At 73.9% G+C, this 52,106-nt stretch carries 49 protein-coding genes and 2 pseudogenes; 30 read left to right on the top strand and 21 right to left on the bottom strand.

Annotation, left to right across the window (positions count from 1 at the left end):
• The 10 genes and pseudogenes from GA0115233_RS41195 to GA0115233_RS26860 form a co-directional block, all read left to right on the top strand.
• A pseudogene (locus GA0115233_RS41195) lies at window positions 1-249 on the top strand (hypothetical protein); the annotation flags it as partial.
• Window positions 233-1,693, top strand: coding sequence for a V-type ATPase 116kDa subunit family protein (locus tag GA0115233_RS26900; RefSeq protein WP_093722889.1), 1,461 nt, complete (start codon window positions 233-235; stop codon window positions 1,691-1,693). The pseudogene GA0115233_RS41195 and the gene GA0115233_RS26900, both read left to right, overlap by 17 nt.
• Window positions 1,690-2,109 (top strand): ATP synthase subunit C, encoded by a 420-nt coding sequence (locus tag GA0115233_RS26895; protein ID WP_093722888.1) that lies wholly within the window; start codon window positions 1,690-1,692, stop codon window positions 2,107-2,109. The genes GA0115233_RS26900 and GA0115233_RS26895 overlap by 4 nt, the downstream gene beginning before the upstream one ends.
• A gap of 2 nt (window positions 2,110-2,111) precedes the next feature.
• The gene (locus GA0115233_RS26890) at window positions 2,112-2,333 is read left to right on the top strand and encodes a V-type ATP synthase subunit F (protein ID WP_093722887.1); all 222 of its coding nucleotides are present in this window, start codon (window positions 2,112-2,114) and stop codon (window positions 2,331-2,333) included.
• 94 nt (window positions 2,334-2,427) lie between these two features.
• Window positions 2,428-2,955, top strand: coding sequence for a hypothetical protein (locus GA0115233_RS26885; protein ID WP_141689571.1), 528 nt, complete (start codon window positions 2,428-2,430; stop codon window positions 2,953-2,955).
• A 65-nt stretch (window positions 2,956-3,020) separates the two neighbouring features.
• Complete coding sequence (locus GA0115233_RS26880) at window positions 3,021-4,769, top strand: V-type ATP synthase subunit A (RefSeq protein WP_255310370.1); 1,749 nt, start codon at window positions 3,021-3,023, stop codon at window positions 4,767-4,769.
• On the top strand, window positions 4,766-6,145 hold the full coding sequence (locus GA0115233_RS26875; protein ID WP_093722885.1) for a V-type ATP synthase subunit B: 1,380 nt from the start codon (window positions 4,766-4,768) through the stop codon (window positions 6,143-6,145). The genes GA0115233_RS26880 and GA0115233_RS26875 overlap by 4 nt, the downstream gene beginning before the upstream one ends.
• A 4-nt stretch (window positions 6,146-6,149) precedes the next feature.
• Window positions 6,150-6,758, top strand: coding sequence for a V-type ATP synthase subunit D (locus GA0115233_RS26870; RefSeq protein WP_093722884.1), 609 nt, complete (start codon window positions 6,150-6,152; stop codon window positions 6,756-6,758).
• A gap of 299 nt (window positions 6,759-7,057) precedes the next feature.
• Entirely contained in the window at window positions 7,058-8,494 is a 1,437-nt protein-coding gene (locus GA0115233_RS26865; protein WP_093722883.1) for an MBL fold metallo-hydrolase RNA specificity domain-containing protein, read from the top strand.
• A gap of 150 nt (window positions 8,495-8,644) precedes the next feature.
• Window positions 8,645-8,851 (top strand): hypothetical protein, encoded by a 207-nt coding sequence (locus GA0115233_RS26860; protein ID WP_093722882.1) that lies wholly within the window; start codon window positions 8,645-8,647, stop codon window positions 8,849-8,851.
• Window positions 8,852-8,932: 81 nt separating this feature from the next.
• Here GA0115233_RS26860 and GA0115233_RS26855 read toward each other — a convergent pair whose 3' ends face one another.
• The 3 genes from GA0115233_RS26855 to GA0115233_RS26845 are packed head-to-tail and all read right to left on the bottom strand — an operon-like array spanning window position 8,933 to window position 10,498.
• The gene (locus GA0115233_RS26855) at window positions 8,933-9,439 is read right to left on the bottom strand and encodes a flavodoxin domain-containing protein (protein ID WP_093722881.1); all 507 of its coding nucleotides are present in this window, start codon (window positions 9,437-9,439) and stop codon (window positions 8,933-8,935) included.
• Between the two features lie 22 nt (window positions 9,440-9,461).
• On the bottom strand, window positions 9,462-9,839 hold the full coding sequence (locus GA0115233_RS26850) for a hypothetical protein (RefSeq protein ID WP_093722880.1): 378 nt from the start codon (window positions 9,837-9,839) through the stop codon (window positions 9,462-9,464).
• Window positions 9,836-10,498 carry a DUF4389 domain-containing protein gene (locus GA0115233_RS26845; RefSeq protein WP_093722879.1) on the bottom strand — a complete coding sequence of 221 codons (663 nt, stop codon included), beginning with the start codon at window positions 10,496-10,498 and terminating at the stop codon, window positions 9,836-9,838. The genes GA0115233_RS26850 and GA0115233_RS26845 overlap by 4 nt, the downstream gene beginning before the upstream one ends.
• Window positions 10,499-10,678: 180 nt before the next feature.
• Between GA0115233_RS26845 and GA0115233_RS26840 the strand changes: the two genes are divergently transcribed.
• The 5 genes and pseudogenes from GA0115233_RS26840 to GA0115233_RS26820 all read left to right on the top strand — a co-directional run bounded on the left by GA0115233_RS26840 (window position 10,679) and on the right by GA0115233_RS26820 (window position 18,303).
• Window positions 10,679-11,509 (top strand): universal stress protein, encoded by an 831-nt coding sequence (locus GA0115233_RS26840; RefSeq protein ID WP_093722878.1) that lies wholly within the window; start codon window positions 10,679-10,681, stop codon window positions 11,507-11,509.
• Between the two features lie 2 nt (window positions 11,510-11,511).
• Window positions 11,512-12,261: an HAD family hydrolase gene (locus GA0115233_RS26835; RefSeq protein WP_093722877.1), complete on the top strand. Its 750-nt coding sequence runs from the start codon at window positions 11,512-11,514 to the stop codon at window positions 12,259-12,261.
• Window positions 12,258-14,628 (top strand): annotated as a pseudogene (locus GA0115233_RS26830) (glycoside hydrolase family 65 protein). The gene GA0115233_RS26835 and the pseudogene GA0115233_RS26830 overlap by 4 nt, the downstream one beginning before the upstream one ends.
• Before the next feature lie 133 nt (window positions 14,629-14,761).
• On the top strand, window positions 14,762-15,637 hold the full coding sequence (locus tag GA0115233_RS26825; RefSeq protein ID WP_093722876.1) for a universal stress protein: 876 nt from the start codon (window positions 14,762-14,764) through the stop codon (window positions 15,635-15,637).
• A 2-nt stretch (window positions 15,638-15,639) separates the two neighbouring features.
• Window positions 15,640-18,303, top strand: a complete 2,664-nt coding sequence (locus GA0115233_RS26820; RefSeq protein ID WP_093722875.1) for a cation-translocating P-type ATPase — start codon at window positions 15,640-15,642, stop codon at window positions 18,301-18,303.
• Here GA0115233_RS26820 and GA0115233_RS26815 read toward each other — a convergent pair.
• From GA0115233_RS26815 to GA0115233_RS26805, 3 genes are all read right to left on the bottom strand, one after another.
• Window positions 18,300-19,001 carry a response regulator gene (locus tag GA0115233_RS26815; RefSeq protein ID WP_093722874.1) on the bottom strand — a complete coding sequence of 234 codons (702 nt, stop codon included), beginning with the start codon at window positions 18,999-19,001 and terminating at the stop codon, window positions 18,300-18,302. The two genes, GA0115233_RS26820 and GA0115233_RS26815, sit on opposite strands and share 4 nt — an antisense overlap.
• Window positions 19,002-19,248: 247 nt before the next feature.
• The gene (locus tag GA0115233_RS26810; protein ID WP_093722873.1) at window positions 19,249-19,905 is read right to left on the bottom strand and encodes a CBS domain-containing protein; all 657 of its coding nucleotides are present in this window, start codon (window positions 19,903-19,905) and stop codon (window positions 19,249-19,251) included.
• A gap of 47 nt (window positions 19,906-19,952) precedes the next feature.
• Window positions 19,953-20,417, bottom strand: coding sequence for a cyclic nucleotide-binding domain-containing protein (locus tag GA0115233_RS26805; RefSeq protein WP_093722872.1), 465 nt, complete (start codon window positions 20,415-20,417; stop codon window positions 19,953-19,955).
• Window positions 20,418-20,688: 271 nt separating this feature from the next.
• Here GA0115233_RS26805 and GA0115233_RS26800 point away from each other — a divergent pair, with 271 nt between their 5' ends.
• The 4 genes from GA0115233_RS26800 to GA0115233_RS26785 all read left to right on the top strand — a co-directional run bounded on the left by GA0115233_RS26800 (window position 20,689) and on the right by GA0115233_RS26785 (window position 24,276).
• The gene (locus tag GA0115233_RS26800; protein WP_093722871.1) at window positions 20,689-21,297 is read left to right on the top strand and encodes a DoxX family membrane protein; all 609 of its coding nucleotides are present in this window, start codon (window positions 20,689-20,691) and stop codon (window positions 21,295-21,297) included.
• 139 nt (window positions 21,298-21,436) lie between these two features.
• The gene (locus GA0115233_RS26795; protein ID WP_093722870.1) at window positions 21,437-22,342 is read left to right on the top strand and encodes a universal stress protein; all 906 of its coding nucleotides are present in this window, start codon (window positions 21,437-21,439) and stop codon (window positions 22,340-22,342) included.
• 33 nt (window positions 22,343-22,375) lie between these two features.
• Complete coding sequence (locus tag GA0115233_RS26790; RefSeq protein ID WP_093722869.1) at window positions 22,376-23,398, top strand: zinc-dependent alcohol dehydrogenase; 1,023 nt, start codon at window positions 22,376-22,378, stop codon at window positions 23,396-23,398.
• Entirely contained in the window at window positions 23,395-24,276 is an 882-nt protein-coding gene (locus GA0115233_RS26785; RefSeq protein ID WP_093722868.1) for a universal stress protein, read from the top strand. The genes GA0115233_RS26790 and GA0115233_RS26785 overlap by 4 nt, the downstream gene beginning before the upstream one ends.
• 5 nt (window positions 24,277-24,281) lie before the next feature.
• Here GA0115233_RS26785 and ppk2 read toward each other — a convergent pair whose 3' ends face one another.
• Complete coding sequence (gene ppk2 / locus GA0115233_RS26780) at window positions 24,282-25,085, bottom strand: polyphosphate kinase 2 (RefSeq protein WP_093722867.1); 804 nt, start codon at window positions 25,083-25,085, stop codon at window positions 24,282-24,284.
• Between the two features lie 49 nt (window positions 25,086-25,134).
• On the opposite strand from ppk2, the gene GA0115233_RS26775 reads away from it, so the two are divergent.
• The 5 genes from GA0115233_RS26775 (at window position 25,135) to GA0115233_RS26755 (ending at window position 32,669) form a co-directional block, all read left to right on the top strand.
• On the top strand, window positions 25,135-27,516 hold the full coding sequence (locus GA0115233_RS26775; RefSeq protein WP_093722866.1) for a phosphoketolase family protein: 2,382 nt from the start codon (window positions 25,135-25,137) through the stop codon (window positions 27,514-27,516).
• Window positions 27,517-27,641: 125 nt separating this feature from the next.
• Entirely contained in the window at window positions 27,642-30,335 is a 2,694-nt protein-coding gene (locus GA0115233_RS26770) for a bifunctional acetate--CoA ligase family protein/GNAT family N-acetyltransferase (RefSeq protein WP_093722865.1), read from the top strand.
• A 12-nt stretch (window positions 30,336-30,347) separates the two neighbouring features.
• Entirely contained in the window at window positions 30,348-31,079 is a 732-nt protein-coding gene (locus GA0115233_RS26765) for a CBS domain-containing protein (RefSeq protein ID WP_093722864.1), read from the top strand.
• A 20-nt stretch (window positions 31,080-31,099) separates the two neighbouring features.
• Window positions 31,100-31,597: a flavodoxin domain-containing protein gene (locus tag GA0115233_RS26760; protein WP_093722863.1), complete on the top strand. Its 498-nt coding sequence runs from the start codon at window positions 31,100-31,102 to the stop codon at window positions 31,595-31,597.
• Window positions 31,598-31,622: 25 nt separating this feature from the next.
• The gene (locus tag GA0115233_RS26755) at window positions 31,623-32,669 is read left to right on the top strand and encodes an Acg family FMN-binding oxidoreductase (protein WP_176711949.1); all 1,047 of its coding nucleotides are present in this window, start codon (window positions 31,623-31,625) and stop codon (window positions 32,667-32,669) included.
• Here GA0115233_RS26755 and hypE read toward each other — a convergent pair.
• From hypE to GA0115233_RS26695, 12 genes are all read right to left on the bottom strand, one after another.
• Entirely contained in the window at window positions 32,607-33,641 is a 1,035-nt protein-coding gene (gene hypE / locus GA0115233_RS26750) for a hydrogenase expression/formation protein HypE (RefSeq protein ID WP_093722862.1), read from the bottom strand. The two genes, GA0115233_RS26755 and hypE, sit on opposite strands and share 63 nt — an antisense overlap.
• Window positions 33,638-34,741 carry a hydrogenase formation protein HypD gene (gene hypD / locus GA0115233_RS26745; protein ID WP_093722861.1) on the bottom strand — a complete coding sequence of 368 codons (1,104 nt, stop codon included), beginning with the start codon at window positions 34,739-34,741 and terminating at the stop codon, window positions 33,638-33,640. Before hypD ends, hypE begins: the two co-directional genes overlap by 4 nt.
• A complete protein-coding gene (locus tag GA0115233_RS26740; RefSeq protein ID WP_093722860.1) occupies window positions 34,738-35,358 on the bottom strand; it encodes a CBS domain-containing protein in 621 nt (206 codons plus the stop codon). The genes hypD and GA0115233_RS26740 overlap by 4 nt, the downstream gene beginning before the upstream one ends.
• Window positions 35,351-36,712, bottom strand: coding sequence for a Ni/Fe hydrogenase subunit alpha (locus tag GA0115233_RS26735; RefSeq protein ID WP_093722859.1), 1,362 nt, complete (start codon window positions 36,710-36,712; stop codon window positions 35,351-35,353). Before GA0115233_RS26735 ends, GA0115233_RS26740 begins: the two co-directional genes overlap by 8 nt.
• Window positions 36,709-37,461, bottom strand: coding sequence for an NADH-quinone oxidoreductase subunit B family protein (locus GA0115233_RS26730; RefSeq protein ID WP_093722858.1), 753 nt, complete (start codon window positions 37,459-37,461; stop codon window positions 36,709-36,711). The genes GA0115233_RS26735 and GA0115233_RS26730 overlap by 4 nt, the downstream gene beginning before the upstream one ends.
• Window positions 37,461-38,267: an FAD/NAD(P)-binding protein gene (locus GA0115233_RS26725; RefSeq protein ID WP_093722857.1), complete on the bottom strand. Its 807-nt coding sequence runs from the start codon at window positions 38,265-38,267 to the stop codon at window positions 37,461-37,463. The genes GA0115233_RS26730 and GA0115233_RS26725 overlap by 1 nt, the downstream gene beginning before the upstream one ends.
• Window positions 38,264-38,728 (bottom strand): Crp/Fnr family transcriptional regulator, encoded by a 465-nt coding sequence (locus GA0115233_RS26720; RefSeq protein ID WP_093722856.1) that lies wholly within the window; start codon window positions 38,726-38,728, stop codon window positions 38,264-38,266. Before GA0115233_RS26720 ends, GA0115233_RS26725 begins: the two co-directional genes overlap by 4 nt.
• 1 nt (window position 38,729) lies before the next feature.
• Entirely contained in the window at window positions 38,730-39,881 is a 1,152-nt protein-coding gene (locus GA0115233_RS26715) for a 4Fe-4S dicluster domain-containing protein (RefSeq protein WP_093722855.1), read from the bottom strand.
• A 102-nt stretch (window positions 39,882-39,983) separates the two neighbouring features.
• Complete coding sequence (locus tag GA0115233_RS26710; protein ID WP_093722854.1) at window positions 39,984-40,241, bottom strand: HypC/HybG/HupF family hydrogenase formation chaperone; 258 nt, start codon at window positions 40,239-40,241, stop codon at window positions 39,984-39,986.
• Between the two features lie 6 nt (window positions 40,242-40,247).
• Window positions 40,248-42,539, bottom strand: a complete 2,292-nt coding sequence (hypF, locus tag GA0115233_RS26705; protein ID WP_255310369.1) for a carbamoyltransferase HypF — start codon at window positions 42,537-42,539, stop codon at window positions 40,248-40,250.
• Window positions 42,536-43,033, bottom strand: a complete 498-nt coding sequence (locus GA0115233_RS26700; RefSeq protein ID WP_093722853.1) for a hydrogenase maturation protease — start codon at window positions 43,031-43,033, stop codon at window positions 42,536-42,538. Before GA0115233_RS26700 ends, hypF begins: the two co-directional genes overlap by 4 nt.
• 73 nt (window positions 43,034-43,106) lie before the next feature.
• A complete protein-coding gene (locus GA0115233_RS26695; protein WP_093722852.1) occupies window positions 43,107-43,874 on the bottom strand; it encodes a universal stress protein in 768 nt (255 codons plus the stop codon).
• A 179-nt stretch (window positions 43,875-44,053) separates the two neighbouring features.
• Between GA0115233_RS26695 and GA0115233_RS26690 the strand changes: the two genes are divergently transcribed.
• On the top strand, window positions 44,054-44,962 hold the full coding sequence (locus GA0115233_RS26690; RefSeq protein ID WP_093722851.1) for a universal stress protein: 909 nt from the start codon (window positions 44,054-44,056) through the stop codon (window positions 44,960-44,962).
• Window positions 44,963-44,976: 14 nt separating this feature from the next.
• Window positions 44,977-47,664 carry a pyruvate, phosphate dikinase gene (gene ppdK / locus GA0115233_RS26685; protein ID WP_093722850.1) on the top strand — a complete coding sequence of 896 codons (2,688 nt, stop codon included), beginning with the start codon at window positions 44,977-44,979 and terminating at the stop codon, window positions 47,662-47,664.
• 6 nt (window positions 47,665-47,670) lie between these two features.
• Here the strand turns inward: ppdK and GA0115233_RS26680 are convergent, their stop codons facing one another.
• Window positions 47,671-48,027 (bottom strand): hypothetical protein, encoded by a 357-nt coding sequence (locus GA0115233_RS26680; RefSeq protein WP_093722890.1) that lies wholly within the window; start codon window positions 48,025-48,027, stop codon window positions 47,671-47,673.
• A gap of 40 nt (window positions 48,028-48,067) precedes the next feature.
• Window positions 48,068-48,424, bottom strand: a complete 357-nt coding sequence (locus GA0115233_RS26675) for a DUF6479 family protein (RefSeq protein WP_093722849.1) — start codon at window positions 48,422-48,424, stop codon at window positions 48,068-48,070.
• Window positions 48,425-48,506: 82 nt separating this feature from the next.
• Between GA0115233_RS26675 and GA0115233_RS26670 the strand changes: the two genes are divergently transcribed.
• From GA0115233_RS26670 to GA0115233_RS26655, 4 genes are all read left to right on the top strand, one after another.
• Window positions 48,507-48,878 (top strand): ferredoxin, encoded by a 372-nt coding sequence (locus GA0115233_RS26670; RefSeq protein ID WP_093722848.1) that lies wholly within the window; start codon window positions 48,507-48,509, stop codon window positions 48,876-48,878.
• Window positions 48,879-48,972: 94 nt separating this feature from the next.
• On the top strand, window positions 48,973-50,151 hold the full coding sequence (locus GA0115233_RS26665) for an acyl-CoA dehydrogenase family protein (RefSeq protein ID WP_093722847.1): 1,179 nt from the start codon (window positions 48,973-48,975) through the stop codon (window positions 50,149-50,151).
• Between the two features lie 9 nt (window positions 50,152-50,160).
• The gene (locus GA0115233_RS26660) at window positions 50,161-51,003 is read left to right on the top strand and encodes an oxygenase MpaB family protein (protein WP_093722846.1); all 843 of its coding nucleotides are present in this window, start codon (window positions 50,161-50,163) and stop codon (window positions 51,001-51,003) included.
• Window positions 51,004-51,065: 62 nt separating this feature from the next.
• A partial coding sequence (locus GA0115233_RS26655) for a serine/threonine-protein kinase (RefSeq protein WP_141689570.1) occupies window positions 51,066-52,106 on the top strand: 1,041 nt, incomplete at its 3' end.

Raw genomic sequence — 52,106 nt, 5'->3', positions numbered from 1 at the left:
GCCCCGGCGGCCCGCTGGGCGCTGGCGGACATCGAGCGGCCCGAGGACCTGTGGCGGGCCGAGGCCCGCTGGTGGGCCGCGGTCGACCGGGACGGACAGGCTTCGTTGACCGGGTCGCGGTTCGCGCTGCCCGCCGTCGTCGGCGCCGTCGCGGTGCTCGGCGCCGACGCCTGGCGGGTCCGCGCCGCTCTGGGCCGCGCCGCACACGGCGAACGGGCACGGGAGGTCTTCGATGAACTCGTGGGCTGACACCCTGGCACCGGCGCGCATGCAGCGGATCGCCGTCGTCGCCCCGCGCGACGCGCTCAGGGACGCCCTGGTCCAGGTCGCCGACGCGGGCTGCGCCGAACTGGACCGCCCCGACGGCGCCGGCCGCGCCGTGCCCGGCCCCGCCGCCCGGCGCCTTCAGTCCCTGCGGCCCGCGCACCCCCTGCTGTCGCCCACGGCACCGGACCTCGACACGCTGACCCGGGAGGGCCGGGCCGATCTGCTGGCGGGCGAGGCCCAACTGGAGACCTACCAGCGGGCCGCCGTCACGCGCGGCGACGCCGCCGCCCTGGTCGGCTGGTGCCCCGTGACCGAGGTCGCCGCCCTGCGCGACCGGCTGGCGGGCGTCGGCGCCGCGCTCGTACCCCTGCGCGCGCCGAAGGGCGTCGACCCGCCGACCCGCCTGTACGACAACGGCACGGTACGGCGCTCCCTGGTGCCCCTCGTGCACACCTACGGAACCGTGCCCTACGCCGATATCGACCCCACGGTGCCCGCCGGAATCGCCTACGTGGTCATGTTCGGGATGATGTTCGGCGACGCGGGCCACGGCGCCCTGCTCCTGCTCGCGGCCCTGCTGCTGCGCCTCGGCCGCCCCCGGCGCCTGGCGGCCCTGCGCCCGCTGTGGCCCTTCCTCGCCGGTGCCGGCCTGGCCAGCACCCTCGCCGGGGTCGCGTACGGGGAGTTCTTCGGACCCACCGGTGTGCTGCCCGTCCTGTGGCTGAACCCCCTGGACGAACCCATGACCCTGCTCGGCAGCGCGGTCGGCCTCGGCGCGGTACTGCTGGCCGCGGCCTACGCGGCGGGCATCGTCAACCGCTGGCGCGAGGGCGGACCGGGCCGCGCCCTGTACGCCGTCTCCGGGATCGCGGGCGCGGCCGTCTTCCTGGGCCTCGCGGCCCTCGCGGCGGCCCTCGCCCTGAACACGCCCGTGCTGGCCTGGAGCGGCTCGCTGCTCGCCCTGGCCGGTCTCGGCCTCGCCGGGACCGGGATCTTCACGGCCGCCGGAGGCGGCGCCTCGGGCGCCCTCCAGACCGGCGTGCAGCTCTTCGACGTCGTCGTCCGCATCGGCTCCAACACCGTCTCCTTCACCCGCCTGGCCGCCTTCGGACTCACCCACGCCGCCCTCGGCGCCATCGTCTGGCAGGGCACCACCGCCCTGGCCGGGTCCGGCCCCGCGGCTCTGCTCGGCGCCGCCTCGGTCTTCGTCCTCGGCAACGCGCTGGCCTTCGCGCTGGAGGCGCTGGTGGCCGGGGTGCAGGCCCTGCGGCTGGAGTTCTACGAGCTGTTCTCCCGGGTCTTCGACGCGGAGGGACGGCCCTTCCGGCCGTGGCGCGTGCCGACGTGGCGGGCGCCGGACGGCGTGCCCCCACGCAATCCGCCGGAGGACGTGCTGACTTCCTCGGGCACGGAGGTGACATCATGATCGCTTGGCTGATCGCACTACCGCTGCTGGTCGGGGGCTTCGCCGCCACCCGCCGACTGCTGCGCCGCCGGGGCAAAGCCGCACTGCGGTCGGTGCTCGCGGCCGACGCGGCGCTGTTCGCGGGGGCGCTGGCGCTCCTGATCGTCGCTCTGAGCGGCAGCCCCGCGTCCGCCGACGCCGCCGCCGCGGCCGAGAGCTCCGGGTCGGGTTCGGCGGCCCTGATCGGCGCCGCCATCGCGGTGGCCGGGGCCTCCATCGGGGCGGCGATCGCCGTCGCCTACACCGGCGCCGCGGCGCTGGCCGCGCTGAGCGAACGGCCCGAGCTGTTCGGCCGGGCCATGGTCATCGTCGGCCTCGCCGAGGGCATCGCCATCTACGGCCTGGTCGTCGCCATCATCCTGATCGGGAAGGCCTAGCCATGGCACGCGTCGCAGCCATCGGAGAACGACCGCGGGTCGCAGGCCTGGCGACGGCCGGAGTCCTCGTGCTCCCCGTCACCGGCCCGCAGGACGTACGCGCCGCCTGGGCCCGCCTGCCCGAGGACGTGGGGTTGGTGCTGCTCACCCCGGAGGCGGCCGGAGCACTCCCTCCGGAGACCCTCGACGGACCGGAACCGCTACTGGTGGTGATGCCACCGTGAACTCCTCGATGCCCGCTCGGACCACGAGCGCGGCGCAGGCCGTGACCTCGCTCCGCAGACCCCCGACGGACCGGCTGCTGGTGGTGACACTGCCGTGAAGACTTCCCTCCCCGCCCCGATGACAGCCGCACTCGAACCGGTGCGCGCCCGGCTCCTGCGCGCCGCCGAGGCCGACGCCGCGGCGATGCTGGCCACCGCCGACAAGGACGCCGCCACCATCCTGCGGCAGGCCGAGGCCCAGGCCGCCGACCTCCTCGCCGAGGCACGGGAACGCGGCGCCGCCGACGCCGAAGCGGTCCGGCGCGCCGCCCACGTCCGGGCACGCCGGACCGCCCGCGCCCGGGAGCTGGCGGCCCGCCGGGAGTGCTGGGAGGAACTGCGCCGCCAAGTCATCCGCGGCGTGGAGGCCCTACGCACGACCGAGGGCTACCCGCGCATCGAGGCCGGGCTGACCGCCCGCGCCCACCGCCTGCTCGGCCCCCGGGCCCGTATCAGCCCCGCCCCCGGGGGCGGCGTACTGGCCGAGGACGAGACCCGCCGGGTGGATCTCAGCCTGACGCAATGCGCCCGCCGAGCCCTCGACGGAGCCGGGCCGGAGGTGGAGGAGCTGTGGACACCATGACGCGCGCCGGGCCGGGGGTTCGCTCGGGGAGGCGCCCGTCGGCGCGTTCGGGAGGTGGAGGAGCCGTGGGTGGCACGACGGACACCGCGCCCGGCACCGGGCGGATTCTGCGGGTGGCCGGGCCGTTGGTCGAGGCCGGGGAGGTGGGCGGGACGGCCATGCACGACCTGGTCGCGCTGGGCCCGGACGGGCTGCCCGGGGAGATCGTCGGGATCCGCGACAGCGTCGTCACCGTCCAGGCGTACGAGTACACCGGCGGCCTCGCGCCCGGCATGCCGGTACGCCCGCTGGGCAGGCCGCTGTCGGCGCCGCTCGGGCCCGGGCTGCTGGGCGGGATCCATGACGGGCTGCTGCGCCCGCTGTCGGCCGCGGGTGACTGGCTGGTGCCGGGGGCGCTGGACGGGCACGCCGACGGAGAGCGGGTCGCCCGGGAGTTCGTGCCCCTGGTCGAGGAGGGCGAGACCGTGGAGCCGGGGGCCGTGCTCGGGGAGATCCGCGGCGTGGGGCCGCTGACGCTGCGGGTGCTCGTACCCCCCGGCTGCGCCGGACCGGTACGCGGGCTCGTCCCGCCCGGCCGTCACGACGAGGACGCCGTCCTCGCGACGGTCGCGGACACACCGGTCCGGATGACCGGTCAGTGGCCCGTCCGCACACCCCGCCCCGTCCGCGCGCGCCTGGACACCGTACGGCCCCTGCACACCGGCCAGCGCGTCATCGACCTGCTCTTCCCGGTGGCTCTGGGCAGCACCGTCGCGGTGCCCGGGGGCTTCGGCACCGGCAAGACCGTACTGCTCCAGCAGATCGCCAAGTGGTGCGACGCCGACGTCATCGTCTACGTCGGCTGCGGCGAGCGCGGCAACGAGATGGCCGACCTCATCGAGGAGTTCGGCGCGCTCACCGACCCGCGCACCGGTGGCCGCCTGGTCGAGCGGACCGTGATCGTCGCCAACACCTCCAACATGCCGATGATGGCCAGGGAGGCGAGCATCCACACCGGGATCACCGTCGCCGAGTACTTCCGCGACATGGGCCTGGACGTCGTCGTCATCGCCGACTCCACCTCCCGCTGGGCCGAGGCGCTGCGCGAGTTCGCCTCCCGCACCGGCGCCCTGCCCGCCGAGGAGGGCTACCCGGCGGGTCTCGCCTCCGCCGTCGCCGCGTTCTACGAGCGCGCGGGCGCCGTCACCACGCTCGGCGGGCACAGCGGCTCGGTCACGGTCATCGGCGCGGTCTCCCCGCCCGGCGGCGACATGGCCGAACCCGTCACCGCCCACACCCAGCGCTTCGTCCGCTGCCTGTGGACCCTCGACCGCGACCTCGCCTACGCCCGCCACTACCCGGCCGTCTCCTGGGCCGGTTCCTTCTCCCGCGACGCCGGAACGCTCACCGCCGGGCACGCGGCCGGTGACGACCCCGAACTGCCCGCCCGCCGCGCCCGGGTGGCCGGACTGCTCGCCGAGGCCGGCCGGCTCGCCGACCTCGTCGACCTGCTCGGCATCACGGCACTGCCCGACCAGGAACGCGTCAGCGTCCTCGGCGGACGGCTCGTACGCGAAGGCCTGCTCCAGCAGAGCGCCCTGTCCGAGCAGGACGCCTACAGCGCCCCGGAGAAGACCGCCGCGCTGGCCGAGGCCGTGCTCGCGGTCGTGGACCGGTGCCGGGAACTGGTCGCGTCCGGAGTACCCGCGGCCCGCGTCGAGGAGATCGACTTCTCACCCGTCCTGCGGGCCCGCGAGGAAGCGGGCCCGCACGACGCGGAAACCGTCGAGCGCCTGCGCGCCACCATGCTCGACCGGCTCCGGGAGGTGCCATGAACGCCGTCGTCGAATACACCTCGGTACGGGAACTGCGCGGCCCGCTGGCCGTGGTCGACCGGGTCGAGGGCGTCGGCTGGGACGAGTTCGTCCGCTTCACCCCCGAGTCGGGCGGGGAGCGGCACGGCCTGGTCCTGGAGGTCGACCGGGGCACGGCCGTGGTGCAGGTCCTGGAGGACACCGCGGGCCTCGACCCGGCCCGGCTGCGGGCGGCGTTCACCGGGACGCCCCTGCGCGTCCCCGTCGGGCCGGGCTGGCTGGGGCGGATCTGCAACGGCCGCGGCGAACCCCTCGACGGCGGGCCCCCCGTCTTCGGTACGACCACCTCCGCGGTCAGCGGCGACCCCGTCAACCCGGTACGCCGTGAACCGCCCGCCGAGCCGGTGCTGACCGGGATCAGCGCCATCGACGCCCTCACCACGGTCGTCCGCGGGCAGAAGCTACCGGTGTTCTCCGCGGCGGGCCTGCCGCACCTGGAACTCGCCGCGCAGATCGCCGCCCAGTCGACCGCCGGCGGACAGCCCTTCTGCGTGGTCTTCGCCGCGATGGGCGTCACCCACGCCGACGCCGCCTTCGTACGTGACGCGCTGGAGGAGCGGTCCGCCTCCGGGGAGCTGGTGCTGCTGCTCAACACCGCCGACGATCCGGTGATCGAGCGCGTCCTCACCCCGCGCATCGCTCTCACCGTCGCCGAACGGCTCGCCTTCTTCGAGGGCCGGCACGTGCTGGTGGTGATGGCGGACATGACGAGCTACGCGGAGGCACTGAGGGAGGTCTCCGCGGCCCGCGGCGAGATCCCCGCCCGGCGGGCCTACCCCGGCTACCTCTACAGCGACCTGGCGTCCCTGTACGAGCGGTGCGGGCGCGTACGCGGACTGCCGGGGTCGGTGACCGTGCTGCCGGTGCTGACCATGCCCGCGGGCGACATCACACACCCCGTGCCGGACCTCACCGGGTACATCACGGAAGGCCAGGTCGTGCTCTCCCGCACGCTGCACGCGCGAGGCGTGTACCCGCCGGTCGACGCGCTGTCGTCGCTGTCCCGGATGATGCGCAAGGGAGCGGGACCCGGGCGCACCCGGGAGGACCACCTCGACGTCGCCGCCCAACTCCTCGCCGCGCTGGCCCGGGCCCGGCAGGTCAGGGAACTGGCCGACCTGGTCGGCCAGTCGGCGCTCACCGCCACCGACCGCGCGTACCTGGACTTCGACGACGCCTTCGGCCGCGAACTGGTGGACCAGCGGCGCGACGAGGCCCGCACGCTGGAGGAGACCCTGGAACGGGCCTGGCGGGTGCTGCTCACCCTGCCGCGCGGCCAACTGTCCATGCTGCCCGCCCGGTTCCTCGACGCGCGCCTGCCGCAGGACGGCCGGTGATCCCATGACCGACCTGCGTGTTCCGCCCGGCCGAGCGGGGCGGCTGCGACTGCGGCACAGCCTCGACGTCGCCCTGCGCGGCGCCGACCTGCTCGACCGCAAACTGCACGTCCTGCGCATCCGCCACGAGGAACTCCTGCGCGCCGAGGCCGCCGCCCGCGAGGAGTGGCACGCGCGGCTGCGCGAGGCGGAGACCTGGCTGCGGCGCGGGCTGCTGCTCGGCGGCGAGGACGCGCTGGAGCCCGGCCCCGCGGCGCGGGTCGAATTCACGTGGACCACCACCATGGGCGTACGGCACCCGGCGGGAGCCGTGTGCACGGTCCCCGGCCGTGACCCCGACGACCCGGCCCCCGGGAACACCGCCCTCGTCCACGCCGAGACGCACTACGCCCGAGCCGTCGAGGCGGCGGCGCAGTACGCCGTGGCCCGCGCGGCGGCCCGTGCCCTCGGCGAGGAGGTCCGGCGCACCCGCCAACGCGTACGCGCCCTGCGCCGCCACTGGGTCCCCCGCCTGGAGACAGCCCTGTCCCAGGCGGACGCGGCCCTGGAACAGGGCGAACACGAGGACGCGGTACGCCGCAGATGGGCGGCGCGCACACAGCGGGACACCTGACCGGGGGCGCTTCGGGCCTGCTCCACGCGAGAGGCGGCAGGGCCGTTCGGCGGGTGGGCGGGCCCCCTTCGGCCCGTGCGGCGGGCAGGGCGGGGCCGCAGGCTGGAGGGGCGGGTGAGGCGGTGGCACACAAAGGCGGGAAGGACCTACCCGCTTCTCGCGGATCCGGATTGCGCGGTGCACGGCCCGAAGCCGCTTCTCCGCGTCTGGAGTCGGGGTCCTTCCCGCACCTCCAGCACACCACACCCACCGGGGATCCACCAGGGCCGATCGGCCCGACCACGAAGGAGGACGGCGTGATGAGCACCGTGGCAGGCGTACCGGGAGACGACGCGCCGACCCGACCCCGGCCGGCGCTGCTGACGTTCCTCGGCGGGGTGGGAACCGTCACCGGCAGCAAGTTCCTCGTCGAGAGCGATCACGCGCGGGTCCTCGTCGACTGCGGTCTCTTCCAGGGCCTGGCCGATCTGCGCAGGCGCAACTGGCGCGGGCTGCCGTGCGACGCCGCAGACATCGGGACGGTCGTCGTCACCCACGCCCACCTCGACCACTGCGGCTATCTGCCCCGGCTGGTGCGGCACGGGTTCCGCGGCTCGATCGTCACGACCGAGTACTCCGCCCGGCTGATGGAGATCGTGCTGCGGGACAGCGCCAAGCTCCAGACGGAGACCGCCCGGCACGCCAACGAGCACGGCTGGTCCAAGCACCGCCCGGCCGAACCGCTGTACGACGACACGGACGTCGACCGCACCCTGAAGCTCCTGCGCCCCGTGCCGTCCGGCACCCCCGTGGACATCGCCACCGGAACCGAGCTGACCCTGCACTCCGCCGGGCACATCCTCGGCTCCGCCTGGGCCCGGCTCGCCCTGGAGAGCGGCCACACCCTCGCCGTCAGCGGCGATCTGGGCCGCCCCGGGCATCCGCTGCTCAACCCGCCCGAGCCGTTCTCCGGCGCCGACGTGCTGCTGGTGGAGTCGACGTACGGCAACCGGCGGCACGAGGAGGACGCGGCCCGGTCCCACTTCGCCGACGTGGTCACCCAGACCCTCGCTCGCGGCGGCACCGTCGTGATCCCCGCGTTCGCCATCGACCGCACCGAGGTCGTCCTGCACGAGCTGGCCGCGCTGCGCGCCTCCGGCCGCCTCCCCGCCAAGGTGCCGGTGTACGTGGACAGCCCGATGGCACTGGCCGCGCTGGACGTCTACCACGACGCCCTGCGCAGCCGCGCCCCCGAACTGCGGCCGGAGATCGCGGAGGCGGGCACCGCCGTGCTGAGCCCCGAACCGTTCCGGCCCGTGCGGTCGGTCCAGGAGTCCGTGGACCTCGGCCGCGCGGGCGGGCCCGCGGTCATCGTCTCCGCGTCCGGCATGGCCACCGGCGGACGCGTCCTGCACCACCTCAGGCGCCTGCTGCCCGACCCGCGCAACGCCGTGGTCGTCGTCGGCTTCGCCGCCAAGGGCACCCGGGCCCGCGACCTGGTGGACGGGGCGACGGTACTGAAGATGTTCGGGGAGTACGTCCCCGTACGGGCCCAGGTCGCCGACGCGCCGCACTTCTCGGCGCACGCCGACGCCGGGCAGATCGTCGACTGGCTGCGCGGCGCGCCCGCCCCGCACACCACCTATCTGGTGCACGGCGAGCCCGACGCGGCCGAGGCCCTGCGCGAGCGCATCGACCACACCCTGGGCTGGACGGCGGTCGTACCGCGCTCCGGGGAACGCGTGCTGGTCCGCTGACGGACGCCCGGGGCACACCCGGGCGGGCCCGGTCAAGGGCCGCTCCAGCCCGCTCTTCGGACCGCACGGCTCAAGTGCCCGAAGCGGCAACGGAGTTGACTGTGGGTGAGGAGGAAACGCCTCAACCGTCGACCAGAGGGGGAGAGGACCGTGGGCACGAGTCTCACCGCGGAGTTCTGGGAGCGGTTCGCGCTCCTGCTGTTCGCGGCGACGGGCGTGACATTCGCCCTCACCGCCCTGTTCGACACCCTGGCGCTGCGCCGCACGCTGCGCCGGGCGCGGAGGGCCACGGCGACCCCCGGCACGCCACCGCACCGGCCCCGCCGGACCGGTCACCGTCCCTCCGTCCACTGCTGAGGCACCGCACCCGCCCGAAGCGGCCACTGCTCCGGACGGCCTCCTCGACGGCTCCCCGCCGCCCGCACGGCGGGGAGCTCCTCATGCCCGCAGCTCGCCGGCGATCCCGGCCGCCCATTCGTCGATCGCGGCCCAGTCACGATGGTCGCCGTAACGGCACCCCATCAGCCGGAAGCGGATCCGCCCGCCGAGCGGCAGCTGGGACGGGAGGATCACGCCGGACAGCAGCCGGTGCGCACGGTACGACAGCCCGCCGGGCAGGCCGCGCAGGATCGCCGGTCCCTCCAGCGGCGCCAGCCGCTTCCACGGACCGCGCAGCGCCCCGGGCATCCCGACACTGAACAGCCACACGGGGCAGGCGGCGAGCAGCTCCAGGTGCCCGCTCAGGAAGTCCCGCGCCGGGGCGAGCCAGCGCTGCCCGTGCACGGCGCTGCCGAGCACGAACGCGTCGTAGGCGTCCGCGTCGTCGACGGCCTCCAGTGGCCGGGCGTCGGCTCGCAGACCCGCCCGGTCCAGCACCCGGGCGATGCGCTCGGCGATCTCCCGGGTGGAGCCGTGCGCGGTCGCGTAACCCACGAGCACCCGCATGACGGATCACCTCGCCGGACGGTCAGAACAGTGCGCCGGGCCAGCTCGCCAGGACCGCCGCTATGACGCCCACGTCCAGGAGCACGCCGAGCGTCAGCCACGGGTCGAACCAGAGGGCCTTCAGCAGCAGGCCGCTCGCCGCCGCCAGCAGGGCCGCGGTCGTCCAGCCGGTGCTCTGCGCGGCGGCGGACGCGCCGGCGATGACGTAGAGCATCGCGGTGACCGAGGCCAGGCCGATGGCCGCGCGGTCGACGGACCGGGCGCGGGGTGCCCCGGCCGCGGCGAGCACCCAGGAGTGCCGTGGGTCGAAGGGCTGCTCGGCCGCGCCGTGCGGCAGCCACACGGCCAGATGGAGCAGACCGTGCACGAACAGGAACGCGGAGACCAGCGCGGTGGTCATGGCAGCGCCTCCGGTTCGGAACCGCCCTGGTCCAGCCGGAAGGGCGGGTAGACGTCGGTGAGCAGGGTCGCATACGCCGCCACCCGCAGCACCCAGCGGTTCAGGCCGACCACCAGGTCGAAGATGCCGCGCGGGTAGCGTCCGGTCGCGGCCAGCGCCACCCCGGCGAACAGGGTGAGGAGCCCGATCAGGCCGGTGGAGAACCAGGCCAGGCGCGAACCGCCCTCCAGGATCGCCACGACCATGTAGTGCGGAATGGCCAGCAGCCACCACTTCACCAGCACCAGCCCGCGGGACAGCCGCTCGGGGTACGCGACGTCGAAGCGGGTCGGATAGTCCGGGTCGTCGGCGAGGGTGAACGGCGGGTAGCGGTCGGTGCCCAGCGCGCCGTAGGCGTAGTAGCCGACGCGCCAGCTCCAGCGCAGGACGCCCACGGTGTAGTCGAACAGGGGGCGCGGATACCGGCCGGTGAACAGGATCGCGAAGAAGGCCACCACGCTCACCAGCACCAGGCCGATCCACAGGAAGACCAGAACGACCAGGTGGGGCAGGGCGAGCAGCCACTTCACCAGCCACAGCCAGCGCGAGAGCGGGGTGTCGAGCACCGCGGTCAGCCGCACGGGGCGCTCGTGGACCGGGGGCCGTTGTTCCGTAGTCATGGATCTCTCCCTCCGGAACGCCGGGTCACTTCCAGCCTTGCCCCCGAACGAGCACCCGGGCTTGGGCCGAACGTCCCCGGGACCCCTGCCGACCCACCCCCTGCGAAGGCCCGGCACCCCGTGCGACCGTGGAGGGAGCACCGGGCCGCGCCTCGCGGCCGGGACGGAAGGCGGTGGGCCGTGGAGCTGCCGTTGGTCGTGGGCGTCGACGGATCGCCCGGAAGCCTCCAGGCGGTCGACTGGGCCGTGGCCGAGGCGGCCCGGCACGGTCTCGCACTGCGCCTGGTGTACGCCTCCCTCTGGGAGCGCTACGAGGGCATGCCGGAGGGGGCCGAGGAGCCGGTTGCCGCCGAGGCCGTCGTCGAGGGTGCCGCCGAGCGCGTACGCGGCAAGGACCCGCAGGTCGAGGTCACCGTCGACGTCGTCCCCCAGGAGGCGACCGACGCCCTGCTGGACGAGGCGCACCGGGCCTTCGCCGTGGTCACCGGGGCGCGCGGGCGCGGCGGACTCGCCGGACTGCTCCTCGGCTCCGTGTCGCTGACCGTCGCGGCCCGCGCCACCGCGCCGGTGATCGTGGTCCGCGGCGACCCGGCCGGCCTCGCCGGCACCCACGAGCGGATCCTGCTCGGCGCCGCCGACCGGGCGATCGCGGGCGCGGCCACCCGGTTCGCCTTCCGCGAGGCCGCGGTCCGCCACTGCGTCCTGGACGCCGTACGGGCCTGGCGCCGCCCCGCGCACCCGGCGGCCGAGCACCACGAGGAGGGCGCCGCCGCCCTGCTGGAGGCCGTTCTGCGCGCCCCGACGGCCGACCACCCCGACGTAAGGGTGCGGCCCGCCACGGTGGAGGGCGTGGCCCGCCGGGTGCTGCTGGACCGGTCGGCCGCCGCCGACCTGGTGGTCATCGGGGCCCGGCCCCGGAAGGGCCGCTTCGGTCTCCAGCTCGGCCGCGTCGGCCACACCCTCCTCCACCACGCGTACTGCCCCGTAGCCGTCGTCCCCCAGCCGGAGTGACCATGGAGCAGCCCGAGAGCAGCGACACCCCCTTGGACCACGTGCGCGCCGTCGTGTTCGACACCGACGGCGTGATCACCGACTCGGCCCGGGTCCACGCGGCCGCCTGGAAGGAGGCCTTCGACGCCTACCTGCGCGCCCATCCGCCCGCCGACCCCGCACAGCGGCGCCCGTTCGACGTCCAGGACGACTACCTGCGCCACGTCGACGGCAAGTCCCGCCTCGACGGCGCCGCCGCCTTCCTCGCCTCGCGCGGCGCCGACACCTCCGAAGCGGCCGTCCGGGAAGTCGCCGCCGACAAGGAGGAACGCTTCACCCGGCGGCTGCGCGAACAGGGCGTGGAGGCCTACCCCGGCACGGTCCGCCTGGTACGCGCCCTGCGCGCGGCCGGTACCTCCCTGGCGGCGGCCTCCGCCTCCCGGCACGCGGGCGAGCTGCTCACCCGGGCCGGGGTGCGCGACCTGTTCGACGTCCTCGTCGACGGCGGCGAGGCGGCCCGCCTGGGCCTGAAGGGCAAACCCGCCCCCGACCTGTTCCTCACCGCCGCCGACCGGCTCGGCGTCCCCGCCGACCGGGCCGCCGTCGTGGAGGACGCCCTGGCCGGCGTGGAGGCGGGCCGACGGGGTGGATTCGCCTTGGTGGTGGGCGTGGACCGGGCCGCCACGGGGGACTCGGCGGACAGACTGCGCCGGCACGGCGCCGACATCGTCGTACGGGATCTGGCGGAACTGCTGGGTGAGGAGCCGAAGTGACGGGATGGACCTGGGAGTACGAGGGCTACGAGCCCGCCGACCAACGGCTGCGCGAGTCCCTGTGCACGCTGGGCAACGGCTACTTCGCCACCCGGGGAGCCCTGCCCGAGTGCTCGGCCGACGACATCCACTACCCCGGCACCTATGTGGCCGGCTGCTACAACCGGCTCACCTCCAAGGTGTCCGGGCGCCAGGTCGAGAACGAGGACATGGTCAACCTGCCCAACTGGCTGCCCCTGCGCTTCCGCCTGCGCGACGGGCAGTGGCTGACCCCCGAGACCGCGCCGCTGCTGGAACACCGGATGACCCTGCTGCTGGACTGCGGCGTGCTGGAGCGCCGTACCCGCTTCGACCTGGGCGGGGGACGCGTCCTGGCGGTGCGCCAGCAGCGCATCGCGCACATGGGCGACCCCCATCTCGGCGCCCTGCGCACCGAGTTCACCGCGGAGGGCTTCTCCGGCGAACTGGAGGTGGAGGCCCTTCTCGACGGCGGCGTCACCAACTCCGGCGTGGCGCGCTACCGCGACCTGGACGGCCACCACCTGATCCACGTCCACGCGGGCACCGTCACCCCCGAGACCGTATGGCTGCGCTGCCGCACCCGCACCTCCGACATCCGCGTCGGCATGGCCTCCCGGCTCACCTCCGACGCCCCGGTCACCGTCCGCAACAAGAACCCGCGCACCACCCAGCACGCCCTGCTCGACCTGACCGACGGACACACCCGTACCGTCGACAAGACCATCGCCCTGCACACCTCCCGCGACCCGGCCATCAGCGACCCCCTGCACGCCGCCGTCGACCGGGTCGGCCGCGCGGGCACCTTCGAGGAGTTGCTCGCCTCGCACCGCACCGCCTGGGCCCAGCTCTGGCGCCGCGCCGCCCTCGACGTCGCCGGGGAACCGGGCCGCATCCTGCGCCTGCACCTGTTCCACGTCCTCCAGACCCTCTCCCCGCACACCGCCGACCTCGACGTGGGCGTCCCTGCCCGCGGCCTGCACGGGGAGGCCTACCGCGGCCATGTCTTCTGGGACGAGCTGTTCGTGCTGCCCTTCCTCAACCTGCACTTCCCCGAGGTCTCCCGGGCCCTGCTGCGCTACCGGCACCGCCGCCTGGAACGCGCCTGTGTCTCCGCGCAGGCCGCGGGCCGCAAGGGCGCCATGTTCCCCTGGCAGTCCGGCAGCGACGGCCGCGAGGAGACCCCAGACACTCCATCTCAACCCGCGCTCGGGGCGCTGGCTGCCCGACCACTCCCGGCTGCAGTTCCACGTCGGCTCGGCCATCGCGTACAACGTGTGGCAGTACTGCGAGGCCAGCGGCGACATGGAGTTCCTGCACACCAAGGGCGCCGAGACGCTGCTCCAGATCGCCCGGTTCTGGGCGGACGCGGCCGTCTGGGACGACACCCTGCGACGGCACCGCATCAAGGGCGTGGTCGGCCCGGACGAGTACCACGAGGCCTACCCCGACGCGAGCGAACCCGGCCTGGACGACAACGCCTACACCAACGTGACCGCCGCGTGGGTGCTCATGCGCGCCCGTGAACTCATCGACGCCCTGCCCGAGCCCCGGCGCCGCGAACTCTCCGAGCGCACCGGGCTGGACCGCGGCGAACTGGAGCGGTGGGAGGACGTCTCCCGCACGCTGTACGTGCCCTTCCACGACGGGGTGATCAGCCAGTTCGACGGCTACGGCGCCCTCGACGAACTCCCCTGGGCCAAGTACCGGGAGCGCTACGGCGACATCCGCCGCCTGGACCGGATCCTGGAGGCCGAGGGCGACACCGTCAACCGCTACCAGGCCTCCAAACAGGCCGACGTCCTGATGCTCGGCTACCTCTACTCACCCGCCGAACTGCGCGGCCTGTTCGACCGGCTGGGGGTACGGCTCGACGACGAGATCTGGCACCGGACCGTCGACTACTACCTGCACCGCACCAGCCACGGCTCCACCCTCAGCGGCCTGGTCCACGGCTGGGTGCTCGCCCGCGCCCGGCGCGCGGAGGCGTGGGAGTTCGTCCAGGAGGCCCTCCAGGGCGACATCGCCGACGTCCAGGGCGGCACCACCGCCGAGGGCATCCACCTCGGCGCCATGGCCGGCACCCTCGACCTCGTCCAGCGCGGACTGACCGGCCTGGAGACCCGCGACGGGGCGCTCTGGCTGGACCCGGTACCGCTGCCGGAGCTGTCCTCCTACGGCTTCGCCGTGCGCTACCAGGGCAACTGGGGCGTACGCCTGCACCTGGAGCGCGGCGAGCTGGACATCGCCGTACCGTCCTCCGACCAGACCCCGATCGAGGTACGGCTGCCCGGCCGCACGGTCGTCGTCCAGCCCGGCGAGACCCGGCGGCTGGTGCTGCCGGACTGATCCGGTCGGGGCCTACCGGAGCCCGGCGCGGGCCGGACGGCCCTGTGCGGGAAATCCCGGATGGGGAGAGCCTGGAAACCCGGCTCCTGTGTGACACACGGACCCCGACGGAGCCCGGAGAAGGGAGACCGTGATGAGCGGTCCTGTCGTCGTGGGAGTGGACGGATCGGAGTCGAGCCTGACCGCCGTGGCCGTCGCCGCCCGCGAGGCCGCCCTGCGGGGTGTGGGGCTCCGGCTGGTGCACGCCTTCGGCTGGCCGTCGGTGCACACCCCGCTCAAGGCACCGCCGTGGAGCGCCACCGGGGTACGCGAAATGGTCGACGGCACCCTCGCCGACGCCGAACTGCGGGCGCGCACGATCGCACCCGACGTCGAGATCGCCCGCGAGGTCGTCGTCGGCGAACCGGTCATGGTGCTGGAACTGGAGACGCGCACCGCATCCCTGGCCGTCGTCGGCAGCCGGGGCCTGAACCGCTTCGGCAGCCTGCTGCTCGGCTCCACCGCCGGACACCTCGCCGCACACGGCCGCTGCCCCGTCCTCGTGATGCGCGGGCGCCCCGAACCCGCCGGACCCGTCCTGCTGGCCGTGGACGGCTCGCCCCGCTCCGCCGCGGCCGTCGGGTTCGCCTTCGCGTACGCCTCGCTGCACGGCACCCCACTGCGGGCGCTGCACGCCTGGAACACCCACACCGAACGCTCCTACGGCGCCCCCGGCGACCCGCCCTTCGTCACCTACGACGAGGACCGTCTGCGCGACGAGGAGGAGCGGCTGCTCGCCGAGGCGATCAGCGGGATGACCGAGAAGTACCCGGACGTCGAGGTGGAGCGCCGCCTGGTGCGCGGCCGGATCCGCCACTCGGTGATCGAGGCCACCGCCGGGGCGGGCGTCGTGGTGGTCGGGGCACGCGGCCGGGGCGGCTTCACCGGGCTCCGGCTCGGCTCGGTCAGCCAGGCCGTCCTGCACCACGCCCAGTGCCCCGTCGCCGTCGTACGGGCCGAAGAGGAGTAGCCATGCAGGGGCGAACGACCGGACAGGTCGTGGGGGAGGACGTCCACGAAGTGACCGCCGAGGCGGTGGCCGCCCGGCTCGGCGTCGACCCGGCCACCGGGCTGAGCGGCGCCGAGGCCGCCACCCGCGCGGCCGAGTACGGGCCGAACAAGCTGGCCGAACCGGCCCGCCGGCCGGAGTGGCTGAAGTTCCTCGACCAGTTCCGCAACTGGCTGATCGGCATCCTGCTGATCGCCGCCGTGGTGGCCGCCGTGATCGGCGAGGTCAAGGACGCGCTGATCATCACCGTCGTGCTCCAGATCAACGCCGTCCTCGGCTACCTCCAGGAGCGGCGCGCCGAACGCAGCCTGGAGGCGCTGCGCCGGATGCTCGTGCCCACGGCGCGGGTCCGCCGCGACGGCGCCGAGCGCGAGGTCGAGGCGCACACCCTGGTCCCGGGCGACGTGGTCCTGCTGGAGGCGGGCGACCGGGTGCCGGCCGACGGACGGCTGACCGTCGCGGAGACCGTGGAGGTCGCCGAGGCCGCCCTCACCGGCGAGTCCCAGCCCGTCGCCAAGAGCGTCGAGCCGACCGGCCCGGTGCCGCTCGCCGAGCGCACCGACATGCTGTTCATGAACACCGCGCTCACCCGCGGCCGCGCCGAGATGGTCGTCACCGCCACCGGCATGCGCACCGAACTCGGCGCCATCGCCGAGGCCCTGCGCACCGGCGCGGAACCGCCGAGCCCGCTCCAGATCCAGCTCGACAGCCTCGGGCGCCGCCTGGCCCTGCTCAGCGGGGTCGCCGTCGCCGCGTACGCGCTGGTCGCGCTGGTGCGCGGCGAGGGGCTCGCGGACCTGGGCCTGCGCGCGGTGGCGCTGGCCGTCGCCGCCATCCCCGAGGGGCTGCCGGCCGTCCTCGCCCTCACCCTCGCCCTCGGCGTGTACCGCATGGCCCGGCGCGGCGCCATCGTCAAACGGCTCGCCTCGGTGGAGTCCCTGGGCTCGGCGACCGTGGTGTGCAGCGACAAGACCGGCACCCTGACCATGAACGAGATGACGGTCCGGTCCCTGTGGACCGCCGGCCGCCGCTACGAGGTCACCGGCGAGGGCTACGACACCCGGGGCGCCGTCCGCGACAGAGCGGGCACCGACCGTGCCGAGGAACTGCGCGAGGCCGTGCTGCCGTTCGCGCTCTGCAACGACGCCCGGCTCACCGACGACGGGTTCGTCGGCGACCCCACCGAGGCCGCCCTGGTCGTCCTCGCCGCCAAGACCGGCATGGACGCCGACGGACTGCGCGCCGAGCGGCCCCGGATCGCCGAGGTGCCCTTCGACGGCGCCACGAAATACATGGCCACCTTCCACACCGAGCCCGACGGCCGTACCCGCGTCCACGCCAAGGGAGCGGTGGACGTCCTGCTGGACCGGTGCGAGGCGGTGCTCACCGACGAGGGCGTACAGCCCCTGGACGCCGTGCTCGGCGCCGAGGTACTGGCCGTGACGTCGGAGCTGGGCCGGGCGGGCCTGCGCGTGCTGGGCGCCGCCACCGCCGTGTTCGACGGACCGCCCGACCCCACCGCGCTGCCCCCGCTCACCCTGGTCTCGGTCGCGGGGATCGCCGATCCGCCACGGCCGCAGGCCCGGGACGCGATCGCGCTGTGCCGGTCGGCCGGGGTCGAGGTGAAGATGATCACCGGCGACCACGCGGACACCGCGGCCGCCATCGCCCGGGAACTGGACATCCGCGGCGAGGTGGTGACCGGCGCCGAACTGGAGCGCACGAGCGAGGAGGAACTCGCCGAACGCATCGACGGCATCGGGGTGTTCGCCCGGGTGGCCCCCGAGCACAAGGTCACCATCGTGCGGGCGCTCTCGGAGCGCGGGCACATCGTCGCCATGACGGGCGACGGCGTGAACGACGCGGCGGCGCTCAAGGCCGCGCACATCGGCGTGGCGATGGGCCGCACCGGCACGGACGTGGCCAAGGAGGCCGCGGCGGTGGTCCTCACCGACGACGACTTCTCCACGATCGTGCGGGCGGTGCGCGAGGGCCGGGCGATCTACGACAACATCGTCAAGTTCGTACGGTTCCAGCTGTCCACCAACGTCGGCGCCATCCTGACCCTGCTCGGCGCCACCCTCGCCGGGCTGCCCGCGCCGCTGACGGCGGCCCAGTTGCTGTGGATCAACATCATCATGGACGGTCCGCCCGCGATGGCCCTGGCCGTCGACCCGGCCCGCGACGACGTGATGCGCAAGCCGCCGCGCGATCCCGCGGAGCGGATCCTGAACCGGCGCAGGCTGCTCGCCATCACCCGGGCGGGCACGGTCATGGCCCTGGGCACGGTCGGACTGCTGGCCCTGGCCCGCGAACAGGTCTCCACGGACACCGCGCTGACCATGGCGTTCACCACGTTCGTACTGTTCCAGCTGGTCAACTCGCTCAGCGCCCGGGTGGACGGGGGCCCGCTGCTGGGCCGCCACCAGCTGCGCAACCGCACCCTGTGGCTGTGCCTCGGCGCGGTCCTGGTGGTGCAGATCCTCGCCGTCCACCTGCCGTGGGCACGCAGCGTCTTCGGCACGGTCCCGCTGAACGCGGCCCAGTGGGCGGCGTGCGCGGGCACGGCGTCGACGGTGCTGCTGGTGGAGCTGGCGGTACGCGCCTTCCGGCCCCGGAGGGACTAGAGGGCGGGCCGCTCGGCCTTCTCCGGCTGGTCGAGGTGGGTGGCCAGCACCGCGGCCTGTACGCGGCGCTGGACGCCCAGCTTGGCCAGCAGCCGGGAGATGTGGTTCTTGACTGTCTTCTCGGACAGGTACAGCCGCTTGCCGATCTCGCGGTTGGTCAGCCCGTCCCCGATCAGCGCCAGGATCTCCCGCTCGCGCGGCGAGAGACCGGCCAGCTCGGGGGCCTCGGCCGGCTGTTCCGCGGGCTCGGTGCGCAGGGACTTCATCAGCCGGGCCGTCGTCGCGGGGTCCAGCATGGACTGCCCGGAGGCGACGGTACGGACGGCGGCGACGAGGTCGGAGCCGCGGATCTGCTTCAGCACGTACCCGGACGCGCCCGCCATGATCGCGTCCAGCAGGGCGTCCTCGTCGTCGAACGAGGTCAGCATCAGACAGGCCAGATCCGGCATCATGCTGCGCAGCTCACGGCAGACGGTGATCCCGTTGCCGTCCGGCAGCCGCACATCGAGCACGGCCACATGGGGGCGCACGGCGGGGGCGCGCACGAGGGCATGCTCCACGTTCTCGGCGTCGCCCACCACGGAGATGTCCGGCTCGGCGTCCAGCAGATCGGACAGACCGCGCCGCACCACCTCATGATCGTCGAGCAGGAAAACCCGAATCGGATCCTGCGCGGAAAAGGCACGCGGCTCGGTCATCTCGCCCCCTTGGGTCCCATAGGACGATCGTCACGCCTGGAGGGCCGGGACGCCAGGGCCGATGGGCCCTAGTGAGAGGGGGACCGTTTCTTCAGCCGGTCCGTCTGTTCAGCCCGTCCGGCGGCTTGCTTTCAGCCCGTCCGGCGTTTGAGGACGAGGCCCGTCCAGGGCCGACAGCGGGGGTCCGGGGGCGGCAGCCCCCGGGGACGGGAACGGGTAGGGGCGGCGGGGGCGACAAAAGACCCGGCTAAACCGCCGCCGCCCCATGATCCAGCGAGAAGTCCACATCCACCACACCCTCCACCGCCCGCGCCAGGCGAGCCGCGACCGGAACCAGGGAGGTGTCCCGCACCCGTCCGGACAGACGGACCGAACCGTCCTCAACGGTGACGCGCACCGACGAGGCCGGCGGCGGAAACAGATACGCGACGACCTCCCGCCGAATCTCTTCGGCGATGTCCTCGTCGTCCCGCAGGAACACCTTCAACAGATCCGCCCGACTGACCAGCCCCTCCAGCCGATCCGTGTCCCCGACCACCGGCAGCCGCTTGACCCGGGCCCGGGCCATGATCCGCGCGGCCTGCGCCAGGGTGGCGTCCGCGCGAACGGTCAGGGCGGGGGAGGTCATCAGCTCACCGGCCGTCACCGAACCGGCCTTCGCCAGGTCGGACAGCCTGCGCAGCTGTGTGTAGCGGTCCGGGTCGCTGTCGCGGAACTCCTCCTTCGGCAGCAGGTCCGCCTCGGAGACGACCCCGAGGACCCGCCGCCCGCCGTCCACCACGGGCACGGCACTGACCTTCCGGTCGTGCAGCGTGCGCACGATGTCCTTGAAGACGGTGTCCCGGCGGACGACGGCGACATCACGCGTCATCACGTCGCTGACCACGTGCGGGGCTGCGTGCACGGTGACTCCTCGTTCTCGTTCGTGCTCGTTCCGGAGGGAAGGGCGCCTCAGCGCCGCACACCGCTGCCGTACGGCCCGTACAGGTCCAGCAGCCGGGTGCGGGCCGAGTGCAGCCGGTGGGCCACGACCTCGCCCACCCAGCGGGCGACGGCGCGTCCGAACTCGGGGTCCTCCTCGCACAGCTCGCGGACCTCCTCGGCGTCGAACTCGTACGCGCGCAGCGGGCTCGCGGCCTCGGCGCCCAGGTGCCACACGTGCGGGGTGAGCAGCCAGGACCAGCCGACCAGTTCGTTGTGGCCGAGGGACTCGATCACGGCGGGCCGGCGGCCGGGGACCCGCATGTCGAGGTCGACCGTGCCGGTACGGATGATCCAGAAGCGGTCCGCGCGACCGCCCTCCTCGAACAGCCGCGTCCCGGCCGGGAACGACACCTCGCGGGCGATCGCCATCAGCCGTTGCCGGTGCTCGGCGGGCAGTGCCCTCGGCAGGCTCGTGGTGACAGGAGCGTTCATGGCGGGCCTCCACTCAGGCGTACCGGAGTTACCAACTCCAGCCTCTGCCGGGGCCAGGCCCCGGGCCATGGGCCACCCGGCCCCCACCGGCGGACCTTCGGCACCCCTCGCGCGTGCCGGAACCCGGGGCGGACGGGGAGCGCCCCAACCGGGCCCCGGGAAAGGGACGTTCAGCCCTGCGACGCCCGACCTTCGGCGCACGGCGCCCCCCTCGGCCGTACCGCGACAGTGTTCTCGTCAGCACCAAGGATCCGCTCGAAGGGACAAGACGATGGCCGTGCACGAGCACCCTCACCAAAGCCGCGGGTTCCACCTCCCCGCGCTCCGCAGGAACCGTGCGGCGTCCGCGACCGCCGACGTGGTGTCGCCCGCCGCCTACGCCCTGGCGTCCCTCCGGCTGCTGACCGGGTTCGTCTTCCTGTGGGCGTTCCTCGACAAGACCTTCGGGTTCGGCTACGCCACCCAGTCCTCCAACGCCTGGATCGACGGCGGATCGCCCACCGAGGGCTTCCTCGGCCACGTGGCCGTCGGACCCATGCAGGACACCTTCCACTCCTGGGCCGGGGACGCCTGGGCGGACTGGCTGTTCATGCTCGGCCTGCTCGGCATCGGACTGGCCCTGGTCCTCGGCGTCGGACTGCGCCTGGCCGCCCTCGCCGGCACCGTCATGATGGCGCTGATGTGGATCGCCGAGTGGCCGCCGGCCCAGCACCTGGCGGACGGCTCGCCCAGCATGTCGACGAATCCCTTCGTCGACTACCACCTGATCTACGCCGTCGTCCTCATCGCCCTCGCCGCCACCGGCGCCGGAGCGGTCTGGGGCCTCGGCAAGGTCTGGGCCAAGCTCCCCTTCGTCAGCCGCAACCCCTGGCTGAAGTGACCACCGCGAACCGCGACGGGCCCCGATGAGGGGCCCGTCCTGTGGGCCGGTCGGCCCGGTCCGGGGACCTGCGGCCCCTGCCCGCGGGGCCGCTTCCGGCCGACGCTGGAGACAGGGAAACAGATCAGGAGGCACGACCATGACTCGCACTGTCGTCGCAGGTCTCGACGGATCGCCCGAGAGCAGGGCCGCCGCGGAATGGGCGGCACGCGAGGCGAAGCTGCTCGGCCTGCCGCTGAAGATCGTCCAGGTCTGGGAGCCGGTTCCGGAACCGCTCGCCCAGGCCCCGCTGCTCGGTGCCGAGACGCACCAGCACTGGACCGAGCGCATCCCCCGCGAGGCCGCGGACGGACTGCGCGCGCGTCACCCCGGACTTGAGGTGACCACGGAACAGCTCCACGGCCCGCCCGCCGAGGCCATCGCCAAGGCGGCCGAGGGCGCGCGGATGCTGGTCCTCGGATCCCGCGGACTGAGCGGACTCGCCGGGTTCATGGTCGGTTCCGTCGGCCTCTCGGTCGTCGCCCACACCACGACCCCGGTCGTCCTGGTCCGTGCTGGTGAGCAGGCCACCGACGAGCACGCGCCGGACCCGTCCGGCATCCCGTCGGCGTCCACGCCGTACCGGCCCGTCGTCCTCGGTCTCGATGCGGACCACCCGGACGCCGCGGTCATCGAGTTCGCCTTCGAGGCCGCCGCCCGGCGCGAGACCAAGCTGCGCGTCCTGCACGGCTGGAACCTCCCGCCGTACTACGTCTACGGCCTGACCGCCGACGCCCAGTTGCACGACGAGATCGTCGGACAGCAGTCCGCCGCGCTCCGCGAGGCACTGCGGCCGTGGCGGCAGAAGTACCCGGACGTCGAGGTCGTCGAGGAGAGCCCGGCCGGCAGCCCCGGTGTGCGCCTGGTGGACGCGGCGCACGAGGCGTCCCTGGTCGTCATCGGCCGCCGGATCCGGCGCAGGCCGTTCGGCGCCCACATCGGCCCGGTCGCCCACGCGGTCCTGCACCACTCCACCGCCCCCGTCGCAGTCGTCGCCCACGACTGACCGACCCACCCCACTGCACTAGGAGTGACCACCATGAAGGCAGCGGTCGTACGAGCCTTCGGCGAGCCCCTCGTGATCGAGGAGCGCCCCGACCCCGAGCCGGGCCCCGGACAGGTCCGGGTCCGGGTCGAGGCGTCCGGGCTGTGCCACACCGACATCCACGCCGCCCACGGCGACTGGCCGGTCAGGCCGAACCCGCCGTTCGTGCCCGGCCACGAGGGCGTGGGCCTCGTCGAGAAGCTCGGCGACGGCGTCACCCACCTGGCCTTGGGCCAGCGGGTCGCCGTGCCGTGGCTCGGCAGGGCGTGCGGCCGCTGCGAGCACTGCCTGTCCGGCTGGGAGACCCTGTGCGAGCAGCAGATCAACACCGGCTACGGCTGCGACGGCGGCTACGCCGAGAAGATGCTCGCCTGGGCCGACTTCGCCCAGCCCGTGCCCCAGGGCGTCGACCCCGTCGACGCCGCCCCGCTGACCTGCGCCGGCGTGACCACGTACAAGGCGCTCAAGGTCGCCGACGTACGGCCCACACAGCTCGTCGCGATCTCCGGCATCGGCGGACTCGGCCATCTGGCCCTGCAATACGCCAAGATCGCCGGGGCCACGGTCGCCGCGATCGACATCACCGACGAGAAGCTGGAACTGGCCGCTGAACTCGGCGCCGACCTCGTCATCGACGCCCGCAAGAACGATGTCGCCGAGGTCCTCAAGCGGCACGGCGGCGCCCACGCGGCCATCGCCCTCGCCGTCAACGAGGAGTCGTTCGCCGCCGTCAACGCCGGTCTGCGGCGCGGCGGGAAGCTGGTCATGGTCGCCCTCCCCGCGCACGGCACGATCCAGGTCCCGATCTTCGACACCGTCCTCAACGGCACCTCGGTGATCGGCTCCATCGTCGGCACCCGGCAGGACCTCGCCGAGGTGTTCCAGCTGCACGCCGCCGGACGTACCCGGGTGATCCGCGAGACCCGTCCGCTCGACTCGGTCAACGAGTCCATCGAGGACGTGCTGCGCGGCCAGGTCCCCGCCCGGATCGTCTTCGACCTCGGGACCGCCAAGTGAACGCCGGGACGCGCCCCCTGGTCGTGGGCGTCGACGGCTCCGAACCCAGCCTGCGCGCCGTCGACTGGGCCGCCGACGAGGCGGTCGTGCGCGGCGTCCCGCTGAAGCTGGTCTACGCCTGCCTGTGGGACCGCTACGAGGGCGCCTCCCTCGCCCACGACCTCGGCAGAACCGACGGCCGGCCCACCCCGCAGGACGTGATCGGCGCCGCCACCCGCCGCGCCCAGGCCCGGCAGCCCGCCCTGGAGGTCACCTCCGCCGTCGTCTTCGACGCGCCCGAGTACGCGCTCGTGCACGCCGGACGCGAGGCCGCCGCCGTGGTGGTGGGCACCCGCGGGCGCAGCGGACTGGCCGAAATGCTGCTCGGCTCGGTCAGCCTGACCGTGGCCGCACAGGCCGACTGCCCGGTGATCGTGCTGCGGGGCAGCCACGACAACCAGGTCACCCCTCCGGTGCACGGCCGGGTCGTGGTGGGCGTGGGCGAGCACCCCGAGCACTCGGCGGCCGTGGCGTTCGCCGCCGCGGAGGCCCTGCGCCGCCAGGTGCCCCTGCTGGCGGTACGGGCCTGGCGGTGCCCGGCGATCGAGACCACCGACAACCCGCGGCTCGCGGACACCCCCGCCCAGGTGCACGAGGAGCAGGCCGTCAAGGCGCTCGACGAGGCCCTCCACGACCTCTCGCCCGCGGTGGACGTGGTGCGCCGCACCGTCGAGGGGCCCGCCCGGCAGGTGCTGGTGGACGCCTCGCACCGCGCCGACCTGCTGGTGGTCGGCGCCCGGCGCACCGAGGGCCGCTTCGGACTCCAGCTCGGCCGGGTCGCGCACGCGGCCCTGCACCACTCCGCCTGCCCGGTCGCGGTCGTGCCGCACCCGGAGTGAGCGGATTACAGGCTCGCCGCGTGGTCCGGGACGTACCTCTGCAGATCGCGCGGCGGGCGCTGATACCCGGTCGACGGCGGCCGCTCCGGCAGTTCCAGCACCGGCGGCAGCGTGTCCTGGTAGGGCACGCTGCTCAGCAGATGGGCGATCATGTTCAGCCGGGCGCGCCGCTTGTCGTCGCTCTCCACCACGTACCAGGGCGCCTCGGTGATGTCGGTGTGGACCAGCATCTCGTCCTTGGCCCGGGAGTAGTCCTCCCAACGGGCGATCGACTCCAGGTCCATCGGGGAGAGCTTCCAGCGCCGCAGCGGGTCCTCCAGACGGCGCCGGAACCGCTCCTGCTGCTCGGCGTCACTGACCGAGAACCAGTACTTGCGCAGCAGAATCCCGTCCTCCACGAGCATCCGCTCGAAGATCGGGCATTGCCGCAGGAAGAGCTGGTACTCGGCCTTGGTGCAGAAACCCATCACATGCTCGACCCCGGCCCGGTTGTACCAGCTGCGGTCGAACAGCACGATCTCCCCGGCGGCCGGAAGATGTTCCACGTACCGCTGGAAGTACCACTGCGTGCGCTCCCGCTCGGTCGGTTTGGGCAGGGCCACGATCCGCGCCACCCGGGGATTGAGATGCTCCGTGACTCGTTTGATGGTGCCGCCCTTGCCCGCGGCGTCCCGCCCCTCGAAGATGACCACGAGACGGGCCCCCTCGGAGCGCACCCACTCCTGAAGTTTCGCCAACTCGGTCTGAAGACGCAGCAGTTCCTTCTCGTACGTCCTGCGCGGCAGCTTCTCCGCCTTCTCGCCCGCCATGCCGTCTCCCGCCACCCGTCGACCCTGTCGATGCCCTAGGAGTCACTCCATGTCCAAGGTCGAACACCAGAACAGCACCGTACTGACCGACGACGAGCTGCGCACCCTGGACGCCCACTGGCGCGCGGCCAACTACCTGGCCGCCGGACAGATCTACCTGCTCGCCAACCCGCTGCTGCGCGAACCGCTGCGGGCCGAGCACATCAAGCCGAGGCTGCTGGGCCACTGGGGCACCTCGCCCGGCCTCAACCTGGTGTACACCCACCTCAACCGGGTGATCAAGGCCCGCTCCCTGGACGCCCTGTGCATCTGGGGCCCCGGCCACGGCGGACCCTCGGTGGTCGCCAACTCCTGGCTGGAGGGAAGCTACAGCGAGACCTACCCGGACATCGGCCGGGACGCGGACGGCATGCGGCGGCTGTTCCGGCAGTTCTCCTTCCCCGGCGGGGTGCCCAGCCATGTGGCGCCCGAGACGCCGGGCTCCATCCACGAGGGCGGCGAGCTGGGCTACGCCCTCTCGCACGCCTACGGGGCCGCCTTCGACAACCCCGGCCTGGTCGTCGCCTGCGTGGTGGGCGACGGCGAGGCGGAGACCGGGCCGCTGGCCGCCTCCTGGCACTCCACCAAGTTCCTCGACCCGGTGCACGACGGCGCCGTCCTGCCGATCCTGCACCTCAACGGCTACAAGATCGCCAACCCCACCGTGCTCGCCCGGCTGCCCGAGGCCGAACTCGACGACCTGCTGCGCGGCTACGGCCACGACCCGATCCACGTGACCGGCGACGACCCGGCCGCCGTCCACCAGGCCATGGCGCAGGCCTTCGACACCGCCCTGGACCGCATCGCCGCGATCCAGCGCGCCGCCCGCAAGGACGGCGCGAGCGAGCGTCCCCGCTGGCCGGTGATCGTGCTGCGCACCCCCAAGGGCTGGACCGGGCCCGCCGAGGTCGACGGGCTGCCCGTCGAGGGCACCTGGCGCGCCCACCAGGTCCCGCTCGCCGGCGTTCGCGAGAACCCCGAGCACCTGCGGCAGTTGGAGCGCTGGCTGCGCTCGTACCGCCCCGAGGAGCTGTTCGACGAGGAGGGGCGACCGGTTCCGGACGTTCTCGCCTGCCTCCCCGAGGGCACCCGGCGCCTCGGCTCCACCCCGCGCGCCAACGGCGGACTGCTCACCCGCGAGCTGCCCATCGACGACCTCGACCGGTTCGCCGTCCCCGTCGACAAGCCCGGCACCACCCTGCACGAGCCGACCCGGGTCCTCGGCGACCTGCTCGCCCAGGTCATGCAGGACACCGCGGAGCGCCGGGACTTCCGGGTCGTGGGACCCGACGAGACCGCCTCCAACCGGCTCCAGGCCGTCTTCGACGGCAGCGGCAAGGCCTGGCAGGCCGAGGTGCTGCCGGTCGACGAGCACCTCGACCGGCACGGCCGGGTCCTGGAGATCCTCTCCGAGCACACCTGCCAGGGCTGGCTGGAGGGCTACCTCCTCACCGGCCGGCACGGGCTGTTCTCCTGCTACGAGGCGTTCGTGCACATCGTCGACTCCATGGTCAACCAGCACATCAAATGGCTGAAGACCTCCCGCGAACTGCCCTGGCGGGCCCCCATCGCCTCCCTCAACTACCTGCTCACCTCGCACGTGTGGCGCCAGGACCACAACGGCTTCTCCCACCAGGACCCCGGCTTCGTCGACCACGTCCTCAACAAGAGCCCCGAGGTCGTCCGCGTCTACCTGCCGCCGGACGCCAACACCCTGCTCTCCGTCGCCGACCACGTGCTGCGCAGCCGCGACTACGTCAACGTCATCGTCGCCGGGAAGCAGCCCTGCTTCGACTGGCTGTCCATGGACCAGGCCCGCGTGCACTGCGCCCGCGGCGCCGGGATCTGGGACTGGGCGGGCAGCGAGAACGGCGGCGAACCCGACGTGGTGCTCGGCTGCGCCGGTGACGTGCCGACCCAGGAGGTGCTGGCCGCCGCCCAGTTGCTGCGCCGGCACCTGCCGGACCTCGCCGTCCGGGTCGTCAACGTCGTCGACATCGCCCGCCTCATGCCGCGCGAGGAACACCCGCACGGCATGACGGACTTCGAGTACGACGGCCTGTTCACCGCCGACAAGCCGGTCATCTTCGCCTACCACGGCTACCCGTGGCTCATCCACCGGCTCGCCTACCGCCGCACCGGGCACAAGAACCTGCACGTGCGCGGCTACAAGGAGTCCGGCACCACGACGACCCCGTTCGACATGGTCGTCCGCAACGACCTCGACCGCTACCGGCTCGTCATGGACGTCATCGACCGCGTCCCCGGCCTCGCAGTCCGGGCCGCCGCCGTACGCCAGGAGATGGCCGACGCCCGCACCCGCCACCAGTCCTGGATCCGCGAGCACGGCACCGACATGCCGGAGATCGCGGAGTGGAGCTGGCACGCGTAACTCCGCGCCGACGGGGGCGGAAACGGGGGCCGACCGGCCCTGATTCCGCCCCCGGACAGCCCATGGGAGCGTCGACCCCCCGGGCGGATGCTCGAAGTGTCGAGGAAGACGCCAAGGAGACCGCGATGACGGACGACGATCCCCCCAGGCCCCCGGTCCACGCTCTGCTCGCGGACGGCACCACCGTGTGCATCCGCCCGGCCCGGCGCTCCGACCACGACCAGGTCCAGGGCCTGTACGAGGAGATGTCCCCGGAGAACCTGCGGCTGCGCTTCTTCTCACCCAGCCGCCACTCCGCGGGACTGGCCGCCGACCGGGCCTGCGGCACCCCCCGCCCCGGCTACCGCGCCCTCCTCGCCGAGACCTCCGGACAGCTCATCGGGATCGCCGAGTACGACACCGGCGGCACCGGCGACAGTGCCGAGATCTCCCTCGCCGTCGCCGACGGACTCCATCACCGGGGCGTCGGCACCCTCCTCGTCGAGCACCTGGTCTCGGCGGCCCGCGCCGAGGGCATCACGTCCTTCACCGCGGACGCCCTCAGCGACAACCACGAGGTGCTGCGGCTCTTCGCCGACCTCGGCCTGCGCACCGCCCGCCGCTTCGAGGGCCCCGAGGTGCGCTGCACCATCGCCCTCGACCCCAGCGACAGCTACCTGACGGCCGTGGAGGAACGCGGCCGCGCCGCCGATGTCGCCAGCCTCCGGCCCCTGCTGCGGCCCGCATCGGTCGCCGTCGTCGGCGCCGGACGCAAACCCGGCTCCGTCGGCCGCGCGATCCTGCACCAGATCCGCTCGGGCGGCTACACCGGACGGCTGTTCGCGGTGAACCCCGGCGCCCACGCCATCCTCGGCGTGCCCTGCTACTCCTCCGTCGGCGCCCTGCCCGTCACCCCCGGCCTCGCGGTCGTCGCCGTACCCGCCCACGAAGTCCCGGACGTCGCCGAGGAGTGCGGCAAGGCCGGGGTACGCGCCCTCCTCGTCGTCAGCGCCCACCTGACCGCCGACCACGCCGGCGCCCTGCTCGCCGCCTGCCGCACCCACGGCATGCGCCTGGTCGGCCCCAACTGCCTCGGCCTGAGCAACACCGACCCCGGCGTGCGGCTCAACGCCACCTTCGCCGCGGACGCCCCCAGGCCCGGCACCGCGGGCGTCGCCGTCCAGTCCGGCGGCGTCGGCATCGCCCTGCTCGACGGACTGTCCCGGCTCGGCATCGGCGTCTCCACCTTCGCCTCCCTCGGCGACAAGTACGACGTCAGCGGCAACGACCTGCTCCAGTGGTGGGAGAGCGACGGCCGCACCGACCTCGCCCTGCTGCACCTGGAGTCCTTCGGCAACCCGCGCGCCTTCTCCCGCACCGCCCGCCGCGTCACCCGCCGCATGCCCGTGCTCACCGTCGACGCCGGACGCACCGACGCCGGCCGCCGCGCCGCCGCCTCGCACACCGCGGCCGCCGCCACCCGCACCATGACCCGCGCCGCCCTGTTCACCCAGGCCGGCATCACCGCCACCCGCTCCTGCGGCGAGCTCCTCGAAGCCGCCGCCCTCCTGCACTCCCAGCCGCTCCCGGCCGGACCGCGCGTCCTCATCGTCACCAACGCGGGCGGCGCCGGAGTCCTCGCCGCCGACGCCTGCGCCGAAGCCGGGCTCGCCCTGCCCGCGCCGACCCCCGAACTCGTCGACGACCTGCTCGCCGTCCTCCCCGACGGCGCCGCCGTCGGCAACCCCGTCGACGCCACCGCCGCCGTCTCCGAGGACCAACTCGCCGCCGCCGTCCACCGGATCACGCGGTACGGCGGAATCGACGCCGTCCTCGTGGCCCTGGTGCCCACCGCCGTCGCCGTCGCCACCGGCGACGACCTGGTCCGCGCCCTGACCCGCGCCGGAACCCCACGGACCAAGCCGGTCGTCGCGGTACGCCTCGAACAGGCCCTGCCCGTCGAGCTGCTGCCCACCGAGGGCGACGGCACCGTGCCGGCCTACGCCGAACCCCAGGCGGCGGCCCGCGCCCTCGCCCACGCCGCCCACCGCGCGGCCTGGCTCGCCCGGCCCGTCGGCACCGTCCCCGACCTGGACGGCGTCGACACCGCGCGCGCCCGCGCCCTGGTCGACTCCTACCTCGACGCACACGCGGACGGAGGTTGGCTCGAACCCCGCGTGTGCGCCGACCTCATGGACTGCTACGGCATCCGCCAACTCCCGTGGGCCTGGGCGGAGACCGAGGACGACGCCGTCCTCGCCGCCGACCGGCTGCGCGGCGCCGACGGCCGGGTCGTGATGAAGGGCCACTGGCCGGGCCTGCTGCACAAGAGCGCCCAGCACGCCGTCCACCTCGACCTGCGCGGCGACCACCAGGTCCGGGCCGCCTTCCGCGACCTGGAGACCCGCTTCTCCGGACTGCTCACCGGCGTCGTGATCCAGCCGCTCGCCCCGCGCGGCACCGAACTGTTCGCCGGTGTCGTCCAGGACGAGGTCTTCGGCCCCCTGGTCCTGTTCGGACTCGGCGGCACCGCCACCGAGGTCCTCGCCGACCACGCGGCCCGCCTCGCCCCGCTCACCGACCACGACGTGCACGACCTGATCACCGCCCCGCGCTGCGCCCCGCTGCTGTTCGGCGCGCAAGGAGGCGGCCCCGTCGACCTCGGCGGACTGGAACAGCTCCTGCTGCGGCTGTCCCGCATGGCGAGCGATCTCCCGCAGCTCGCCGAGGCCGACTTCAACCCCGTGCTCGCGACACCGGAAGCGGTCACCGTGCTCGACGCACGGATCCGCCTGGTGCCGCGCAGGCCCCAGGACCCCTATCTGCGCAGGCTCCGCTGAGGAGGGACGGACATGAAGCACAACAAGGTCGGTTCGGTGATGAGCACGGACGTCGTCCGCGCCGCGTACGGCACCCCGTTCAAGGAAGTAGCCCGGCTGCTCGGCGAGCACCGCATCAGCGGACTGCCCGTGGTGAACGAGGACGACCGGGTCATCGGCGTCATCTCCGAGAGCGACCTGCTCGTGAGGCAGGCCGAGACCCCCGACCCCTACGAGCCGCGCAAGCGCTCCTGGTTCGCGCGCCTGACCCGCGAGGGCCGCACCCTGGCCGCCAAGGCCGAGGCCCGCACGGCCGGTCAGCTCATGACCGAACCCCCGATCACCGTGCACGCCGACGACACCATCGTCGAGGCGGCCCGCACCATGGCCCGCAACAGGGTGGAGCGGCTGCCCGTCCTCGACGAGGAGGACCGGCTCGTCGGCATCGTCACCCGCCGCGACCTGCTGAAGGTCTTCCTGCGGCCGGACTCCGAGATCCGCGCCGAGGTCGTCGACGAGGTCCTGGTCCGGACCCTGTGGCTGCCCCCGCACGCCGTGAACGTCTCCGTCACCGAGGGCGTGGTCACCCTGACCGGCCAACTGGAACGCAAGAGCGAGACGGAGATCGCCGTCTCCATGACCCGCCAGATGGACGGCGTGGTCGCCGTCGTCGACCACCTCACCCACCGGCTGGACGACTCCCGGCTGCGGCCGGACGAGCCCGCCCTGCACGGCATCGCCGACGACTGGCTGCGCAAGCTGTGAACCGAGAAGAGGTGCCCGCCATGACCGCCAACGTGCTGGTCGCCTACGGGTCGACAAACGGATCCACCGCCGAGATCGCCGAAGCCGTCGCCGCGGTGCTGCGCAAGGAGGGCTGCACCGCCGAGGCCCTGCCCGCCGCGGCCGTCGTGCGGCTGACCGGATACGACGCCGTCGTCGTCGGCGGCGGACTGTACGCCGGACGCTGGCACAAGGACGCCCGCCGCTTCCTGCGCCGGCACCGCGCGGAGCTCGACGACCGGCCGCTGTGGCTGTTCAGCAGCGGTCCGCTCGACCCCTCCGCCTCCGAACGCGACATCCCGCCCGTCCCCGGCCTGCGCCGCGCCATGACCCGCCTCGACGCCCGGCAGCACGTCACCTTCGGCGGCTGCCTGCGCGAGGGCGCCAAGGGCGCTGTCGCGAAGATGATCCTGCGGAACGGAAAGGGCGGTGACTTCCGCGACTTCGACCACATCGAGAAGTGGGCGGCGGGCATCGCCGCCGAACTGAACCATGGCTGAGCCTGCCACGAAGAGGGGGTACCTCATGGGCTCGCCCCACCCGGGCCCCGGCCACGCGGCGCGGTACCTGGCCCGCGCGGCCGGACTCGCGCCGTCACCGCACAACTCCCAGCCGTGGTTCTTCGCCGAGGAGGGCCACGACCACGGCTTCGAGATCCACCTCGACCGGGGCCGCCGCCTGGTCCTCACCGACCCCTTCGGCCGCGAGGCCGTCATCGCCTGCGGCGCCGCGCTGTTCAACGTCCGCCTGGCGGTAAGGCATTTGGGCATCCGACCCGTGGTGACCCTGCTCCCCGACAGCCGCGACTCCGCCTTCCTGGCCCACGTGCGCTACGCCGCGTACGCCCCCGCCACCCCGGCGGAGACCCGCCTGATCCGCGCGATCCCGCGCCGCCACACCCACCGCGGCCCCTTCGGCCCGGAACACGCGGAGATCCCGCAGCCCTTCCTCGACGAACTCTGCGAGCAGGCCAGGGCGGAGGGCGCCGACCTCCAGCTCATCGACGACTCCGCCCGACTGGACCTGCTGGCGGACCTGGTGCGCGCGGGGGAGGAACGCCATCGCACGGACTACGCCCACGTCGCCGAGATCACCCGCTGTGTGGGCGGGTACGGCGTCCCCTACGACGCCTGCGCCAACCACCCGGACCGCACCTTCCTGCCCGGCCGCGACTACCTGGGCCTGGCCCGGCGCATCTCCCTCCCGGCCCGCCGCAGATGGCGCGACCGCACCAGCCCCGTCCTCGTCCTGACCACCCCGCGCGACGACCGCACGGACTGGCTGCGCGCGGGCCAGGCCCTCCAGCGCGTCCTGCTCCACAGCACGGCCGCCGGCCTCACCGCCACACTCCACACCCAGCCCCTGGAACTCCCGGACCTGCGCACGGAGTTGCGCACCCACATCACCCCGGACCGCCACCCCCAGGCCGTCCTCCGTCTGGGCCGCACCAACCGCCCCTGCCCGCCCACGCCCCGCCGCCCGACCTCCGACGTGCTGGTGCCCGCTCCGTCAGCAGATGCGCGGCAGTTGCTCTCCCAGCGGCATGTCCACGATGCGGTGGGCGCCCACTAGGGTCCGCAGGGTGACCCGGCCGCTCGGGCCGTCGGGCAGGACCTGGCCGATCCGGACGGCGGACTCGCCCTCGGGGCGGGAGCGCAGGGCCGCCAGGGCGGGTTCCGCCGCCTCCGGGGCCACGAAGGCGACCAGGCAGCCCTCGTTGGCGACGACGAGCGGGTCCAGGCCCAGGAGGTCGCAGGCGGAGGCCACGGGCTGCGGCACGGGGACCGCGCTCTCCTCGATCTCCACCGCGACCCGGGAGTCCCGGGCGATCTCGTTCAGGGCCGCCGCCAGGCCGCCCCGGGTCGGGTCGCGCAGTACGTGCACGGCCTCGCCCAGCGGGGCCAGGGACCGTACGAGGCGGTGCAGGGGGCGGGAGTCGGAGGCGATGTCCGTCGCGAAGCCCAGGTTCTCGCGGGTACTCAGCACCGTCGTGCCGTGCAGGCCGATCGGGCCCGAAAGCAGGACCACGTCGTCGGGGCGGGCCAAGGCCGCCGAGGGGCGCAGCAGTTCGTGGCGCTCTCCGATGCCCGTCGTGTTCACGAACAGACGGTCCGCCGCTCCCCGGCCCACCACCTTCGTGTCGCCGGTGACCACCGGCACGCCCGCCTCCTGCGCCGCCTTCCCCAACGACTCCATCACCGCCCGCAGTTCGGTCAGCGAAAGGCCCTCCTCCACGATCAGCGACACCGACAGGGCCAGCGGCCACGCCCCGCGCATCGCGAGGTCGTTGATCGTTCCGTGCACGGCCAGGGAACCTATGTCGCCACCGGGGAAGAACAGCGGGCTCACCACGAAACTGTCCGTGCTGATCACCAGGTCCGGGCGCCCCGGCAGCAGTGCCGCGTCCTCCAGCGGACCGCTCCCGGCGTCGAGGGCGGGCAGGACCAGGCGGTCCAGCAGTTCCGCCGTCAGCCGCCCGCCCGCGCCGTGGCCGAGCAGGACGAACTCGTCCTCGTGGTGCGGGGTGGGGCAGTCGAGCGTCATGGCGTGCTCCTCGTCGGGATGCGTCCGGCCGCGTGGAAGGCGGCACACGTGCCCTCGGACGACACCATCGGCGCGCCGAGGGGATGGCGGGGAGTGCAACGGGTGCCGTACGCCGGGCAGTCGGTGGGCAGCCGCGCCCCGGTGAGGATCGCCCCGGCGATGCACTCCGGGTCCTCCACGGGGCTCAGCGCGCCCACGTCGAAGCGGCGGGCGGCGTCGAAATCCGCGTACTTCTCGGTGAGTTCGAGCCCGCTGCCGGGCAGCGCCCCGATCCCGCGCCAGGCCCGGTCGGTCACCCGGAACACCTCACGGACCGCGTCCTGCGCCTCGGTGTTGCCCGAGCGGCGCACGGCGCGCACGTACTGGTTCTCGACCTCGTGGCGGCCGGACTCCAGCTGCCGGACCGCCATGAGGATGCCCTCCAGCAGGTCCAGCGGCTCGAACCCGGTCACCACGATCGGCACCCGGTAGCGGGCGGCGATCGGCTCGTACTCGCGCCAGCCCATCACCGCGCACACATGCCCGGCCGCCAGGAACGCCTGCACCTCGCAGTCCGTGTCCTCCAGCAGTGCCGTCATCGCGGGCGGTACGAGCACATGGCTGACCAGCAGGGAGAAGTTGGTCAGGCCGAGGCGGGCCGCGTGCAGGACCGCCGTCGCGTTGGCGGGCGCGGTCGTCTCGAAGCCGACGGCGAGGAACACCACCTCCCGGTCGGGGAGTTCGGCGGCGAGGCGTACGGCGTCCATCGGCGCGTACACCACCCGGACGTCGGCGCCGCGCGCCCGCAGGGACAGCAGGTCGGTGTCGGTGCCGGGCACGCGCAGCATGTCGCCGAAGCTGGTGAGGACGACGCCGGGGCGGGCCGCGATCGCCATGGCGCGGTCCAGGGTCTCCAGCGGGGTCACGCACACCGGGCAGCCGGGGCCGTGGATCATCCGCATCCCGGCCGGCAGCAGTTCGTCGATGCCCTGCCGGACCAGGGTGTGGGTCTGACCGCCGCACACCTCCATGATCCGCCAGGGCCGGGTGGCGGTCCGCCGCAGCTCGGCCAGCAGGCGCCGGGCGAGCGCGGGATCGCGGTACTCGTCGAGGTACTTCATCGGTGCGTCAGGTCGAGCCGGATGTCCACGACCCCCTCCACCGCGCGCACCGCCCGCGCCAGCACCGGCACGAGGGTGCGGTCGGGCAGGGAGCCGCCCAGGGTGACCACACCCTCCTTCACGTTCACCGTCAGGGGGCTGGTGAACGGCAGGTGGCCCAGCACGGTGGAGCGGATCTCCTCGGCGATCTCCTGGTCGGTGCGCAGGAACACCTTCAGCAGGTCACTGCGGCTGACGACGCCCTGCAACAGGCCGACCCCGTCCACCACCGGCAGCCGCTTGACGTGCCGGCGGGCCATGATGCGGGCCGCCTCGGCGAGGGTCGCGTCCGCGTGCACGGTGACGGCGGGCGTGCTCATCAGGTCGCCCGCGGTCACCCCGCCCGCCTTGACCCGGTCCGCGAGATCGCCCTCCTCGGTGTCCCGGAACTCCTCCTTGAGCAGCAGGTCCGCCTCGGAGACCACCCCGACGACCCGCCCCTCACCGGCCAGCACCGGCAGGGCGCTGACCTTCCACTCGTCCAGCAGGGAGACGATCTCCTTGAAGGGGGCCTCGCTGCCGACGGCGACGACGGTGTGCGTCATCACATCGCTGACTCGGTAAGGCGATTCAGTCATGTCCGCCTCCTTGGGTGCGGCCCGAGGTCCTCACGACCGTCAGGTCGAGGAAATGGGTGGAGCACGAGATGCACGGATCGTGATTGCGGATGGCCCGCTCGCACAGGTCCGTCAACTCGGCGTCATCGGGGTCGTGTTCGCTGATCGCCTGCTGGGCGAGCCGTCGCAGGTCGTCCTCGATCGCGCCCTGGTTCTGCGCGGTGGGCGGCACCAGCAGCGCGCTGGTCACCGTTCCGTCCGCGGCGAGTTGGTAGCGGTGGTAGAGCACTCCGCGCGGGGCCTCCGTCGCGCCGTGTCCGACTCCGGCGACCGGCGGGACCTCGACGTACGGACGCTCGGGCGGCTCGTAGGCGGCGATGATCCGCAGTGCCTCGGTCACCGCGTACAGCGTCTCCACGGCCCGCACCTGGATGGACCGGAACGGGTTGCGGCACACGGCGCCCGAGTACGGGTCGCCGAGTCCGGCCTCCACCGCGGCCTGGCGGGCGACCTCCGACAGCCGCGCCCCGCCGATCGCGAACCGGGCGAGGGAGCCGGTCAGATGGAGCCTGCCGTCCAGCCGGGAGTGCAGGGCGGTGGAGTGCGGCACATGGGTCTCGCGGACCCGCTCGGTGAAGTCCCGCACCGGGAAGGAGTCCCGGCTCCCGTCGGCGCGCAGCACGGTCGGGGTGCCGGACTCGATGGCGTACGTGTCCGGCGCGGCCAGCGCCAGCAGGTCCGCCTCGACGTGCGCGTCGGGGAAGTCGAAGCCGGACACCCAGCGCACGGTGGCCCACGCGTCGTCCAGTGCGCGCCGCAAGTCCTCGGTGAGCGCCCGCAGTTCGGTCCGGGACGGGGCCCGGTGGAAGCCGCCGAGCCGGACGTTCACCGGATGCACGGCCCGCCCGCCCAGCAGCTCCATCAGCGCGTTGCCCGCCTTCTTCAGCCGCAGTCCGCGCTCCACCTCCGCCCGGTGCGTGCGCGCCAGCTCGATCGCGCCCGCCCGGCCCAGGAAGTCGGGGGCGTGCAGCAGGTAGATGTGCAGGGACTGGCTCTCGATCCACTCCCCGCAGTACAGCAGCCTGCGCAGGTCCCGGATCACCGGGCCGACGTCCACCCCGCAGGCGTCCTCGATCGCCGCGCAGGCGCTCATCTGGTAGGCGACCGGGCAGATCCCGCAGACCCGGGCGGTGATGTCGGGCGGCTCGGTGTAGGACCGGCCGCGCAGCAGCGCCTCGAAGAACCTGGGCGGTTCGTAGATCTTCAGCCGCGCCTCGGTGACCGTGCCGTCGCGCACCCCGAGGTACAGCGCCCCCTCGCCCTCGACCCGGGACAGCGAGCCGACGTGCAGCACACGGGAGCCTCGATGCGTCATGACCTCAACTCCTCGTCGAAGGCGGGGGCGTTGAAGGTGTGCAGGAACCGCTCCACCGCGGCGTCGTCCATGCCGTCCCGGCGCAGCACCGGGATCAGCGCGGGCAGGTTCACCGACCCGGACGGGCCGAAGCAGCCGAAGCAGCCGCGCCGGTACGCCGGGCACAGCGCCCCGCAGCCCGCGTGCGTGACCGGGCCCAGGCAGGGGGTGCCGTGGGCGACGGTGACGCACACCGTGCCGCGCCGCTTGCACTCGAAGCAGACACTGTGGTTCGGCACGTCCGGCTTGCGGCCCGCCAGGAACGCGGTGATCACCTCGATGAGCTGCCGCCGGTCGATGGGGCAGCCGCGCAGCTCGAAGTCGACGCCCACATGGGCGGAGACGGGGGTGGAGGTGGCGAGCGTGGAGATGTACTCGGGGTGGGCGTAGACCACCCGCCGGTACTCGTCCACGTCGGCGTAGTTGCGCAGCGCCTGGATGCCGCCCGCCGTCGCGCAGGCGCCGATCGTCACCAGGTGACGGGAGTTGGCCCGGATCGCGCGGACCCGCTCGGCGTCCTCGGCGGTGGTCACCGAGCCCTCGACCAGCGACAGGTCGTAGGGGCCGGGAGCGACCGCGCTGGACGCCTCCAGGAAGTGCGCGATTTCCACCTCGCCCGCGAGCGCGAGGAGTTCGTCCTCGCAGTCCAGCAGGGTGAGCTGGCAGCCGTCGCAGGAGGCCAGCTTGAACACGGCGAGCGTGGGTGCCATCACAACTCCCTCACCGACAGCAGCGGTTCGGCCCGCTGCCAGTCCACGACCGGGCCGTCCCGGCACAGCAGCAGCGGCCCGAGCTGGCAGTGCCCGCAGTGACCGGTGGCGCAGCGCATGTTCCGCTCCAGCGAGACCCTGATCCGGTCCGGGGGCATGCCGCGGGCGACGAGTTCGCGGGCGGTGGCCCGGATCATCGGTTCCGGACCGCACACGAACCCCCAGGCGTCGGACGGCGTGAGGTGCGCCCGCCCGAGCAGATCGGTGACCAGGCCGACATCCCCGCGCCAGTCCTCGTCGGGCCGGTCCACGGTCACGCCGGTGTACGCGGTCCGCCAGCCGGCCACCTCCTCGCGGCCGATCAGATCGGCCGGGGTGCGCGCCCCGATCAGCACATTGACCCTGCCGTACGCTTCCGGTTCGGCCAGCGCGCGCAGGATCAGCGGCCTGAGCGGCGCGAGCCCGATCCCGCCCGCGACCACCACCACGTCCCGGCCCCGGGCCCGCTCCAGCTCCCAGCCCGTCCCGAACGGCCCGCGAATGCCGACCACTTCGGCGGTCCGCGCCTCGCACAGCCCCGCCGACACGGCGCCCACCGCCCTTACGGTGTGCGCCAGACCGCCCGTGGACTGCACGGAGCTCACCGAGACCGGGATCTCGCCGCGTCCGAAGCAGTGCACCATCGCGAACTGCCCCGGCGCGAAGTCGCCGAGCGCGTCCGCGACCGGCTCCAGGCGCAGCGTCACCGTGTCGGCGGTCTCCGGTCTGCGGGCGACCACGCGGTAGGGGACGGGGAGGTTCGTCATGGCGCGCCTCCGCCCGAGGCGGGGCCGTACAGGTCCAGCAGCCGGGTCCGGGCCGCGCGCAGCCGGTGGGCGAGCACCCGGCCGACCCAGTGCTCGACGGCCCGCCCGAAGGCGGTGTCGTCCTGGCACATCAGCCGGACGGCGACCGCGTCGAACTCGTAGGCGTGCACCGGCGTCACGGTCTGGGCGCCGAACTGCCAGACGTACGGCTCGTACAGCCAGGACCAGCCGACCAGGTCACCGGCGCCGAGGGTCTCGACGACCGGCGCGGGGCGCCCCGGAACATGCAGGTCGAGGGCGAGGGTGCCGTCCCGCAGGATCCAGAAGCGGTCGGCGCGCCCGCCCTCGTCGAACAGCCGGGCGCCCGGCGCGAACCGCACCTCGCGCCCGATGCGCAGCAGCCGGTCGCGGTGCTCGCCGGGCAGGGCGTGGTTCAGGCGCAGGGCCATCGAGGGAGACATCTCATGACTCCGTTCGGGGGTCGGCGGACGCGGTCGGGCCGGTGCCGGCCTCGGCGGCCAGCGCGGTCACTTCCTCCGTGATGTCGATGCCGACGGGGCACCAGGAGATACAGCGCCCGCAGCCGACACAGCCGGAGCTGTCGAACTGGTCGTGCCAGGTGGAGAGCTTGTGGGTGAGCCACTGCCGGTAGCGGCTGCGCGCCGAGGCGCGGACCGGGCCGCCGTGCAGGTAGGAGAAGTCCAGGTCGAAACAGGAGTCCCAGCGCTGCCAGCGCTCGGTGTGGTCGCCGGTGAGGTCGGTGACCTCCTCGGTGGTGACGCAGAAGCAGGTCGGGCAGACCATCGTGCAGTTCCCGCAGGTCAGACAGCGCTCGGCGACATCGTCCCAGCGCTCGGCGTCCGCACTTCCGGCGAGCAGCGCCCGGACGTCGACCGGGGGCAGGGCGCGCCCCATGCGGTCGCGTGCCGCGTCCACGGCGGCGTGCGCCGCCCGCTCGGTCCCCTCGTCCGCCGCGCTGTGCGGCAGCCGCGCCAGCAGTTCCCCGCCCGCCTCACTGCCGACCCGCACCAGGAACCGGCCGTCCACCTCGGTCAGCGCCAGGTCGTACCCGGGGTCGGCCGCCGGTCCGCCGCCCGTGGAGACACAGAAGCAGGTCGCGCCGGGCTCGGTGCACTCGGCGGCGATCAGGAAGGCACCGGTGCGCCTGCGCGCGTACCCGGTGTCCTCGTACCGCCCGCCGGTCAGCACCCGGTCCTGGATCGCGATGGCCCGCAGATCGCAGGGCCGCACGCCGAGGAAGGCGTACGAGGGGGCGGCGGGCTCGTCGGCGGTGAAGTCGACACCGCCGGAGGGCGTGCGATCCGCGCTCCACAGGCGTTGCCGGGCCGGGTGCAGGAAGTTCTTCCAGGACTGCGGGCCCGCGCTGTGCGCGAAGGCGGCCCCGTCCGTACGGCGCACCAGCCGGTAGCGCCCGGCGTCCAGTTCGACGCCCCAGCCGAAGGGCAGGTCGTCGGCCGACTCCAGCTCGGCGAGCACGACCGCCCCGTCCCGCACGGTCGGCCCGATCACCGTGCGCCCCTGCGCCACCAGCTCCGCCACCAGCGCGTTCAGGCCGTCGCGGTCCAGTACGGCAGGGCCTTGGGTGTCGGTCATGTCAGACCTCCTCGGGCGTGCGCCTCCACCGTCAGCTTCCGGCCCGCCAGTCTCGTACGGCAGAGGTCGACCGGCCCTGTTGACAGGCCGACCGGGGCACGGTCAGGGCAGAGGTTCCCCCAGTTCGCCCTCGACGGCGTCGGCCATGGCGCGGAGCACCTGCAGGGTCCGCCGGGCCTCGGTCTCGTCGATCTCGGTGATGGCGAAACCGACGTGCACGATGACGTACGACCCGACCCGCGCGCCCGGCGTGCAGTCCAGGCACACCTCGCGCCGGACGCCGCCGAAGTCGACGGTGGCCATGCGCAGGCCCGCGTCGTCGTGGATCTCCAGGACCCGCCCCGGAATGCCCAGGCACATCCGCGTTCACCCCTCTCCGGAGAGCCGGGCGGCGGCGATCGCGGCCTGGCCGTAGCTGATGCCGCCGTCCCCGACCGGGACCTGGCCGCCCACCAGGACCCGCAGGCCCTTCGCGCGCAGCCGGCGCCGCACCTCGGTGAGCAGGCGGCGGTTGACGAAGCAGCCACCGCCCAGGCAGACCGTGCGCGGGGCGCCGTCGGCCACGGCGCGTTCCACCAGGTCCGCGGTGACGATCGCCAGCGTCAGATGGAAGGCCGCCGCCAGCCGCCCCACCGGCTCCCCGGCCAGCCGCCTTGCCAGCAGATCGGCCAGCGTGGGCGCGGAGTCGTACACCCACAGCCCGCGCGCCCGCACGACGCGGTGGGCGAGCGGAACGGCGTGCGTGTCGCCCGCCGCCGCCTCCACCAGGACGGCCGCCTCGCCCTCGTAGCTGACCTCGTCGGCCAGGCCCAGCAGCGCGGCGACCGCGTCGAAGAGGCGTCCGGCGCTGGAGGCGCGCGGGCAGTTGACGTTCTGCGCGACCATCGCGCGGACGGCGGTGACCTCGTCCGGGGGGAGACGGTCGGTGAACGGGTCGACGAGCCAGGGATAGGGGCGCGGGGAGCCGAGCAGCTCGCCGCCGAGCAGGTGCCCGAGGGCGGTGCGGGAGGGATGGCGTACCGCCGCGTCCCCTCCGGGCAGGGGCGCGGTCGCGAACCTGCCGACGCGGCGGTAGCCCGTCAGATCGGCGACGAGGATCTCGCCGCCCCACAGCGTGCCGTCGTCGCCGAGCCCCAGCCCGTCGTAGGCCACGCCCACGAACGGGCCCCGCACCTGGTGCTCGGCCGCGCAGGCGGCCACGTGCGCGTGGTGGTGCTGCACGGGTATCAGGCGGGCCGGCTGGGCCTTCGCCCACTGCGTGGAGAGATAGCCGGGGTGCAGGTCGTGGGCGAGGACCTCCGGCTCGATGCCGCTGAGCCGCCGGAGGTGCGCGTAGGAGGCCAGGAACGCGTCGTAGGCCCGCTGGTCGGACAGGTCGCCGGTGTGCGGTCCGAGCAGCGCCCGGCCGTCGGCGGCCAGCGCGAAGGTGTGCTTGAGCTGTGCCCCGGCCCCCGCCACCGGCTGCCGGACGGCGAGCGGCAGCGCGGCCGGGGCCAGCCCGCGGGCCCGGCGGACCGTGATCCGGGTGCGCCCGGTGAACTGCGCCACCGAGTCGTCGTAGCGGCTGCGGATGGGCCGGTCGTGGGTGAGGAAGCCGTCCGCGATCCCGGCCAGCGAGCGCCTGGCCTCGGTGTCGTCGACGGCGATGGGCTCGTCGCTGAGGTTGCCGCTGGTCACCACGAGGGGGCGGGCCAGCTCGTCGAGGAGGAGGTGGTGCAGTCCGGTGGTGGGCAGGAACAGGCCCACCCGGTGCAGCCCCGGATGCACCTGCGGCGCGAGCATGCCCTTGCCGCTGCGGCGGTTGCGGGCGAGCAGCACCACCGGGCGCTCGGGGGAGAGCAGTTCCGTCTGCTCGGTGGCGCTGACCGTCGCCAGCCGCAGCGCCGTCACCAGGTCGGGGACCATCACGGCGAACGGTTTCGCCGGCCGCCGCTTGCGGCGGCGCAGTTCCGTCACGGCGTGCGCGTCGCCCGCGTCGCACACCAACTGGTAGCCGCCCAGCCCCTTCAGCGCGACGATGCCGCCGTCGGCCACGCACTTCACCGCCGCCCGCAGCGCCTCCTCGCCGCGCAGGTCGTCCCAGGCGAGCCGGGGCCCGCAGACGGGGCAGGCGACGGGCTCGGCGTGGAAGCGCCGGTCGCCGGGGTCGGCGTACTCCGCCGCGCAACTGGGGCAGAGCGGGAAGCGGCGCATCGTGGTGCGGGTCCGGTCGTAGGGGAGGTCCTCGATGATCGTGGCGCGCGGGCCGCAGTCGGTGCAGTTGATGAAGGGGTAGCGGAAGCGCCGGTCGCGCGGGTCGCGCAGCTCGCGCAGACAGGCCGGGCACAGGGCGGCGTCGGGCGGGATCTCGCGGGCGGCCGGTTCGGGGGAACCGGGTGCGCTGGCGCGCACCTCGAAGCCCCTGCCGTACGCCCGTTCCGCCGCGCCCGGTGTCAGCCGCACCCGGCGCACCCGCGCCAGCGGCGGCGCGGCGTCGCGCAGCCGGGAGGCGAACTCCTCGATCCCGGCGGCCGGCCCGGCGATCTCCCCCTCCACGTGCCCGTTGACATTGGCCACCCACCCGTCCAGCCCGAGCGCGCACGCGGTCCGGTGCACGAACGGCCGGAACCCGACGCCCTGGACGACGCCGTCGACACGGAAGTGCAGGGCGGGGGTCACGACGGCCTCCGGCGGGCGGCCCCGCGCCCGGCGTCCGCGATCTCGCTCTCCACGGCCGCCACCAGCTCCGGTACGGCCGCGGCGACGGCGGGGGACAGGCCGGTGCCGAAGTCGCTGTCGGCGCCCTCCACGGCGTAGACGACCAGCCGTTGCGGCAGCAGGCCCAGCAGGCGGGCGAGTTCGACCGCCTCGCCGAGGCCGAGGCCGTGCGAACTGGTCGCCGACGGGCCCGGCAGGCGGCCGGCGTCGAGGGCGAGGCGGTGCACCCTGCCTGGGGTCGAGGGGTGCGCGTGGGCCGCGTCCACGACCACGGCCAGCCCGGCGCCCTCCCACAGGCCGATCAGCCGCCCGGGGTCGCCGTCGCAGGTGGCCAGCACGGTGTGCCGCGCGAGCGGCCGCTCCCGGAGCCGGTCGATCACCGCCCAGCCCACGCCGTCGTCGCGCCGGAAGTCGTTCCCGACGCCGATCACGGCGGTACGCGCACTCCTGCCCATGGCTCCACCTTGGTCCGGGTCCGCCCCGCCCCAAAGGGGCCGAAGGACCCACCTGCCGGGGCCGGTGCGCCCTCTACGAGGGCACCACGGCGACCGGGCAGCGCGCATGCCAGACCAGCGCGAGTGCCGTAGTCCCGGAGCGGCGGCCTACGACCGCGAGGCCCGTCTCCCCGGCGGCGTGGGCGAGCCCCTCCGCCGCGGGGAGCAGCACCACGTCCTCCAGGACCTCGACGTCCGGATACTTCTCGCGCCAGGGCCGCAACGCGTCGGACAGCAACTGGACCTCGTAGTCCTCCCAGGTCGCGCGGGTCGCCTCGGGCACGGGCCAGGGCAGGCAGACCCGGTTCGAGGGCAGCCGCCAGGCGTGCAGCGCGTGCAGCACGGTGCGGTAGCGGCGCGCCGCGCGGAAGGCGAAGTCCAGCGCGTCGACCGCGGGGTCCCGGGCGTCGACGCCGACGACCACGCGGTCGGGACGCCGCGCCGGGTCGGTGGTGCAGGGCACCAGGACCACCGGGCCGTCCGCCGTCGCCGCCAGCGCCGCCGCGGTCGCTCCCACGGCGACCGGAGAGCGTCCGCGCACCCCGACGACCAGCAGCTCACCCCGGGCGCCGGCGGTCCGCAGGGCGGCCACCGGGGGTCCGGTGAGAGTTTCGCCACGGGCCGTCAGACCGGGGTGCCGGTCGAGGAGTTCGGCCACCACGTCGTCGGCCGCCGCTTCGGCGCACGTCACATGCACCACCCGCACCGGCACCCCGCGCAGTACTGCCTCGCCCGCGGCCCACTCGGCCGCCGTACGGCTCGGGGCCGACCCGTCGACCCCGGTGATGATCTCTCGCTCCATGGTCTGCCGCCTCCCGGCCGGGGAACCCGACGCCCCGACAGGTCCAGCCTCATCGCCCCGCCCGTCCCGCGGCAGGGGCCGAACGGACCCCGCCGCGGCGCCCTGCGGCCCATGCGGGAGTGCGGCACCCGGGGTGAAGCTGGACAGGAGAAGCAGGCCGAGCACGGGAGGTGCGCGCCATGCTGTTGCCCGTCGTCGCCGGAGTCGACGGTTCCGCCGAGAGTCTCGCCGCCGCTGAATGGGGCGCCCGGGAGGCGGTCCGCCGGGGGCGGCCCCTGCGTCTCCTCCACGCCCGCGCCTGGCACCCCGGCCAGGAGGCCGGCAGCCATCTGGCCACCGCCGCCCAGCGGCACCTGGCCCGGCGCACCCTGCGCGAGGCCGAGGAGCGCGTCAGCCGCACCAACCCCGCCGTCACCCTGAAGGACGAGCAGGTCGACGGCCCCGCCACCACCGCCCTGCTGCGCGCCGCCGACGGGGCCGAACTGCTGGTCCTCGGCTCCCGCGGCCTGAGCGGCTTCGCCGGGTTCCTGGTCGGCTCGGTCGCCCTCGGCGTGGTCGCGCGCGCCACCCGTCCCGTGGTCCTCGTCCGGGCCGGTGAGGAGGCCGCCGACGAGCACCTCCCGGCGGCGGACGGCAGCCCGTCCGTGCGCACCGGCTACCGCGACGTCGTCCTCGGTCTCGACCTGGGCGACCCCAGCGACGAGGTCATCCGCTTCGCCTTCGAGGCCGCCGCGCTGCGCGGCGCCCGTCTGAAGGTCGTGCACGCCTGGCAGCCCGCCTCCCCGCTCGGCGGCCTCGGCCCCGGTGAGATCGGACTGGCCGAGCGGCCGCGGCAGGCCGAGGAGTGGCGGGGCTTCCTGACCGCCGTGCTCCAGGTGTGGCGCGAGAAGTTCCCGGACGTCGAGGTCGTCGAGCGGGTCACCGCCGGACGCGCCCGCTCCGCGCTGGTGCGGGCCGCCTCCGGGGCGAGCCTGCTGGTCGTGGGACGCCGCACCACGGAGCGTCCCGCGGGACCGCGCACGGGACCCGTGACGCACGCCGCCATCCAGCACGCCGGCTGCCCCGTGGCCGTCGTACCCCACGAATGAGAGGCCGATCGACGATGACCGCGCCGACCAAGTACGTGTACGCATTCTCCGAGGGCAGCCGGGACATGGCCGACCTGCTCGGCGGCAAGGGCGCCGGGCTCGCCGAGATGACCCGGCTCGGACTGCCGGTGCCGCCCGGCTTCACCGTCACCACCGAGGCCTGCAAGGTCTACCTCGCCACCGGCGAGGAGCCCGACGAGCTCGGCGTGGAGGTGGCTCGCGCGCTGGCCGACCTGGAACGCGCCATGGGCCGCTCGCTCGGCGCCCCCGAGGACCCGCTGCTGGTGTCCGTGCGCTCCGGCGCCCGCTTCTCCATGCCCGGCATGATGGAGACCATCCTCGACATCGGGCTCAACGACGATTCCGTCACCGGCCTCGCGAAGGCGTCCGGGCAGGAGCGGTTCGCCTGGGACTCCTACCGCAGGCTCGTGCAGATGTTCGGCCGGACCGTGATGGGCGTGGACGGCGACCTGTTCGAACAGGCCATCAGCGACCACATGGCCCAGCGCCACGTCGCCACCGATCATGAGCTGGACACCACCGAACTCGTCAAGCTCACCGACGACTTCAAGGCGATCATCCGCGAGGCCACGGGTGAGGAGTTCCCGCAGGACCCCGCCGACCAGCTGGCCCGCGCCATCCGCGCCGTCTTCGACTCCTGGAACGGCGAACGCGCCCACGTCTACCGGCGCCGCGAACACATCCCCGAGGACCTCGGCACCGCCGTCAACATCCAGGCGATGGTCTTCGGCAACCTTGGAGGCGACTCCGGCACCGGAGTCGCCTTCACCCGCGACCCCGCCACCGGCGAGAGCGGCGTCTACGGCGACTACCTGCCCGACGCCCAGGGCGAGGACGTCGTCTCCGGCGTCCGCGACGCCCTGCCGCTGACCGAACTGGAGCACCTCGACCCGCGCGCGTACGCCGCACTCGGCGGCCATCTGCGCACCCTGGAGAACCACTACCGCGACCTGTGCGACGTGGAGTTCACCGTGGAGCGCGGCAAGCTGTGGATCCTGCAGACCCGCGTCGGCAAGCGCACCGCCGAAGCCGCCTTCCGCATCGCCCACGACCTCGGCGAGGAGGGCACGATCAGCGCCGACGAGGCCCTGATGCGGGTCGACGGCGCCGAACTGACCCGCCTGATGTTCCCCCGCTTCGACACCGCCGGGGCCGCCGAACCGATCGCCCACGGCGTGCCCGCATCCCCCGGCGCGGCCGTCGGCGTCGCCGTCTTCGACTCCGCCGAGGCCGTACGGCGCGCCGCGGCCGGGGAGAGGACGGTGCTGGTGCGCCGTGAGACCACCCCCGACGACCTGCCCGGCATGATCGCCGCCGAGGCCGTGCTGACCAGCCGGGGCGGCAAGACCAGCCACGCCGCCGTGGTCGCCCGCGGCATGGGCAAGGTCTGTGTGTGCGGCGCCGAGTCCCTCGCCGTCGACCCGGCCGCCCGCCGGTTCACCGCCCCGGACGGCACCGTCGTCACCGAGGGCGACACCCTCTCCGTCGACGGCACCGCCGGCACCGTCCACCTGGGCGAGCTGCCGCTGACCGCCTCCGACGTGGGCCGCGCACTGCAGTCGGGCACCTCCACCGGGGCGCTCACCGACGCGGTGCTGGGCGCACTGCGGCACGCCGACTCTTTGCGCCGCCTGGAGGTGCGGGCCAACGCCGACACCCCCGAGGACGCCGCCCGCGCCCGCGCGCTCGGCGCCCAGGGCATCGGCCTGTGCCGTACCGAGCACATGTTCCTCGGCGAGCGCAGGGCGCTGGTGGAGGCGATGATCCTCGCCGACGACGACACCGCCCGCGAACAGGCGCTGGCCGCGCTGCTGCCGCTCCAGCGGGAGGACTTCACCGGAATCCTGGAGGCGATGGACGGGCTGCCGGTCACGATCCGGCTGCTGGACCCGCCGCTGCACGAGTTCCTGCCCGACCGCACCGAACTGGCGCTGAGGATCGCGGCCGCCGAGGACCCGGACCCGCGTGACCGGGCCCTGCTCAAGGCCGTGGAGCGGATGGACGAGCAGAACCCCATGCTGGGCCTGCGCGGCGTCCGCCTCGGTCTGGCCGTGCCCGGCCTCACCGCCATGCAGGTACGGGCCGTCGCCGAGGCCGTCACCGCCCGGCTGCGCGCCGGGGGCGACCCGCGCGCCGAGATCATGATCCCCCTCGTCGGCACCGTCGAGGAGCTGCGGCTGGCCCGCACCGAGGTGGAACGGGTCCTCGCCGAGGTCGCCGAGGAGACCGGCACCCCCTTCGACTGCCCGATCGGCACGATGATCGAGCTGCCGCGCGCCGCGCTCACCGCGGACCGGATCGCGGAGGCCGCCGACTTCTTCTCCTTCGGCACCAACGACCTCACCCAGACCACCTGGGGCCTGTCCCGCGACGACGCGGAGGCATCCTTCTTCCCGCTCTACCTGGACCAGGGCGTCTTCGATGTCTCGCCGTTCGAGACGATCGACCAGGACGGCGTGGGCCGGCTGGTGGAGATCGCCGCGGCGGCCGGACGCGCCGCCAACCCCGATCTGGAGACCGGGGTCTGCGGCGAGCACGGCGGCGACCCGGCGTCCATCCACTTCTTCCACCGGGTCGGCCTGGACTACGTCTCCTGCTCGCCGTTCCGGATCCCGGCGGCCCGTCTGGAGGCGGGACGCGCGGCCCTGATCGGCCGGGCGGAGGGCAGCGACAGCAGGTGAGGACTCTCAGGGTTCCCTGCGGTCCCCCTTCGGCCGCCCCCGCTGGTCCGGGGTCCCGTGCGGGGGCGGGCTGAAGGGGTGCGCCGAGGCCGCCGGGGACACCGGGGAGCCCCGCCGTCCCTCGCCCTGCTCGGGGCGCAGTGCGCCGGGGTCGCCGGAGGTCGGTTCGGCCCCGGCCCGGAGCTGGTCCAGACGGGTGGTCAGCACCTCGGTCACCGGCAGACGGTCGGCGTGGGTGCGCTCGTAGGCCAGCAACTCCTCCACCTCGGCCGTGGAGAGCGACCGTACGCGGCTCTGCAGACCGCCGATGGGCAGGTGGTCGTAGTCGGGCAGCGGCAGGGCGTCACGGGCGGGGTCGGTCATGATGCTCACTTCCCAGGGGATCGGGTCACAGGTCCGGGCCTCAGGTCGCGCCCGGGCCGCCACTGCCGAACGAGCCGCCACGGCCGTCGTCCCAGCGCGGCCGTTCCTTCGACGTACTCGGCCGGCTGCTGTGCGAGCCGAGTTCGTGCGGGGTCATACGCCGGTCGCCCTGAGGCATCTCGTTCGTCTCCCGCACCTCCCTCTCCTCGCGCACCGGCCCGCTCTCCGGCACCCGGGGCTGGTCCGCGCGCCGGGGCGGGCCCGGCTCGCGGCGGCGTACGCGGATGCCCAGGACGAAGGCCCCGATCAGCACCGCCACCACGACCAAGCCCGCGATGATCAGTCCGACACCAGGTGCGCCGCTGTCCGCGGCGATGTTCAGCCAGGTCGTATTCATGCGGCCGCGAGTACCCCGGCCGCCTCGGGTGAACCGGGGGTTCCGGGTGTTTGGTGCCCCGCACCCCGGCTACCCGCACTGTGTGACCACGACATCGCAGCAGCAGCTCTTCCAGTACCTGGAGGACCGCTTCTCGTGCGCCCAGGCGTGCACGGTATGTGCGCGAGCCTGCGCGCTGCGCGCGAGCATGGCGGCCTCGGACGGGACGGCGGAGGAGGAACTCGTACGGCGCAAGGGCATCATGTGCGCGGAGGTGTGCGACGCCACCTGCCGGGTGCTGTCCGAATACGGCCTCACCGACGAGGACGGCATCCGGGTCCAACTGGAGTGGTGCCGCACCGTCTGCCTGGAATGCGCCAACGCCTTCGACGGGCAGCCCGGCGCGGAGGACGGCGCGAAGGCGTGCCGGGAGTGCGCACAGGCGTGCACGGACTTCCTGGCGACGCTGGACTGACCCCGGGTACGGACGCCCACGGGCATTCCCTATTACTGAAACGCGTTCTACCGTGTGCGCCGACAGGACCGGCCGAACGGAACCTGGAGGCGCCGTGCATCTGGACCAGACGCCCGAGCAGCACCGGCTGCGCACCGAACTGCGCGCCTACTTCGCCGAGTTGGTGCCCGACGACGCACGCGGCCGGCACACCGGGCCGGCCGCCCAGAAGCGGTTCTACCGGGAGACCATCCGCCGCCTGGGCGCGGACCGCTGGCTCGGCGTCGGCTGGCCGAAGGAGTACGGCGGACGCGGCCTGAGCGCGATGGACCAGTTCATCTTCTTCGACGAGGCCGCCCAGGCGGGCGTACCGCTGCCGCTGATGGCGCTGAACACCGTCGGCCCGACGATCATGCAGTTCGGCACCGAGGAGCAGAAGGAGTACTTCCTGCCCCGGATCCTGTCCGGCGAGATCGACTTCGCCATCGGCTACAGCGAGCCCGACGCCGGCACCGATCTCGCCGCCCTGCGCACCCGCGCGGTGCGCGACGGCGACGAGTACGTCGTCAACGGGCAGAAGATCTGGACCACCAACGGCGACACCGCCGACTGGGTCTGGCTCGCCGTGCGCACCGACCCGGGCGCCCCCGCCCACAAGGGCATCACCATGCTCCTGGTCCCCACCAGCGACCCCGGCTACTCCTGCACCCTGATCAACACCCTCGCCGGGCACGACACCACCGCCAGCTACTACGAGAACGTCCGCGTCCCCGTCTCCCGCCGCGTCGGCTCCGAGAACCAGGGCTGGCGGCTGATCACCAACCAGCTCAACCACGAACGCGTCACCCTCGCCGCCCACGGCACCATGGCCATCCGCGCCCTGCACGACGTCCAGCGCTGGGCGGCGGAGACCAAGCTCGCCGACGGCCGCCGCGTCATCGACCTGCCCTGGGTCCGCCGTCTGCTGGCCCGCACCCACGCCCGCCTGGACGCCCTCAAGCTCCTCAACTGGCAGATGGTGCAGGCCGTCCAGGACGGCACCCTCACCCCGCAGGACGCCTCGGCCGTCAAGGTCTACGGCTCCGAGGCCCGCCGCGACGCCTACGCCGCGCTCATGGAGATCGTCGCCGCACCCGGCGCGCTCAAGGAGGGCTCGGCGGGCGCGGTCCTGCACGGCGAGCTGGAGCGCGGCTACCGCTCCGCCGTCATCTTCACCTTCGGCGGCGGCAACAACGAGATCCAGCGGGAAATCATCTCCTGGATCGGTCTGGGGATGCCGCGCGTCCGGCGTTAGCCTGCCGACATGGGAGATCCCGGGCTCTTCACACCGCACTCCGTCACCTGGCAGATGCACGGCGACCCCATGATGTGGATCGCCGGTGTCCGCGCCCTCTACCTCCAGGCCCTGCACCCACGGGCGGTCCGCGGCGTCCTGCAGAACTCCGACTTCCGCCACGACGCCTGGGGCCGCCTGATGCGCACCGCGAACTTCGTCGGCACCATCTCCTACGGCACCACCGAGGCCGCCGAGAAGGCCGGCGCCCGCGTCCGGAAGATCCACTCCAAGCTGACCGCGACCGACCCCGACACCGGCGAGGAGTACCCCGTCGACGAACCCGCGCTGCTGCTGTGGGTGCACTGCGCCGAGATCGACTCCTACCTCACCGTCGCGCGCCGCTCGGGGCTCCGGCTCACCGACGCCGAGGCCGACCGGTACATCCGCGAACACCGCGCAAGCGCCCGCCTGGTGGGCCTCGACCCGGACACCGTCCCCGCCGACCGGGCCGAGATGGCGGCCTACTTCGAGAAGGTGCGCCCCGAACTCGCCGCCGGACCCGAGGCACGAGAGGTCGACGACTTCCTGCTCCGCCCGCCCACACCCCGGCTCCTGGTCTCGGCGCGCGCACTGGTGTGGCGGCGCGTGGCCGGGCTGGCGTACGCCGCGCTGCCCCCGTACGCCCACGAGCTGTACGGCAGACCGGCCCCCGAACCGGCGGTCGTGGACCGGCGATTGCGGGCCGCGGGCCGTCTTCTGCGGGCCGTTCCGGACCGGCTGCGCTGGCAACTGCCGCCCAAACACATCATCCGGGCGATGGAACGGCTCGGACCCGGCTCGCGTCCCGCACGGTACAAACTCGGACGATAGCTCGCCATACTGGACGAGCCAGGGCATGGCGGGGGAGGACCACGGCGACGGGGGCGACGCGGGTGGGGGAGAGCAGGCTGATCCAGGGCCGGTACCGGCTGCTGGACCTGATCGGGCGCGGCGGCATGGGCGAGGTGTGGCGATCCCGCGACGAATCGCTCGGCCGGCACGTCGCCGTGAAATGTCTCAAGCCGCTCAACCCGGGCCACGACCACTCCTTCACCCGCGTCCTGCGGGAACGGTTCCGCCGCGAGGCCCGCGTCGCCGCCGCGCTCCAGCACCGCGGCATCACCGTCGTGCACGACTTCGGCGAGTCCGACGGCGTCCTCTACCTCGTCATGGAGCTGCTGGAGGGCCGCAACCTCAGTCAGCTGCTGGAGGACAACAGGCACCATCCGCTGCCCGTGCCCGCGGTCCTCGACATCGCCGACCAGGTCGCCGCCGCCCTCGCCTACACCCACCAGCAGGGCATCGTGCACCGCGACCTGAAACCCGCGAACATCGTGCGGCTGACCGACGGCACCGTGAAGATCTGCGACTTCGGCATCGCCCGCCTCGGCGCCGACATCGGCTTCACCTCCCGCCTCACCGGCACCGGCATCGCCATGGGCACCCCGCACTACATGTCCCCCGAGCAGATCGGCGGCGACGAGGTCGACCAGCGCAGCGACCTGTACTCGCTGGGCTGTGTGCTCTACGAACTCGCCACCGGCGTACCGCCCTTCGACCTCGACGACGCCTGGGCGGTGCTCGTCGGCCACCGCGACACCCCGCCCCGCCCGCCCCGCGAACACCGCGCCGAACTCCCGGAGTTCCTGGAGCGGATCATCCTGCACCTGCTCGCCAAACGCCCCGAGGACCGCCCCTACGACGCCCGCGAGGTGGGCCGCCGCATCGCCCTCGGCCGCGGCACACCCGCGTACGTGCCGACCGTCCTCACCCCCCGCCCGGACCCGGTCCCGCCGGACCCGTCCGGAGGCGAGGCCCGGCTGCCGTCCTGGACCCGGGGCATGACCACCGGCCACAAGGCCACCGGCGCCGGACTGCGCGGCACACCCCCGGACGCCGGGGCCGCACTGACCGGGGAGTGGATCCCGCGCCCG

The organism is Streptomyces sp. DI166 (genome assembly GCF_900091315.1).
Taxonomy (GTDB): Bacteria; Actinomycetota; Actinomycetes; order Streptomycetales; family Streptomycetaceae; genus Streptomyces; species Streptomyces fuscus.
Note: the sequence above shows the minus strand (reverse complement) of the source record. Positions and strands in the feature narration are given on the sequence as shown.

Coding starts and splice junctions, on each gene's coding strand:
- GA0115233_RS26790 (WP_093722869.1), top strand. CDS start 22,376: ATGAAGGCAGCGGTCGTACGAGCCTTCGGCGAGCCCCTCGTGATCGAG.
- hypD (WP_093722861.1), bottom strand. CDS start 34,741: ATGAAGTACCTCGACGAGTACCGCGATCCCGCGCTCGCCCGGCGCCTG.
- GA0115233_RS26710 (WP_093722854.1), bottom strand. CDS start 40,241: ATGTGCCTGGGCATTCCGGGGCGGGTCCTGGAGATCCACGACGACGCG.
- GA0115233_RS26895 (WP_093722888.1), top strand. CDS start 1,690: ATGATCGCTTGGCTGATCGCACTACCGCTGCTGGTCGGGGGCTTCGCC.
- GA0115233_RS26735 (WP_093722859.1), bottom strand. CDS start 36,712: ATGACGCATCGAGGCTCCCGTGTGCTGCACGTCGGCTCGCTGTCCCGG.
- GA0115233_RS26900 (WP_093722889.1), top strand. CDS start 233: ATGAACTCGTGGGCTGACACCCTGGCACCGGCGCGCATGCAGCGGATC.
- GA0115233_RS26890 (WP_093722887.1), top strand. CDS start 2,112: ATGGCACGCGTCGCAGCCATCGGAGAACGACCGCGGGTCGCAGGCCTG.
- GA0115233_RS26795 (WP_093722870.1), top strand. CDS start 21,437: ATGACTCGCACTGTCGTCGCAGGTCTCGACGGATCGCCCGAGAGCAGG.
- ppk2 (WP_093722867.1), bottom strand. CDS start 25,085: ATGGCGGGCGAGAAGGCGGAGAAGCTGCCGCGCAGGACGTACGAGAAG.
- GA0115233_RS26755 (WP_176711949.1), top strand. CDS start 31,623: ATGGGCTCGCCCCACCCGGGCCCCGGCCACGCGGCGCGGTACCTGGCC.
- GA0115233_RS26825 (WP_093722876.1), top strand. CDS start 14,762: ATGAGCGGTCCTGTCGTCGTGGGAGTGGACGGATCGGAGTCGAGCCTG.
- GA0115233_RS26800 (WP_093722871.1), top strand. CDS start 20,689: ATGGCCGTGCACGAGCACCCTCACCAAAGCCGCGGGTTCCACCTCCCC.
- GA0115233_RS26760 (WP_093722863.1), top strand. CDS start 31,100: ATGACCGCCAACGTGCTGGTCGCCTACGGGTCGACAAACGGATCCACC.
- GA0115233_RS26835 (WP_093722877.1), top strand. CDS start 11,512: ATGGAGCAGCCCGAGAGCAGCGACACCCCCTTGGACCACGTGCGCGCC.
- GA0115233_RS26660 (WP_093722846.1), top strand. CDS start 50,161: ATGGGAGATCCCGGGCTCTTCACACCGCACTCCGTCACCTGGCAGATG.
- GA0115233_RS26820 (WP_093722875.1), top strand. CDS start 15,640: ATGCAGGGGCGAACGACCGGACAGGTCGTGGGGGAGGACGTCCACGAA.
- GA0115233_RS26700 (WP_093722853.1), bottom strand. CDS start 43,033: ATGGGCAGGAGTGCGCGTACCGCCGTGATCGGCGTCGGGAACGACTTC.
- GA0115233_RS26715 (WP_093722855.1), bottom strand. CDS start 39,881: ATGACCGACACCCAAGGCCCTGCCGTACTGGACCGCGACGGCCTGAAC.
- GA0115233_RS26720 (WP_093722856.1), bottom strand. CDS start 38,728: ATGTCTCCCTCGATGGCCCTGCGCCTGAACCACGCCCTGCCCGGCGAG.
- GA0115233_RS26775 (WP_093722866.1), top strand. CDS start 25,135: ATGTCCAAGGTCGAACACCAGAACAGCACCGTACTGACCGACGACGAG.
- GA0115233_RS26865 (WP_093722883.1), top strand. CDS start 7,058: ATGAGCACCGTGGCAGGCGTACCGGGAGACGACGCGCCGACCCGACCC.
- GA0115233_RS26770 (WP_093722865.1), top strand. CDS start 27,642: ATGACGGACGACGATCCCCCCAGGCCCCCGGTCCACGCTCTGCTCGCG.
- GA0115233_RS26850 (WP_093722880.1), bottom strand. CDS start 9,839: ATGACCACCGCGCTGGTCTCCGCGTTCCTGTTCGTGCACGGTCTGCTC.
- GA0115233_RS26765 (WP_093722864.1), top strand. CDS start 30,348: ATGAAGCACAACAAGGTCGGTTCGGTGATGAGCACGGACGTCGTCCGC.
- GA0115233_RS26815 (WP_093722874.1), bottom strand. CDS start 19,001: ATGACCGAGCCGCGTGCCTTTTCCGCGCAGGATCCGATTCGGGTTTTC.
- GA0115233_RS26730 (WP_093722858.1), bottom strand. CDS start 37,461: ATGGCACCCACGCTCGCCGTGTTCAAGCTGGCCTCCTGCGACGGCTGC.
- GA0115233_RS26875 (WP_093722885.1), top strand. CDS start 4,766: ATGAACGCCGTCGTCGAATACACCTCGGTACGGGAACTGCGCGGCCCG.
- GA0115233_RS26855 (WP_093722881.1), bottom strand. CDS start 9,439: ATGCGGGTGCTCGTGGGTTACGCGACCGCGCACGGCTCCACCCGGGAG.
- GA0115233_RS26740 (WP_093722860.1), bottom strand. CDS start 35,358: ATGACTGAATCGCCTTACCGAGTCAGCGATGTGATGACGCACACCGTC.
- GA0115233_RS26870 (WP_093722884.1), top strand. CDS start 6,150: ATGACCGACCTGCGTGTTCCGCCCGGCCGAGCGGGGCGGCTGCGACTG.
- GA0115233_RS26680 (WP_093722890.1), bottom strand. CDS start 48,027: ATGACCGACCCCGCCCGTGACGCCCTGCCGCTGCCCGACTACGACCAC.
- GA0115233_RS26695 (WP_093722852.1), bottom strand. CDS start 43,874: ATGGAGCGAGAGATCATCACCGGGGTCGACGGGTCGGCCCCGAGCCGT.
- hypE (WP_093722862.1), bottom strand. CDS start 33,641: ATGACGCTCGACTGCCCCACCCCGCACCACGAGGACGAGTTCGTCCTG.
- GA0115233_RS26675 (WP_093722849.1), bottom strand. CDS start 48,424: ATGAATACGACCTGGCTGAACATCGCCGCGGACAGCGGCGCACCTGGT.
- ppdK (WP_093722850.1), top strand. CDS start 44,977: ATGACCGCGCCGACCAAGTACGTGTACGCATTCTCCGAGGGCAGCCGG.
- GA0115233_RS26690 (WP_093722851.1), top strand. CDS start 44,054: ATGCTGTTGCCCGTCGTCGCCGGAGTCGACGGTTCCGCCGAGAGTCTC.
- GA0115233_RS26725 (WP_093722857.1), bottom strand. CDS start 38,267: ATGACGAACCTCCCCGTCCCCTACCGCGTGGTCGCCCGCAGACCGGAG.
- GA0115233_RS26805 (WP_093722872.1), bottom strand. CDS start 20,417: ATGAACGCTCCTGTCACCACGAGCCTGCCGAGGGCACTGCCCGCCGAG.
- GA0115233_RS26845 (WP_093722879.1), bottom strand. CDS start 10,498: ATGACTACGGAACAACGGCCCCCGGTCCACGAGCGCCCCGTGCGGCTG.